The 44,874-nt window shown below is 71.4% G+C and carries 40 protein-coding genes (1 of these 40 only partly in view); 23 read left to right on the top strand and 17 right to left on the bottom strand.

Features of this window, described 5'->3' with window-relative positions:
* Together IE267_RS03640 and hemL are read right to left on the bottom strand one after the other, a co-directional pair.
* On the bottom strand, window positions 1–319 hold the start of the coding sequence (locus tag IE267_RS03640) for a histidine phosphatase family protein (RefSeq protein ID WP_373304453.1). 389 nt of this gene lie to the left of the window's left edge; 319 of the gene's 708 nt are visible here — the first part of the coding sequence; it begins with the start codon at window positions 317–319; the stop codon falls past the left edge of the window.
* Window positions 316–1,638, bottom strand: a complete 1,323-nt coding sequence (gene hemL / locus IE267_RS03645; protein ID WP_189762100.1) for a glutamate-1-semialdehyde 2,1-aminomutase — start codon at window positions 1,636–1,638, stop codon at window positions 316–318. The genes IE267_RS03640 and hemL overlap by 4 nt, the downstream gene beginning before the upstream one ends.
* A gap of 174 nt (window positions 1,639–1,812) precedes the next feature.
* Between hemL and IE267_RS03650 the strand changes: the two genes are divergently transcribed.
* From IE267_RS03650 to IE267_RS03680, 7 genes are all read left to right on the top strand, one after another.
* Complete coding sequence (locus tag IE267_RS03650) at window positions 1,813–2,397, top strand: hypothetical protein (protein ID WP_161248083.1); 585 nt, start codon at window positions 1,813–1,815, stop codon at window positions 2,395–2,397.
* Window positions 2,398–2,584: 187 nt separating this feature from the next.
* The gene (locus IE267_RS03655) at window positions 2,585–2,980 is read left to right on the top strand and encodes a TOBE domain-containing protein (RefSeq protein ID WP_100578725.1); all 396 of its coding nucleotides are present in this window, start codon (window positions 2,585–2,587) and stop codon (window positions 2,978–2,980) included.
* Between the two features lie 154 nt (window positions 2,981–3,134).
* Complete coding sequence (gene modA / locus IE267_RS03660) at window positions 3,135–3,956, top strand: molybdate ABC transporter substrate-binding protein (RefSeq protein WP_189762171.1); 822 nt, start codon at window positions 3,135–3,137, stop codon at window positions 3,954–3,956.
* Window positions 3,957–4,073: 117 nt separating this feature from the next.
* On the top strand, window positions 4,074–6,041 hold the full coding sequence (locus IE267_RS03665) for an ABC transporter permease (RefSeq protein WP_189762101.1): 1,968 nt from the start codon (window positions 4,074–4,076) through the stop codon (window positions 6,039–6,041).
* Between the two features lie 69 nt (window positions 6,042–6,110).
* Window positions 6,111–6,464, top strand: coding sequence for an ArsR/SmtB family transcription factor (locus tag IE267_RS03670; RefSeq protein WP_053728831.1), 354 nt, complete (start codon window positions 6,111–6,113; stop codon window positions 6,462–6,464).
* The gene (gene mgtA / locus IE267_RS03675; RefSeq protein ID WP_189762102.1) at window positions 6,448–9,039 is read left to right on the top strand and encodes a magnesium-translocating P-type ATPase; all 2,592 of its coding nucleotides are present in this window, start codon (window positions 6,448–6,450) and stop codon (window positions 9,037–9,039) included. The genes IE267_RS03670 and mgtA overlap by 17 nt, the downstream gene beginning before the upstream one ends.
* Window positions 9,040–9,115: 76 nt before the next feature.
* Complete coding sequence (locus IE267_RS03680) at window positions 9,116–9,649, top strand: GNAT family N-acetyltransferase (protein ID WP_189762103.1); 534 nt, start codon at window positions 9,116–9,118, stop codon at window positions 9,647–9,649.
* 125 nt (window positions 9,650–9,774) lie between these two features.
* Here IE267_RS03680 and IE267_RS03685 read toward each other — a convergent pair whose 3' ends face one another.
* The gene (locus IE267_RS03685; protein ID WP_189762104.1) at window positions 9,775–10,206 is read right to left on the bottom strand and encodes a GNAT family N-acetyltransferase; all 432 of its coding nucleotides are present in this window, start codon (window positions 10,204–10,206) and stop codon (window positions 9,775–9,777) included.
* A 528-nt stretch (window positions 10,207–10,734) separates the two neighbouring features.
* Here IE267_RS03685 and IE267_RS03690 point away from each other — a divergent pair.
* Together IE267_RS03690 and IE267_RS03695 are read left to right on the top strand one after the other, a co-directional pair.
* Window positions 10,735–11,574, top strand: coding sequence for an NAD(P)H-binding protein (locus IE267_RS03690; RefSeq protein WP_189762105.1), 840 nt, complete (start codon window positions 10,735–10,737; stop codon window positions 11,572–11,574).
* Window positions 11,575–11,797: 223 nt separating this feature from the next.
* The gene (locus IE267_RS03695; RefSeq protein WP_189762106.1) at window positions 11,798–12,556 is read left to right on the top strand and encodes a Mut7-C RNAse domain-containing protein; all 759 of its coding nucleotides are present in this window, start codon (window positions 11,798–11,800) and stop codon (window positions 12,554–12,556) included.
* 122 nt (window positions 12,557–12,678) lie between these two features.
* Here the strand turns inward: IE267_RS03695 and IE267_RS03700 are convergent, their stop codons facing one another.
* Both IE267_RS03700 and IE267_RS03705 read right to left on the bottom strand, forming a co-directional pair.
* Window positions 12,679–13,092, bottom strand: a complete 414-nt coding sequence (locus IE267_RS03700; RefSeq protein WP_189762107.1) for a MarR family winged helix-turn-helix transcriptional regulator — start codon at window positions 13,090–13,092, stop codon at window positions 12,679–12,681.
* Window positions 13,093–14,116: 1,024 nt separating this feature from the next.
* Window positions 14,117–14,698 (bottom strand): TetR/AcrR family transcriptional regulator, encoded by a 582-nt coding sequence (locus IE267_RS03705; protein WP_189762108.1) that lies wholly within the window; start codon window positions 14,696–14,698, stop codon window positions 14,117–14,119.
* A gap of 134 nt (window positions 14,699–14,832) precedes the next feature.
* Here IE267_RS03705 and IE267_RS03710 point away from each other — a divergent pair, with 134 nt between their 5' ends.
* A complete protein-coding gene (locus IE267_RS03710) occupies window positions 14,833–16,449 on the top strand; it encodes an FAD-dependent monooxygenase (RefSeq protein WP_189762109.1) in 1,617 nt (538 codons plus the stop codon).
* 49 nt (window positions 16,450–16,498) lie between these two features.
* On the opposite strand, the gene IE267_RS03715 is transcribed toward IE267_RS03710, so the two are convergent.
* Complete coding sequence (locus tag IE267_RS03715; protein ID WP_189762110.1) at window positions 16,499–17,080, bottom strand: hypothetical protein; 582 nt, start codon at window positions 17,078–17,080, stop codon at window positions 16,499–16,501.
* 192 nt (window positions 17,081–17,272) lie between these two features.
* Here IE267_RS03715 and IE267_RS03720 point away from each other — a divergent pair, with 192 nt between their 5' ends.
* Entirely contained in the window at window positions 17,273–17,608 is a 336-nt protein-coding gene (locus tag IE267_RS03720; protein ID WP_167157824.1) for a YnfA family protein, read from the top strand.
* A gap of 106 nt (window positions 17,609–17,714) precedes the next feature.
* Window positions 17,715–18,479 (top strand): SDR family NAD(P)-dependent oxidoreductase, encoded by a 765-nt coding sequence (locus IE267_RS03725; protein ID WP_161255189.1) that lies wholly within the window; start codon window positions 17,715–17,717, stop codon window positions 18,477–18,479.
* A 155-nt stretch (window positions 18,480–18,634) separates the two neighbouring features.
* Here the strand turns inward: IE267_RS03725 and IE267_RS03730 are convergent, their stop codons facing one another.
* Window positions 18,635–19,462 (bottom strand): MmyB family transcriptional regulator, encoded by an 828-nt coding sequence (locus tag IE267_RS03730; RefSeq protein ID WP_161255186.1) that lies wholly within the window; start codon window positions 19,460–19,462, stop codon window positions 18,635–18,637.
* A gap of 595 nt (window positions 19,463–20,057) precedes the next feature.
* Between IE267_RS03730 and IE267_RS03735 the strand changes: the two genes are divergently transcribed.
* On the top strand, window positions 20,058–21,320 hold the full coding sequence (locus tag IE267_RS03735) for a phospholipase D-like domain-containing protein (RefSeq protein ID WP_189762111.1): 1,263 nt from the start codon (window positions 20,058–20,060) through the stop codon (window positions 21,318–21,320).
* Window positions 21,321–21,859: 539 nt separating this feature from the next.
* On the opposite strand, the gene IE267_RS03740 is transcribed toward IE267_RS03735, so the two are convergent.
* On the bottom strand, window positions 21,860–23,053 hold the full coding sequence (locus IE267_RS03740; protein WP_189762112.1) for an RtcB family protein: 1,194 nt from the start codon (window positions 23,051–23,053) through the stop codon (window positions 21,860–21,862).
* Window positions 23,054–23,253: 200 nt separating this feature from the next.
* Here IE267_RS03740 and IE267_RS03745 point away from each other — a divergent pair, with 200 nt between their 5' ends.
* The 3 genes from IE267_RS03745 to IE267_RS03755 all read left to right on the top strand — a co-directional run bounded on the left by IE267_RS03745 (window position 23,254) and on the right by IE267_RS03755 (window position 26,406).
* Window positions 23,254–24,123 (top strand): DUF3558 domain-containing protein, encoded by an 870-nt coding sequence (locus IE267_RS03745; RefSeq protein WP_189762113.1) that lies wholly within the window; start codon window positions 23,254–23,256, stop codon window positions 24,121–24,123.
* A gap of 34 nt (window positions 24,124–24,157) precedes the next feature.
* Window positions 24,158–24,925, top strand: a complete 768-nt coding sequence (locus IE267_RS03750) for a DUF3558 domain-containing protein (protein WP_167157832.1) — start codon at window positions 24,158–24,160, stop codon at window positions 24,923–24,925.
* A gap of 104 nt (window positions 24,926–25,029) precedes the next feature.
* Window positions 25,030–26,406 (top strand): DUF2637 domain-containing protein, encoded by a 1,377-nt coding sequence (locus IE267_RS03755; RefSeq protein WP_189762114.1) that lies wholly within the window; start codon window positions 25,030–25,032, stop codon window positions 26,404–26,406.
* 102 nt (window positions 26,407–26,508) lie between these two features.
* On the opposite strand, the gene lysS is transcribed toward IE267_RS03755, so the two are convergent.
* Window positions 26,509–28,260 (bottom strand): lysine--tRNA ligase, encoded by a 1,752-nt coding sequence (lysS, locus tag IE267_RS03760; RefSeq protein WP_189762115.1) that lies wholly within the window; start codon window positions 28,258–28,260, stop codon window positions 26,509–26,511.
* Between the two features lie 168 nt (window positions 28,261–28,428).
* Here lysS and argS point away from each other — a divergent pair, with 168 nt between their 5' ends.
* On the top strand, window positions 28,429–30,192 hold the full coding sequence (argS, locus tag IE267_RS03765) for an arginine--tRNA ligase (RefSeq protein ID WP_189762116.1): 1,764 nt from the start codon (window positions 28,429–28,431) through the stop codon (window positions 30,190–30,192).
* An 87-nt stretch (window positions 30,193–30,279) separates the two neighbouring features.
* Here the strand turns inward: argS and IE267_RS03770 are convergent, their stop codons facing one another.
* A complete protein-coding gene (locus IE267_RS03770; protein ID WP_189762117.1) occupies window positions 30,280–31,725 on the bottom strand; it encodes a helix-turn-helix domain-containing protein in 1,446 nt (481 codons plus the stop codon).
* Window positions 31,726–32,108: 383 nt separating this feature from the next.
* On the opposite strand from IE267_RS03770, the gene IE267_RS03775 reads away from it, so the two are divergent.
* Window positions 32,109–32,885: a DUF4232 domain-containing protein gene (locus tag IE267_RS03775; protein ID WP_189762118.1), complete on the top strand. Its 777-nt coding sequence runs from the start codon at window positions 32,109–32,111 to the stop codon at window positions 32,883–32,885.
* Window positions 32,886–32,907: 22 nt separating this feature from the next.
* Here IE267_RS03775 and IE267_RS03780 read toward each other — a convergent pair whose 3' ends face one another.
* Complete coding sequence (locus tag IE267_RS03780) at window positions 32,908–34,395, bottom strand: MFS transporter (protein WP_189762119.1); 1,488 nt, start codon at window positions 34,393–34,395, stop codon at window positions 32,908–32,910.
* Between the two features lie 204 nt (window positions 34,396–34,599).
* Here IE267_RS03780 and IE267_RS03785 point away from each other — a divergent pair, with 204 nt between their 5' ends.
* Window positions 34,600–35,160, top strand: coding sequence for a helix-turn-helix domain-containing protein (locus IE267_RS03785; protein WP_229860614.1), 561 nt, complete (start codon window positions 34,600–34,602; stop codon window positions 35,158–35,160).
* A 57-nt stretch (window positions 35,161–35,217) separates the two neighbouring features.
* Here IE267_RS03785 and IE267_RS03790 read toward each other — a convergent pair whose 3' ends face one another.
* Both IE267_RS03790 and IE267_RS03795 read right to left on the bottom strand, forming a co-directional pair.
* Window positions 35,218–36,492: an aminotransferase-like domain-containing protein gene (locus IE267_RS03790; protein WP_189762120.1), complete on the bottom strand. Its 1,275-nt coding sequence runs from the start codon at window positions 36,490–36,492 to the stop codon at window positions 35,218–35,220.
* A 46-nt stretch (window positions 36,493–36,538) separates the two neighbouring features.
* The gene (locus IE267_RS03795; RefSeq protein ID WP_189762121.1) at window positions 36,539–37,003 is read right to left on the bottom strand and encodes an ATP-binding protein; all 465 of its coding nucleotides are present in this window, start codon (window positions 37,001–37,003) and stop codon (window positions 36,539–36,541) included.
* A gap of 113 nt (window positions 37,004–37,116) precedes the next feature.
* On the opposite strand from IE267_RS03795, the gene IE267_RS03800 reads away from it, so the two are divergent.
* Both IE267_RS03800 and IE267_RS03805 read left to right on the top strand, forming a co-directional pair.
* Window positions 37,117–37,941 (top strand): helix-turn-helix domain-containing protein, encoded by an 825-nt coding sequence (locus IE267_RS03800; RefSeq protein ID WP_229860617.1) that lies wholly within the window; start codon window positions 37,117–37,119, stop codon window positions 37,939–37,941.
* Window positions 37,938–38,174, top strand: a complete 237-nt coding sequence (locus IE267_RS03805; protein WP_189762122.1) for a DUF397 domain-containing protein — start codon at window positions 37,938–37,940, stop codon at window positions 38,172–38,174. The genes IE267_RS03800 and IE267_RS03805 overlap by 4 nt, the downstream gene beginning before the upstream one ends.
* Before the next feature lie 25 nt (window positions 38,175–38,199).
* Here IE267_RS03805 and IE267_RS03810 read toward each other — a convergent pair whose 3' ends face one another.
* Window positions 38,200–38,913 carry a DUF4232 domain-containing protein gene (locus IE267_RS03810; RefSeq protein WP_189762123.1) on the bottom strand — a complete coding sequence of 238 codons (714 nt, stop codon included), beginning with the start codon at window positions 38,911–38,913 and terminating at the stop codon, window positions 38,200–38,202.
* 322 nt (window positions 38,914–39,235) lie between these two features.
* On the opposite strand from IE267_RS03810, the gene IE267_RS03815 reads away from it, so the two are divergent.
* Both IE267_RS03815 and IE267_RS03820 read left to right on the top strand, forming a co-directional pair.
* Entirely contained in the window at window positions 39,236–39,994 is a 759-nt protein-coding gene (locus IE267_RS03815) for a DUF4253 domain-containing protein (protein ID WP_189762124.1), read from the top strand.
* 76 nt (window positions 39,995–40,070) lie between these two features.
* The gene (locus IE267_RS03820) at window positions 40,071–41,189 is read left to right on the top strand and encodes a hypothetical protein (RefSeq protein WP_189762125.1); all 1,119 of its coding nucleotides are present in this window, start codon (window positions 40,071–40,073) and stop codon (window positions 41,187–41,189) included.
* 24 nt (window positions 41,190–41,213) lie between these two features.
* Here IE267_RS03820 and IE267_RS03825 read toward each other — a convergent pair whose 3' ends face one another.
* The 3 genes from IE267_RS03825 to IE267_RS03835 all read right to left on the bottom strand — a co-directional run bounded on the left by IE267_RS03825 (window position 41,214) and on the right by IE267_RS03835 (window position 44,762).
* Window positions 41,214–42,629: a DUF6177 family protein gene (locus tag IE267_RS03825; RefSeq protein ID WP_189762126.1), complete on the bottom strand. Its 1,416-nt coding sequence runs from the start codon at window positions 42,627–42,629 to the stop codon at window positions 41,214–41,216.
* Window positions 42,630–42,974: 345 nt separating this feature from the next.
* The gene (locus IE267_RS40245; RefSeq protein WP_308428638.1) at window positions 42,975–44,369 is read right to left on the bottom strand and encodes a hypothetical protein; all 1,395 of its coding nucleotides are present in this window, start codon (window positions 44,367–44,369) and stop codon (window positions 42,975–42,977) included.
* Window positions 44,370–44,372: 3 nt separating this feature from the next.
* Window positions 44,373–44,762 (bottom strand): DUF6507 family protein, encoded by a 390-nt coding sequence (locus IE267_RS03835; RefSeq protein ID WP_189762127.1) that lies wholly within the window; start codon window positions 44,760–44,762, stop codon window positions 44,373–44,375.
* Between the last annotated feature and the right edge of the window lie 112 nt (window positions 44,763–44,874).

Below are 44,874 nucleotides of genomic sequence, written 5' to 3' on the forward strand. Positions count from 1 at the left end.
CGAAGGTCTTGCCCTCGAAGACGTTGCCCGCCTCGATGAGACGCGGGTCGGTCGCCAGGTCGAGGCCGTGCACCTTGGCGATCGGGTCCGCCGTCTCCTGGGCGCGCTCCAGCGGGGAGGCCACGACATGGGTGATGTCACGGCCCGCCAGGTGCTCGGCGACCCGGTCGGCCATCTGCCGGCCGAGCTCGGAGAGGTGGTAGCCGGAACGGCGCCCGTAGAGCACTCCGTCCGGGTTGTGCACCTCGCCGTGGCGCATCAGGTGCACGACGGTCAGTTCGTTTCCGGCGTTGTTCTCGCTCATGTTGTTCTCGCTCATGCGGTGGCCTCCGCGGCGGCACGGGCGGCGGCGGGCAGCGCGGCCGCGATGCGCTCGATCGCACGCTCGTCGTGGGCGGTCGACAGGAACCAGGACTCGAACGCCGAGGGCGGCAGGTAGACGCCCTGCGACAGCATCGAGTGGAAGAACCCGTTGAAGCGGAAGGACTCCTGCTTCTTCGCGTCGTCGTAGTTGCAGACCTCGTCGGCGGTGAAGAAGACGGAGAACATGTTGCTCGCCGTCTGCACCCGGTGGGCCACGCCCTCCTTGCTGAGCGCGCCGGTGACCAGCGCCTGGACCTCCCGCGAGACGGCGTCGACCTTGGCGTACGCCGCGTCGTCGAGCAGCCGCAGCTGGGCGAGGCCGGCGGCGGTCGCGACCGGGTTACCGGACAGGGTGCCCGCCTGGTAGACCGGGCCCGCCGGGGCGAGGTGGCCCATGACGTCGGCGCGGCCGCCGAACGCCGCGGCCGGGAAGCCGCCACCCATGACCTTGCCGAACGTCATGAGGTCCGGCACGACGCCGTCGACGCCGAACCAACCCGCCTTCGACGTACGGAAACCAGTCATCACCTCGTCCGAGATGTACAGCGCGCCGTTCTTCGCACAGGCCGCCTTCAGACCCGCGTTGAAGCCGTCCGCCGGCGGCACGACGCCCATGTTGCCGGGCGAGGCCTCGGTGATCACACAGGCGATCTCACCCGGGTTGGCGTGGAACGCCGCGTGCACCGCGTCCAGATCGTTGTACGGCAGCACGATCGTGTCGCCGGCCTGGGCGCCGGTGACGCCGGGGGTGTCGGGGAGGCCGAACGTGGCGACCCCGGAACCGGCGGCGGCGAGCAGCGCGTCCACATGTCCGTGGTAGCAGCCTGCGAACTTGATCACCTTGGCGCGGCCGGTGAAGCCGCGCGCCAGGCGGATCGCGGACATGGTCGCCTCGGTGCCCGAGGACACCAGGCGGACCTGCTCGACCGGCTCGATCCGGGCCACGATCTCCTCGGCGAGCGCGACCTCACCCTCGCCGGGCGTACCGAAGGAGGTGCCGCGGGCGACGGCCTCCTGCACGGCGGCGACGACCTCGGGGTGCGCATGCCCGAGGATCATCGGACCCCACGAACACACCAGGTCGACGTACTCGCGGCCGTCGGCGTCGGTCAGATAGGGCCCCGTACCGGACACCATGAACCGGGGCGTACCGCCCACGGCCCGGAAGGCGCGGACAGGGGAGTTCACACCGCCGGGCGTCACGGCGGACGCACGGTCGAAGAGGTTCTGCGAAACTGGGGCGTCGTATTCGTACGGATAGCTCACACCCGCCATGGTGGCAGAGGCCCGGACGTTCTTGCGGACCGGTGTTTCACCGCACCCGCGCTGGGGAGGTCAATGACACGATGATCCGCAGATGATGGAGTGGCATCGGCGGATGATCGGGTTGCGCGGTGGGGGCCGCGGCATCTACAAAGCAGTCGGGCTACAAGCAGTCGGGTGAAGGATATGCATCGCGGTGGCGGACTGGGCGAGGGGACCGATGACCGGGGCCCCGAGCGCGCCCACCGGCGGGGACGGCACCGGCGGCGCGACGCCCAGGACCGGATCGACCGGGTCGGGGACGGCGCTCTGGCAGGGAACGGAAGTGGCCGGGTGGGGGTGACCTACAAGTACTTCGGTGCCCCGGACGGCGCGACCGCGGCCCGGGTGCCCGTCACCATGCGCCCGGAGGAGCTGGGCGGCGACGAGCTGGGCATGGGCGGCATGTTCACCAAGATCAAGCCGGAGACGATGGCCGCGATGGTCCTCACCGGCATTCAGGGCATACCGCTGCACAAGGTCCCACCGCTGGAACTCGTCGTCCTGCACCCCGACTACGCGGTGGTCAAGCTGCCCATGACGGTCGTCGACCCGCTGCGCGGCGTCGGCGAGGAGTCGGTCGGCGCCGCGGCCTTCATATGGTCCACGGTCCCGGACCGCGGCGGCCCGCGTGACGCGTTCAACGTCTATCAACTCCTGCACGAATGGCAGGACTTCTCGCACCGGCTGCACGAGGCGGGCCACCAGCCGTACTGCCTGGTCTGGCCCTGACCGCTCCGAACGCCCCACGGCAGGTGAGCACGGAAGGACGTCGACGGGCCTCCCGCGGCGCCGTGCGGCGGGCGCCCGAGGGCGGCGCCGGGCGGCTTGGACCTTCGTCCATTCGGCTCCGCAGCTGCGGTGTATGTTCCGACGGACCCTTTGTATATGCGGCGTGAAGCCGCCTATCTTGTCGCACATGCAGTCCTACACCATCGGCCAGGCAGCGCGTCTGCTCGGCGTCAGCCCCGACACCGTGCGCCGCTGGGCCGACGGCGGCCGCGTCACGACCCATCGTGACGAAGGCGGCCGCCGACTCATCGACGGGCGGGATCTGGCCGCCTTCTCCATCGAGGTGGGCCAGTCCTCCAACAGTGAGGAAGAGGTGCCCTACACCTCCGTCCGCAACGCCTTCCCCGGCATCGTCACCGCCGTCAAGCTCGGTGACGTCGCCGCCCAGGTCGAGATCCAGGCCGGTCCGCACCGCCTCGTCTCCCTCCTGACCCGGGAGGCCGTCGAAGAGCTGGGCCTTGAGGTGGGCATGCAGGCCACCGCGCGGGTGAAGTCCACCAGCGTGCACATCGACCGCACCTAGGTCGACAGGCCACACCTACGTCCCCGCGGCGTCGCCCTTCCCCGGTGACCGACGGACATCCGACCCGGATGCTCCCGAGGCCACCCAGCGGGGGAAGCCCTCACCTCCCGGCGCGGCTCATCAAGCATCCGAAGGAGCTCCATCCATGTCTGTCATGGCTCTCAGTACCCAGCGCCGCCGCGCCGCCGCGGCCGTCGTCTCCGCCGCCCTGCTGATTCCGCTGGCCTCGGCCTGCAGCAGCAGCAGCAAGGACAGTGGCAGCAGCGACAAGAGCGCTTCCCCGTCCGGGAGTGCCGGCTCCGCGCCGAAGGCCGCGCAGCTGACCGTGCTCGCCGCGTCCTCGCTGACCGATGTCTTCAAGGCGGCGGGTGCCGCCTACGAGAAGGAGAACCCGGGTACGCACATCAAGTTCTCCTTCGCCGGCTCGCAGGAGCTGGCGGCCCAGGTCAAGCAGGGCGCCCCGGCGGACGCGCTGGTGACGGCGGACACCAAGACGATGGACGGCCTCAAGGCCGACGTGAACGACCCGTCGATCATCGCCAAGAACCGTCTGGTGATCACGACGGGCAAGGGCAACCCGAAGAAGGTCGAGGACCTCAAGGGCCTGACCAACACCAGCCTCAAGGTCGTCCTCGCGGCGCCCGAGGTCCCGGTCGGCCGCTACAGCAAGCAGGTCCTGGACAAGCAGCACCTCACGGTGAAGCCGGTCTCCCAGGAGCCCAACGTCCGCGCCGTGCTGTCCAAGGTCGAGCTGGGCGAGGCCGACGCGGGCATCGTCTACAAGACCGACGCCGCCTCCGCCAAGGGCAAGGTCGACACCGTCGACATCCCGGACGCGCAGAACGCCGTCGCCTCCTACCCGGCCGCCACCCTCAAGGCGTCCAAGAACGCGGACGCCGCCACCGCGTTCGTGAAGTGGCTCTCCACCCCCGAGGCCCAGAAGATCCTCGCGGACGCCGGCTTCCAGCAGCCGTAGCCGGCCCGGCCCCCTGGCCGCCGTTGCTCCAACTCCCTTGCGTGGTATGCCCGTTCACACTGTCTGCTCGTACCGGGCGGGCAGGCCCCGCGCCCTCAGGACACCGGGGGAACCCGTATGACCCGCAGCCGCTCCCGCACCCGTCGGCGCCCGCCCGTGGCCCTGGCGCTGCCCGCACTGCTCGCCATCGCGTTCCTGTTGATGCCGCTCCTCGGCATCCTGGCCCGCACCTCCTGGGGCGAACTCGGCACCCATCTGACCGGCCCCGACGTCACCGAGGCCCTGCGGCTCTCGCTCGTCGTCTCGTTCTGGGCACTGGGCCTCTCCCTGCTCCTCGGGGTGCCCCTGGCCTGGCTGCTGTCCCGGGTCGACTTCCCCGGCAAGTCCCTGGTGCGCTCGCTCGTCCTGCTGCCGATGGTGCTGCCGCCCACGGTCGGCGGCGTGGCCCTGCTGCTCGGCTTCGGGCGGCGCGGACTGCTCGGCCCGTGGCTGGAGAACACCTTCGGCATCACGCTGCCCTTCCACACCTCAGGCGCCGTGGTCGCCGCCACGTTCGTCGCGATGCCCTTCCTGGTGATCAGCCTGGAGGGCGCGCTCGGAGGCCTGCGTCCGTCGTACGAGGAGACGGCGGCCTCCCTGGGCGCCTCCCCGTTCCGCGTCTTCCTCACCGTGACGCTGCCCATGGTGGCCCCTGGCCTGGCCGCCGGCGCCGCACTCACCTGGGCCCGGGCACTCGGCGAGTTCGGCGCGACCATCACCTTCGCGGGCAACCTCCCCGGCACCACCCAGACCCTCCCGCTCCAGGTCTACCTCCTCCTCCAGGACTCCCCCGAGGCCGCGACCTCCGTATCCCTGCTGCTGCTCGCCATCGCGATGGCCGTACTCATCGCCCTGCGCGGCCGCTGGACCGGCGGCGCCTCGGTACGCGGCGGCGCGCCCTCCCCCGCCGCGGCGGACAGCCCCGCCCTGGAGACCGACCCCGCGCCGGCCCTGCCGGACCACTCCGCCCCGCCCAAGGACGACGACCTCAAGTCTCCCGCCGGCAAGCAGAGTTGGTCCCTCGACGCCGAGGTGACCGGGTTCAACGAGCTGACCCTGCACGCCGAGCCCGGCACCACCATCGCCGTCGTCGGCGAGAACGGTGCCGGCAAAACCACCCTGCTACGCGCCCTGCTCGGCCTCACCGACCGCGCCCACGCCACCCTCCGCCTCGGCACCACCGACGTCACCGACCTGCCCCCGCACAAACGCGGCGTCGCCTGGGTCCCGCAGGCCGGCGCCCTCTTCCCCCACCTCACCGCCCTCACCAACACCGCCTACGGACTCCGCGCCCAGGGCACCCCCCGCGCACAGGCGCGCGCAACCGCCCAGACCTGGCTCGACCGACTCGGCGTCGGCCACCTCGCCCACCGCAAACCCGCCCAGCTCTCCGGCGGCCAGGCCCAACGCGTCGCCCTCGCACGAGCACTGGCCGCACAACCCCGGCTCCTCCTCCTCGACGAGCCCCTCGCCGCCCTCGACCAGACCACCCGCGCCCACGTCCGCCACACGCTGCGCACCCACCTCGCCGGCTTCCCCGGCGTCTGCCTCATCGTCACCCACGACCCCGTCGAAGCCGTCTCCCTCGCCGACCGCGTCCTCGTCCTCCACGACGGACGCACCCTCCAGGACGCCCCACCCACCGAGGTCACCCGCCACCCCCGCTCCCCCTGGGTCGCCCGCATGCTCGGCCGCAACGCCTGGCCCGGCACCGCAGACGCCACCGGACTCACCCTCGCCAACGGCACTCACATCACCACCGCGGAACAACTACCCGCCCGCACCAAAGCGCTGGCCATCATCACCCCCGAATCGGTCGCCCTCCACCACACTCGCCCCACCGGCAGCCCCCGCAACATCTGGCCCGGCACCATCCGCGAAATCACCGCCAGCGGCAGCCGCCTCCGCATCCTCATCACCTCCGACCACACCCCGGACCTCATCGCCGAAATCACCCCACACGCGGCAGCCGACCTCCGCCTCACCGAAGGCGCCACCGTATGGACCAGCATCAAGGCAACCGAGATCACCCTCGTATCCCTATGAGCCGACGCCCCTAGACTGGCCTCCGAAGGCGACGGACAGGGCCACCCCACCGAGGAGACGGAGGCAACGGTGACGACGACGAGCAGCACCGACCCGTCGGCCGAGGTGCTCGGCGAGGCAGCGGGGGTCTTCGGACTCCTTGCCTCGCCCGCGCGGCTGCACATCATGTGGACGCTGAGCCACGGCGAGTCCGATGTGTCGGGGCTGGCCGAGAGGGTCGGCGGTGCGCTGCCGGCCGTCAGTCAGCATCTGGCGAAGCTGAAACTCGCGGGGCTCGTCCGGTCCCGGCGGGAGGGACGGCGGGTCGTCTACCTCGTCGACGATCCCGATGTGGCTCAGATGGTGCGCTGGCTGGTCGCCCGTCTTGGCGGGGGCGTGAAGCTGCCGGGACCGTCGGGACTCGTCCGTGACCTGGGCGCCTGAGCGGATCTCTCCTCTGCAGTTGTCAAGGAGCACTCCGCTGCAGTTGCTCCGCTCGCTCGGCTCCGGTCCGCGGGGACTCGTGGAGTCCGAAGCCGAGGCACGTCTCGTGCGATATGGGGAAAACGTCCTTCCCGCCCGCCGAGTTCCGTCCCTGCCGATTGTTTTCCTGCGCAGTCTGCGCGACCCGTTCACCGCCGTGCTCGCCTGTCTCGCGCTGGTCTCCGCGCTGGTCGCGGCCTGGGCGACGGCCTCCGTCATCGCGGTGCTCGTAGTGGTGAGCTGTGCGCTGCGGGCGGCCGGCGAGCACCGTGCCGACCGGTCGGCGGCCGGGCTGCGGGAGTTGGTGGCGAGCACCGCGACCGTGCTGCGCAGGACGGACGACGAGGCGGCGCCGGTGCCGCGCGAGGTCCCGGTGGACCAGGTGGTGCCCGGCGATGTGGTGCGGCTCGCACCCGGCGATCTCGTACCGGCGGATCTGCGGCTGCTGCGGGCGACCGGTCTGACGATGCATCAGGCGGCGCTGACCGGCGAGTCCGCACCGGTCCCCAAGTACCCGGTGGACGAGCCCGCGGCACCGGCGCCGCCCGGAGCTGCGCCGACGCACGCCCTGGACGAGCAGGACTTCGACCGGCCGGAGGTCTGCTTCCAGGGCAGCAGCGTGGCCTCGGGCAGCGGCACCGGCGTGGTGGTCTCGACCGGCGCCGACACGCGGTTCGCGCGGGCCGACAAGCCGCACCGCGACGACCGGCGCACGACGGCCTTCGACCGGTCGGTGTACGGAATCTCCTGGATTCTGATCCGGTTCATGCTGCTCACCCCGCCGCTGGTCCTGATGGCCAACGCGGCGCTGCGCGGCCGGGGCCTGGAGACGCTGCCCTTCGCGGTGGCCGTCGCGGTCGGGCTCACGCCCGAGATGCTGCCGGTCATCGTGACGACCACGCTCGCGCGCGGGGCGTCGGCGCTCGCCCGCACCCACCGGGTGATCGTCAAGCGGCTGCCGGCGCTGCACGACCTGGGTGCCGTCGACGTCGTCTGCCTGGACAAGACCGGCACGCTGACCCAGGACCGGCCGGTCCTGGACTGCGCCCTCGACACGGCCGGCCGCCCCGACGACTCGGTCCTGCACTGGGCCGCCGTCAACAGCCTGTGGACCCTGCAGCTCGCCGAACTGCCCGCCGCCGACGCCCTCGACGAGGCCCTGCTCGACGCGGCCGAGGAGCGACTGCCCGCGGACGCCCTGGAGTACGACGCGGTCGCCGCCCTCCCCTTCGACCCGGTGCGCCGGCTCTCCACGGCCGTGGTCGACACCCCGCGCCGGCTCGGCCACCACACGCTGGTGGTCAAGGGCGCCGTCGAGGACGTTCTGGAACGGTGTCCGCTCTCCGCCGACGAACGGGAAAGGGCGGTCGCGCTCGCCGACCGCCTCGCCGCGGACGGGCTGCGCGTCCTCGCGGTGGCCCTCGCCGAACGGCCCGCCGCCGGGCGCCCGTACACCGTCGCGGACGAGCGCGGGCTCACCCTGAAGGGCCTGGTCGGGCTGCGCGACGCGACCGCCGATTCGGCGGCGGACGCCCTTGCCGCGCTGGCCCACCGGGGCGTCGCCGTGAAGGTGCTGACCGGCGACCACCCCGGCACGGCCGCCCGCGCCTGCCGCGAGCTCGGCCTCGACCCGGGCGAGGTCGTCACCGCCGCCTCGCTCGACGGCCTCGACGACGCCGGGGTGGGCGAACTCGCCGACCGCAGTACCGTCTTCGCCCGCTGCTCCCCCGAGCAGAAGGCCCGGATCGTGCGGGCCCTGCGCGAGCGCGGACACGTCACCGGATTCCTCGGCGACGGCGTCAACGACCTGCCCGCGATGCGCGCATCCGACGTCGGCATCTGTCCGCCCGAGGCCGTGGACGTGGCCCGGGAGACGGCGGACGTCGTGCTCGCGGCGAAGGACCTCACCTCGCTCGACCACGCCATCGTGGCCGGTCGTGGGGGCGGTGCCACCATCGCGGGCTATCTGCGGATCACCCTGTCCTCGAACCTCGGCAACGTCATCGCGATGCTGACCGCCGGTCTGCTGCTGCCGTTCCTGCCGATGCTGCCCGCGCAGGTCCTGGTCCAGAACCTGTGCTTCGACGCGGCCCAGCTGGCCTTCGCCTACGACCGGCCGCGGGCCGCGATGCTGCGCCGCCCGCTCAAGCTCCGCCCCCGCGAAGTCCTGGCCTCGGTCACCGGGTACGGGGTGCTCAACGCCGCCGCCGACCTCGCGACCTTCGCCGTCCTGGTCTGGGCGGTCAGCGACACCCGGGGCGAAACCGCCTTCCACGCGGGCTGGTTCACCGAGAACCTGCTGACCCAGGCCCTGGTGATGGTGCTGCTGCGCACCGGCCGCGGCGGCGGCATCCCGGTCACCGCGGGCGTGCTCGCGCTGACCGGCCTGCTGCTTCCGCTCTCGCCGCTCGGCCCGCTGATCGGCATGGCCGCGCTGCCCCTGGCCTACTATCCGCTGCTCGCCCTCGTCCTCACCCTGTACGCGGCCGCCCTGCACTGGCTCACCCGGCGCACCCGACGGCCGAGCACTCCGTAGCGGCGGGCTCCCTGACCCGAGCCCCCGGTCCACTGACCGGGGGCCGTTGTCAGACCCGGCGCCTACAGTTCTGGACATGAGCGACACAGCCCGTGAACTTGCCCCGCGCGTCCGGCTGCTGGCCTGGTCGGACGGAGACCTCGGCCTGCTCCGCAGGAAGAACGAGCCGGAGATGACCGAGCACCTCGGCGGCCCGGAGTCCGAGGAGAAGGTGCTGGCCCGGCAGGACAAATACGCGGCCATGAGCGCCCGCCCCGCCACCGAGGGCCGGATGTTCAAGGTCGTCCTGGACGAGACGGGTGAGACCGTCGGGTCGGTCGGGTACTGGCCCCGAATATGGCAGGACGAGCCGGTGTACGAGACGGGGTACGGCATCCTCCCCGAGTTCCGGGGCCGCGGCCTGGCCGTCGCGGCGCTCCGGGCGGTCGTGGACCGCGCCCGCGCCGCGGGCGGCCCGCGCACGATCCACGCCTATCCCTCCGTCGACCACATCGCCTCCAACGCCACTTGTCGCAAGGCCGGGTTCGCATGCGCCGGCGAGGTCGAGTTCGAGTACCCGCCGGGCACGACGATCCGGTCCAACGACTGGTGGACCACCTTGGAGGACTAAACACTGGTGGACCACCTTGGAGGACCAGGGGCCCAGCCTCTGCACGGCGCGACCGCACGATGCCGGCCGAGCGAGGGCGTGGGCGTAGGCGGGGGTGTGGGCGTGAGCGCGGGCGTGGCGTGGGGTCAGTCCAGGGGCTTGTCGAAGTTGAAGGCCGTCACGGCCATCCGCTCGCGGAAGTAGAAGCGGTGCGCGTCCGTGCGCTGGGTGCCGGAGTCGAGGTTGAGGGAGGTGCATCCCGCCCTGCGCGCGTGAGCCTCCAGGTGGGCGAGCAGGGCATGGCCCACGCCGGTGGAGCGGGCACCGGCGGCCGTGACCAGGTCGTCGACGTACAGCTTGCGGACCACGTGGGTGTTGACGATGATCCGCCACCCGGCGGCGCCGACACAGGCCCCGTCGTCGCCGTACACCGCGGTGAAGCGCAGCCCCTGGGCATGCCCTTCCCCGTAGATCTCGGCGAAGAGTTCCTCGGTGAGGTGCGGGCGGAGTTCACTGAGCACCGGCAGCAGGTCATCCGTCAGCCGCGGGTCGCCCGGTTCGAGGTCGATGATCTTCATACCGAAAGCGTAGAGCGCCCGCGCCCGCACGGCCCCGCGGGACCTGTACGCCTCGTACGACCTGTACGCCTGTCACCGATCGGTGCGGCTCGCGCGGCTCCGAGACCCGCCCCGCACGGGCCGTGTTGCCCGCGAACCCGCATGCCCGGGATGGAACGCGCTTGACGGTCGTGAATCCGTCGAGGATATTTGTCTGCGTGACGCAGACTATGTCTGATGCAGATTGGTTGATGACGACGGGTGGGTGGGCGGGCGGCTCCGCACCCTGTCGACGCGCCCGGTCTCGGTCGACGCGCCCGGTCAACGCTCCGGTCAACGCTCCGGTCGACGCCTCCGGTCGATCGGCCGTGATTGACCGTGCTCGGTCGCGCGTGGCCGCGCTTGGTCGCGCGTGGCCGCGCTTGGTCGTGCTTGGCCGCGCTTGGTCGCGCTTGGTCGTGCTTGGTCGTGCTTGGCACAGGTGCGTCAGCCGTTGCCCGGCAGCGCCTCAGTAGTCCCAACTTCCTTTATCCAAGGGGTATTTCCATCATGACGATTCTGATCACCGGCAGCCGCGGCAAGGTCGCCACCACCCTCATCCCGTTGCTGCGCGAGCGCGGGCTCGATGTCCGTGCGGCCTCCGCGAGCCCCGACAAGCTGTCGCTCCCGGACGGCGTGGAGCGCGTCGTCTGCGACCTCGACGACCCGGCGACGTTCCCGGCCGCGCTGGCCGGGGTCGAGTCGGTCTTCCTGTACGCCAACCCGCAGCACATCGAGGCGTTCCTCGCCGAGGCGAAGACCGCCGGGGTGCGGCACATCGTGCTGCTCTCCTCCAGTTCCGTCATCGAGCCCGGCGCCGACACCAACGCCATCGCCGCGATGCACAGCGCCGTCGAGCGCGGCCTGGAACGCTCCGGCATCCCGTCGACGTTCCTCCAGCCCGGCGGGTTCGCGGGCAACGCCCTCGGCTGGGCCTGGACGGCCAAGTCGACCGGCACCGTGGACCATCCCTTCCCCGGGGCCCGGTCCAGCCTCATCCACGAGGCGGACATCGCGGATGCCGCGCTCGCCGTTCTCACCCGGCCCGAACTGCGGGGCCACGCCTACCACCTCACCGGGCCGGCCTCCCTCAGCGTCACCGAGCAGGTGGCGATCCTCGCCGAGGCCGCCGGGCGTCCGCTCACCGTCAACGCCGTGAGCGCCGAGGCCTGGAAGGAGTCGACGGCCGAATTCATGCCGCCCGCCATCGCGGACGCGCCGCTCGGCTACTTCGCCTCGCACGACGGCCTGCCCGACGCGGTGACCAGCACCGTGGAGGAACTGACCGGCCATCCGTCCCGCACCTTCGCCTCCTGGGCCCGTGAAAACGCGGACGCCTTCCGCCCGTAGCCGCCGCCAGCGGCTGCTAGTTGCTCCTAGCGGCTGCCAGTCGCTCCTAGCGGCTGCTGGCCGCTGCTGGCCGCTGCTGGCCGCTGCTCCCGCCCGGTCACTTCCTTCGGTCGGCCGCCCCGGCCCGGTCGCCACCAGCCCGTCGCCTCGTCCGCCCCCGAGCAGCCCGGCACGCCCCCGAAATCCCTGGCCCGCAGCGCCGCCCCGGTGCCATCCTGGCGGCGTGAACGGACCGGAGATCCACATCGACTTCGCCCCCGAGCTGCGGCTCTTCGTTCCTGTGAAGCGCCGCGAGGGGCCCAGCAGTTTCGTGACCGACGGCGTGTCCACGCTCGGCCATGTCGTCGAGTCGCTGGGCGTCCCGCTCACCGAGGCCGGCCGGCTGCTCGCGGACGGCCGCGAGGTGCCGGTCTCCCACATCGCGTCGGCGGGCGAAACCGTCGAGGTGCATGCCGTCGAGCGCCCACAGACGGTGCCGGGCGCCCCGCTGCGCTTCCTGCTCGACGTCCATCTCGGCACTCTGGCAAGGCGGTTGAGGCTGCTCGGTGTCGACGCGGCGTACGAGAGCGAGGACATCGGGGACCCGGCGCTCGCGGCGCTCTCCGCGCGGGAACAGCGCGTCATGCTCTCCCGGGACCGAGGTCTGCTGCACCGCAGGGAGCTGTGGGCCGGCGCGTACGTCTACAGCCACCGCACCGAGGAACAACTACGGGACGTACTCGGCCGGTTCGCGCCCGCGCTCGCGCCCTGGACGCGGTGCACCGCCTGCAACGCGCTGCTGCGGGAGGCCGACAAGGAGTCGGTGGGCGACCGTCTGGAGCACGGCACCCGCAGTACGTACGAGGTCTTCGCCGAGTGCGGGGGCTGTGAACGGGTCTATTGGCGTGGTGCGCACCATGCCGCGTTGGAGGCGATCGTCGACGAGGCGGTACGGGAGTTCGGCCCGGGCGGTGGTGGTCGGCGGGCGGACCGTGCCGGATGACGGCTGCCGGTGCGGTTGCCCGGTGCGGCTGCCTGGGTGCGGTCGCCTGGTGCGGCTGCCTGGTGCGGCTGGCCGGTGCGACTGCCTGGTGCGGCTGGCCGGTGCGGCTGCCTGGGTGCGGTTCAGATCTGGCCGCTCCGGAGGCGCTCGATCTGGGCGGTGCTGAGGTCCACCGTGCGGCGCATGTGCGTGGCGATGAAGGCGATCTCGTCGTCCGCGTACTCGTCGAACAGCTCCCACCAGGCCCCGTTGAGCCGGCCCCACACCTCGCCGAACTCCGCCATCTGCCCGGGCACCACCTCGACGAGGACCTTTCTGCGGTCCTCGGTGTCGCGCCGGCGGGTCACATAGCCGGCCTTCTCCAGACGGTCGACGAGCCGGGTCGCGGAACCGGTGGTGAGCCCGGTCAGTTCGGCGATCCGGCCCGTGGTGACGGGGCCGGGCTCCAGACCGAGCAGGTTGAGGCACTGGACGTCGGTGGGGTGCAGTCCCAGGCGGTCGGCGAGTGCCTGGTTGAACAGGGCGTACGAGGCCATGTAGCGGCGGGATACTGCGCCCAGGTCGTGCAGCAGGGTGGCGCGGGGGGGTGGGGGGGTGCGGGGGGGGTGGGGGGGTGCGGGGGGTTGGGGGGGTGCGGGGGGTGTGGCCCGGCCGGGGTCCGGGGGCGTTCTTCTGTGCCATGCAGAAAGTGTACGGAGCAGTGTTTGCCCGGGGGGAGGTTGCCCACCCTCCCGCCCGTTGCTCGGGGTTGGTTGGTCCCGGCCCCTGGGGCTCCGCCCCAAACCCCGGGGGCTCGCCCACCCTCCCCCAAGCTCTCAATGAGCAGGGGGGACCCCCATCCCGTGCGGCGGGTTGGATGAGCTGAGCCCTGGGGCTCCGCCCCAGACCCCGGGGGTTTCCCCACCCTCCCCCAAGCTCTTAATGAGCAGGGGGGACCCCCATCCCGTGCAGCGGGTTGGATGAGCTGAGCCCTGGGGCTACGCCCCAGACCCCGGGCGGGGACTCCGCCCCCTGCACCCCCGATCGCGCCTGAACGGCGCTCGTCCTCAAACTCCCCCAAGGCCTCAAGGGCCAGGGGGGACCCCCATGACGGGCTGAAATGCCCGATGCCGGCCAGCACCGAAGCATTTAGGGGCGCGAGGAACTGCGCGAGGAGCGACCACGCACGGTGCGAGGCCTCCGACGGCCTTTGGGGGCGCGGGGAACTGCGCGACCAGCCACCCACGGCCCGAGGACGTAAACGGGGTTAGGGGCGCGGGGAACTGCGCGAGCAACCACCCACGGTGCAAGGGCGAAAGAGGGGGTTGGGGGCGCAAGCCGCACGGCATTCGGCCGGGGCCGGGCTACGGCCCAGGCCGAGGCCGGGTACACCAGGACTGAACTACCGCCGGGGCCGGGGCCGGGCTACACCAGGCCCGGACTACCACCGGAGCCGGGCCGGGCTATGGCCAGGACCGGACTACAGCCAGGGCCGGGGCCGGGCTACACCAGGACTGAACTACCGCCGGAGCCGGGCCGGGCTATGGCCAGGACCGGACTACAGCCAAGGCCGGGGCCGGGCTACGGGCAGGGGGCTGTCAGGTAGCGCTGGACCGTGGGGGCCAGCCAGGCGATGACGTCCTCGCGGGACATCGCGACCGCGGGCTGGAAGCGCAGCACATAGCGCGCTATCGCCATGCCCAGGATCTGCGAGGAGACCAGCGCCGCCCGGCACGGGGCGTCGTCCGGGTCCGGGCAGACGCCCGCGACGACCGGCACCATCTGCCCCGTGAACACCGCCTGCACCCGCTCCGCGCCGGCCGCGTTCGTGACGCCCACCCGCAGCAGGGCGGTCAGTACGTCGTCGTCCTCCCAGCGGTCGAGGAAGTGCGCGACCAGCGCCGCGCCCAAGCCATCGGCGGGCAGCGTGTCCGGCCGCGGCAGGCGCAGGTCGATCTCGGTGGCCGCGGCGAACAGCCCCTCCTTGTTGCCGTAGTAGCGCATCACCATCGACGGGTCGATCCCCGCGTCCCGGGCGATGGCCCGGATGGTCGCGCGCTCGTAACCGTCCGCCGCGAAACGCTCGCGCGCGGCATCGAGGATGGCGGCCTTGGTGGCTCCGGAGGTGCGGCGTGGGCCTCCGGCCGGGGCTTCGGTCGTCATGCCAACGACTGTAGGCCAACAGCTGTTGACACGCCAGTTCCGGCAGTTCTACATTTGCCAACAAGCGTTGACCAACAACCGTTGGCCAACATTCGTTGACCCGTACGCACGCACTGGCATCGATAGGGGCAGCCATGAACGACACCCCGCACGCTTCCGGCTCCACCCGCTCCACCCGCTCCACCGACTCCCGCCGCGCCACAAGTCCCACCAGCGCCCTCCGGCCCGATGAGCCCTTAAGCGTGGCCGCCCACGCGAAGACCGAGGCCGGCGCCGACACCGTGGCCGACGTCCTCGTCGTCGGCGCCGGCCCGACCGGACTGCTCCTCGCCGGTGACCTGGCCGCCGCGGGCCTGCGCGTCACGCTCGCCGAGCGTCGGCCGCACGGCATCAGCAACATGACGCGCGCCTTCGGCGTCCACGCCCGCACCTTGGAGATGCTCGACGCGCGCGGCCTGGCCGACGAGTTGATCAAGCGGGGCACGACCGTCGACCACATGGACATGTTCGGCCACATCAACCTCGACATGACCCGGCTGCGGTCGCGCTTCCCGTTCCTGCTCGTCAGCCCGCAGTACGAGATGGAACAGCTCCTGGAGCGGCGGGCCGTCGCCGAGGGGGTTCAATTCCGTTACGGCGCAAGGCTGTTGAACCTCCGCCAGGATGGCGAAGGAGTAACCGCCGAGCTGCGCGAGAGCGGCGGGGGCGGGGGCGATGGCGACGGCAGCAATGACGGCGAGCAGCACGTCACGCTCCGGGCCCGCTATCTCGTCGGCGCCGACGGCGTACACAGCGGCGTCCGCGAGGCGCTCGGGCTGCCGTTCCCCGGCGCGGCCGTGATCCGCTCGATCATCCTCGCGGACGTACGGCTCGCAACGGAACCGGACGCCATGCTCAAACTCAGCGGCTCGGGCAACTCGTTCGCCGTCGTCGCCCCGTTCGGCGACGGCTACCACCGGGTCATGGGGTGGAACCGGAAACACCAGGTGTCCGACACCGAGCCCGTGGACCTCGACGAGCTGCGCGCCATCGCCACCGAAGCCTTCGGCACCGACTACGGGATGCACGACGCCCGTTGGATCTCCCGCTTCCACAGCGACGAACGCCAGACCTCGTCCTACCGGGTCGGCCGGGCCTTCCTCGCCGGGGACGCCGCGCACGTCCACTCCCCCGCCGGCGGCCAGGGCATGAACACCGGCCTCCAGGACGCCGCGAACCTCTCCTGGAAACTGATCGCCGCACTGCGCGGCCGCGGCGCCGACCCCGACGCGCTGCTCGACAGCTACCAGGCCGAACGCCACCCGGTCGGCACGATGGTGCTGCGGAGCAGCGGCGCGCTCATCCGGCTCGCCATGGCCCACAACCCCCTTCAGCGGGCGGGCCGTTCACTCGCCGTACGCGTCCTCGACCTCGTGCGCCCGGTCTCCGACAAGGCGATGCGGATGATCAGCGGGCTCGACATCTCCTACCGGGCGGAGCGCGGTTCCCATCCGCTCGCCGGGAAGCGCGCGATCGACCTCGACCTCGCGGAGGGACGCCTCTACGAGCTGCTGCGCCGGGGCGAGTTCGTCCTGGTGACATCCCGGGACGGCCGGACCGTGGCGCCGCAGGGCGTAGTGGCCGCGCACTGGCGGAGCGGCCGCGGCAGCACTCTGCTCGTGCGGCCCGACGGGTACGTGGCGTGGGCGAGCGAAGGCCCGGACCCGGCCGGGCTGCATGCCGCACTCGCCCGCTGGACCGGGCACGAGTAACAGGGCTCCGGGGCTCCTTCGCTCCAACTACCCGTCTTGGTGCGGCAGTTCAGAAGCTGTACGGGTCGCCCGTAGCCGGGGCGAGGACCCGGTGGGTGTTGTTCGCCGGGTTGCGGTCGTACGTGCCGCCGCTCCAGGCGGTGTCGATGTCGACGCCCACCTCCGCCGGCTCGCCGACGACCGCCACGTCCAGGGCGACCCGTACGCCGCTGCCCGCAGCCCGCATCGTGCCTGTGCCGCACTGCACGGTGGCCGGGCCGGTGCGCAGACAACCGGGCGGCAGGGTCGCTCCGGGGTCCAGGGGCACCGAGAAGCGCAGCCGCACCGTGACCCCCGAGACCGGCGCCGGGCCGTGGTTCTCGGTGGTGAGCCAGACGCCGACCCGGCCGCCCCACAGGGAGACGTGCCCGTGGTACGCCACATCCGCCTCGACCCCGGCCCCGACGCCGGCACCGGCGCCGGCGCCGCTGCCCCTGCCCGTTCCCGGAACGAGGGCCGGGGCGGGAGCGGAGGCCGGAGCGGGGGCGGAAGCGGGACGGGAAGCCGCCGGGCGCGGGGCCTCGCCGCCGAGCCCGCTCGCCCCGCTCGGCGTACCCGTGGCGATCAGCGTCACCGCGGCCAGCACCGCCACAGCGACGCTCGCCAGAATCCCGCCACCACGCCTGCCCGCGCCGCCCGGTCTGCCAGACCCGTTCGGCCTGCCTGATCTGTTCATCACACGAACCAACATGAGCGAAAGGTACCTTTCACCCCTTATTTACCCAGCGCGCCACCCCGAGCGTCCGTCTCGAACCCGGCATCCGCCCCGTGCCACCCTGACCTCATGCTCGTCGCACGCTCCGTACTCCTCTTCGTCCTGGCCGCCCTCTTCGAGATCGGCGGGGCCTGGCTCGTCTGGCAGGGCGTCAGGGAGCATCGGGGCTGGGTGTGGATCGGCGCCGGAGTGCTGGCGCTCGGCATCTACGGGTTCGTGGCGACGCTCCAGCCCGACGGCGAGTTCGGCCGCATCCTCGCCGCATACGGCGGGGTCTTCGTCGCGGGCTCGATCGCCTGGGGCATGGTCGCGGACGGCTACCGCCCGGACCGCTGGGACGTCACCGGCGCGCTGATCTGCCTGGCCGGCATGGCCGTGATCATGTACGCCCCGCGCGGCCGCTGAGGGCGTCCGCCCCGCCCGGACCCGGGCCACCGAGCCCGCCCCGGCCGGACGCTTCCGGGCCCGCCTATCCTGGCCGCGTACTCACCACACGCGCGAGGAGCACGACATGACTGCCGCCGGGACCCCGATCGCCGTCGTCACCGGAGCGAGCAGCGGGATCGGTGCCGCCACCGCCCGCGGGCTCGCCGCCGCCGGCTACCGCGTGGTGCTGACCGCCCGCCGCAAGGACCGCATCGAGGCGCTGGCCGCCGAGATCAACGAGGCGGGCCACCAGGCGACGGCGTACCCGCTGGACGTGACCGACCGGGCAGCCGTCGACGAGTTCGCCACCGCCTTCCGCACCATCGGGGTGCTGGTGAACAACGCGGGCGGCGCGCTCGGCGCCGACCCCGTCGCGACCGGCGACCCGGACGACTGGCGGCAGATGTACGAGACGAACGTGATCGGCACGCTCAACGTCACTCAGGCCCTGCTGCCCGCGCTTGAGGCGTCGGGCGACGGCACCGTCGTGATCCTCTCCTCCACGGCGGGCCATGCCACGTACGAGGGCGGCGGCGGCTATGTCGCCGCGAAGAACGGCGCGCGGGTGCTCGCCGAGACGCTCCGCCTGGAGATCGTGGGGCGTCCGGTCCGGGTCGTCGAGATCGCGCCCGGCATGGTCAAGACGGACGAGTTCGCCACGACCCGGTTCCGCGGCGACACGGAGAAGGCCGCCAAGGTGTACGCCGGTGTGGCCGAGCCGCTCACCGCCGACGACGTGGCCGACACCATCACCTGGGCGGTGACCCGGCCCAGCCACGTCAACATCGACCTGCTCGTGGTCCGGCCCCGCGCCCAGGCGTCCAACACCAAGGTCCACCGGGAGTCCTGACCCGACCCGGGCGGGCGCGGACCCGACGGGCGCGGCCCTCGCCCTACGCACCCGGTGCGCCCGCCGCGCCCGACGTCCCCACTCCGCCGTCTACGCGCTCTACGCCCTCGACGCGCTCTAAGGGCTGGCTCTACGGGCTCTCAGGGCTCGACGCGCTACTGCACCTTCGCCCGCAGCATCGGCGCCCGCGTGTGGCGGCGCTTCTCGCCCGCGTGGAACACCAGGATGATCAGCCGGGCGCCCGGCGCGGCCACCGGCTGGGCGGCGCACATCGTCACCCAGCCGGGCCCGAGGGACGCGTGGTTGAGCGGACGTTCGTCGCCGTCGAGGTGGAAGTAGGCGCTGGACCGGTTGTAGATCCCGGCGGCGAGCGGGTCCGCCAGGACCTCCTTCTCGATCTGCGCCAGCGTCTGGTCGGTGGGGTCGGCGGCCAGGGCCGCCCGCAGCTGGGGCAACACCAACGGCGCCCACGCGTGCTCCCAGTCGGTCAGGGTCTCGCGGGCGGCGGGGTCGAGCGTCATCCACCGCATGGTGTTCTGCGGCACCCGGCCGCCGGGGAACATCGTGGTCCAGGGCTGGTTGTGGGCCAGCAGGTTCCAGGAGCGGTCGGTGGCGTACGCCATGTGCGCGATGCCGTCGACGGCCTCCTGCCACACTCCGGGGATCTCCTCGCCGGACTGCGAGTGCAGCGGGAACGGCGGGTCCTGGCCCAGGCAGTAGCGCCACAGCGCCACCCACTCCTGCTCGTTCATGCCGAGCAGCCTGGCCACGTCCTGGAGCAGGTCGGCGGGCGGGTTGGGGTAACGGCCGGACTCCAGGCGCCCGTAGGTGTCCGGGGCGCGGTGCAGGATCTGGTCGATCTGGGCCTGCGAGAGGCCGGGCGCCCGCCGCCCCTGCCGGGTCGGTCGGCTCAGCCCGTGGCTCTCGGGCTTGATCAGCGCGCGGCGCTCGCGCAGCAGGGAGCGCAGAGCGGGCTTGTCCATCTGTGGTTCTCCCCCGGTTACGGGCGGTCGGCGGCTGATGCCGTCGGCCGCGCGGTTGGAACAGCCGCTCCCGGCTCTCGGATCCGACTCTGCGATCGACTCCGTGCCGGGTGCTCGGCGTGCACCGGGTGACCGGTGCGCATCCCATGGTCGGCGTACGTTCCATTGTGGGCGCACGTGCCCTGGTCGGGGCCGACGGAATCCTCGCTCCCCCTCAAGGCCACCGGGCGACCGCCGGGTGCGGATCGGCCTGCGGGCCAGTGGGGACACGGCCGCCACCGGTACCGCGGCCCCCGGCACGGGCGTCGGGGCCTGAGACAACAGTCACTGCGGGCGGAGGCGGAAAGGCACCGCCCCTCACGGCCGGAGGGCGGGCCGGAGCTGATTGGCGAGGTGTGCCCTTTCGTGGCCGGTTCGGGTACGGTCGGCCCCCTCGCGGGCACAGCTGTGGCGGCCACCCCCAGGGCCGGCCGCCGAGGCACCCGCCAGGAGAGACCCCACCGATACGGTGACCGATGGGGTATGCACGGATCAAGCGGTAGTGGGTGCGCACGTACGCAGGGCGCATACACGCAACGGCACAACGGGGGCAGACATGGGCGAACCGGGCGACCGGCCGACCGACGCCGCGAACGCCTTCGAGACCCTGTCCGAGACCGGGACGGAGACCGCACCCGAGAATCGGACCGCGGACGCCTACGAGCACCCGTCCGGGACCGAGACCACCGAGACCGCAGGCGCCTTGGAGCACGCGCCCGCGTCCGGGACCGCGTCCGGGACCGAGACCGAGACCGCAGGCGCCTTCGAGCACGCGTCCGGGACCGCGGACGCCTTCGATGCCGAGAGCGCCAAGGAGTTGTCGCCCGAGGCCGTCGACGTCTACGGCCGGGTCACCCGCCACGAGCCCATCGACCCCGGGCGCGACGCCCGCGCGCTCGGCGAGCTGCGCCGCTGGGGCCTGGTCATCACCGACCCGCACCTGCCGCACCTGCCCATCGCGCTCGACCCCCAGGAGGCCGGCCGGCGCCGCCTGGACGAGGAGCTGCGACGGATGGCGGCCAGGGCCGCGCTCGCGGCCCGCATCCCCCAGCTCACCGACGAGCTTGGCCTGCACTTCGAGCGGGCCAAGTGGCGCTCGGGCCGCGGCTCGGAGTTCCTCGGCGAGGCCGAACTCGTCAACGCCCGTATCGAGCAGGCCGTCGGCCGGGCCCGCGCGGAACTGCTCACCGCACAGCCCGGCGGTCCGCGCACCGGGGCGCAGCGGGCGGCCGCCGAGGAGCGGGACGGCGCGGCGCTCGCCCGCGGGGTCCACGTCCGCAGCCTGTACCTCGACACCGGCCGCGACGACGCGACGACCCGCGCCTTCGTGCGCGCGATGACGGGCCGGGGCGCCCAGTTCCGTACCCAGGTCACCCAGTTCCAGCGCTGTGTGGTCATCGACCGGCGTCAGGCCTTCATCTCCGACCACGTCGTGAACTCCGCGCCGGGCCACGCCTCCTGGCACGTACGGGACCGGGCCGTGGTGGCCTTCATCGCCGAGGTCTTCGAGGAGTGCTGGCGCCGCGCCGACCCGTGGCACGGCGACCCGCACAGTGAGTCGCCCCGCTCGGCCGGGCCCGACGGCACCCGCACCACCCTGCTCCAGCGCGAGATCCTGCGGGACATGGCGCGCGGCATCGAGCAGCGGCTCACCGCGCAGCGCCTGGGCATAGGGCTGCGCAGCCTGTCCAAGGAGGTGCGCGCCCTGCGGCAGCTGTTCGGTGCGTCCACGCTCCAGGAACTCACCTATCAGTGGGCCCTGTCGGACGAGCGCCTCATTGACGACCGCCCGCCGCACCCCGGCCGGGCCAGCGCCTGACGCCCCGCCGACGACCTCTTCCCCAGGGGCCCATCCGGCCACCTGACCTCGTCTTTACCATCCAGTGGGCCGGATCTTTTCCCATCCCGCTTTTCGGCGGATAAATCTTCAGCGGAAAACTACCGGCGTTTGTTGCATGCTGAATGAGGACGATCAACTGCCCTGTGAAGGGCGGAAGCTGATCGCCTGACGTCCGCTGTCACGAGGACGTTGTCCGCGTACGCCAGAACCGGCAGTGCAGGGCATGGGCAGACGATGCCCTGCCGGGCGTCCCGCGGACACCGGGCGGCTTCTGCCACTGCCGCCCGGACAAAGCCGGACCCCTCCCCGGTACGTCCTCGTGGTGCGGGCGCAGTGTCCGGCAGCCCTCGGCTCGCCGAAGGCACAGCCGCGCGCCCCTTCCGGCGCTTTCCCGGCATGCGGGCCGGGAAGAGGCGGCGGCCGGGGGCTCACGCCCCCGGCCCGGCCGCGCTCCCCCAGGACCACCTCGAAGCGCGGGTCCGACCCACCCCTCGGCCCCCGCCCCGCGCCCACCGGGCTCAGCCCTTGACGCACACCACCTGCTTCAGCTTCGCCACGACCTCCACCAGGTCGCGCTGCTGATCCATGACCTTCTCGATCGGCTTGTAGGCGCCCGGGATCTCGTCCACGACCCCCGAGTCCTTGCGGCACTCCACACCCCGCGTCTGCTCGACGAGGTCCCGCGTCGAGAAGGCCCGCTTCGCCGCGCTGCGGCTCATCCTGCGACCGGCGCCGTGCGAGGCCGAGTTGAACGACGCCGCGTTGCCGAGCCCCTTCACGATGTACGAGCCCGTGCCCATCGAGCCGGGGATGATCCCGAACTCCCCCGACCCCGCCCGGATCGCCCCCTTGCGGGTGACGAGCAGGTCCATCCCCTCGTACCGCTCCTCCGCCACGTAGTTGTGGTGGCAGGAGATGACCGGCTCGAACGTGACCCTGGCCTTCTTGAACTCCTTGCGGACCACGTCCTGGAAGAGCGCCATCATGATCGCGCGGTTGTACTTGGCGTACTCCTGCGCCCAGAACAGGTCGTTGCGGTACGCCGCCATCTGCGGGGTGTCCGCGACGAAGACGGCGAGGTCGCGGTCGACCAGGCCCTGGTTGTGCGGCAGCTTCTGCGCCTGCCCGATGTGGAAGTCCGCCAGCTCCTTGCCGATGTTGCGCGAACCGGAGTGCAGCATCAGCCACACCGAGCCCGACTCGTCCAGGCAGAACTCCACGAAGTGGTTGCCGCTGCCCAGCGTCCCCATCTGCTTGGCGGCCCGCTCCTCACGGAAGCGCACCGACTCCGCGATGCCCCCGAACCGCTCCCAGAACCCCGCCCACCCCGAGGTGGGGAAGCCGTGCAGCCCGGACGGGTCCACCGGGTCGCGGTGCATGCCGCGGCCCACCGGAATGGCCTGCTCGATCTTCGAGCGGAGGCGGGAGAGATCGCCCGGCAGGTCGTTGGCGGTCAGTGAGGTCTTCACCGCGGACATGCCGCAGCCGATGTCGACGCCCACCGCGGCCGGGCACACCGCGCCGTGCATGGCGATGACGGAGCCGACCGTGGCGCCCTTGCCGTAGTGCACGTCCGGCATCACGGCGAGGCCCTTGATCCACGGCAGCGTGGCGACGTTGCGCAGCTGCTGCATCGCGCCGTCGTCCACCGACCCCGGGTCGGTCCACATCCTGATGGGCACCCGCGCCCCGGGCAGCTCCGTGTACGACATGATTCCTCGATCCCCCGAAAGCAGAAAACGGCACGTAAGCCAGAAAGCGCACGTATGGCAAAAACAGCAGCCAAAACCCACAACCAGGACAGTGGACCGGCGTTCACAGGTGCACGTGCGATACACATTGTGTCCGGCCACCGCCCTCGGGCGGCAACTACTTTTTCCTCAGTCGTCCCGCTGAAAGGAGCCCGGAAACCGTGCAGCGAAAGGCGTACGTGCCTGGTCTCGCGCTCCTGGTGGTGCTCGCCTCCGGCTGCTCCGCGGCCTCCGGGGGCGACGGCGCGACCACCGATTCCAAGGCGGGCGAAACCAAGACGGCCGCCGCGCCCCCCGGCAAGTACCGCACCCTCCCCGAGCCCTGCCGGGCCGTGAGCAAGAGCGCGCTCAAGGACATGCTGCCGGGCGCGGCCTCCCTCCCCGAGGCGGACGCCACCAAGGAGTACGCGGGCAGCGCCGACCTCACCTACGACACCGACCGCAGGGTCGGCTGCCGCTGGAAGGACGAGACGCCCGACGGTGTGCGCAGGCTCACGGTCGACTTCGAGCGGGTCGTCTCCTACGACCCCGCGATCAGCGACGACGACCAGACCAAGCAGCTCTACGCCAAGAAGGAGACGGCGGCGAACCTGCCCGCCCCGCGGAGCTCCTCGCCCACGCCCTCCGCCTCCAACTCCCCGAGCCCCAGCGGCTCCACGTCCTCCGGAGCCCCCTCCACGATGGCGGGCCCGCCCACCGGCGCCGCCGCATCGGCGGGCACGGCAAGCGGCACCGCCACCGCCTCGCCGAGCCCCTCGGGCGGCACCGACAAGGACGGCCTCCAGCCGCGCAGGCTCAGCGGCCTCGGCGACGCCGCGTTCCTGAACGACGTATCGTCCCCGTCCGGCACCGGCGGCGCTTCGGCGGCCGGACAACGTACCGTCACTGTGGTGTTCCGTACGTCCAACGTCATCGTGACCATCGATTACACCGACCAGGCCACGGCGTCCGCCGCGGCCCCCGACAGCAAGGAGCTGCAGGAGCAGGCCCAGGCCCTGGCCGGCAAGCTCGTCGAGCAGTTCAGCGAATAGCGCGCCAGCGCGAGAGACGAAGAGCGAAGGAATCATGCACCGATCAGCCCCGGCCACCCCCGAACAGGCGCACGCCCCGGCCCCGCGCATCCGGCTCGCCCGTGTCCTCGCCTGTGCCGCCGTTCCTGTGATGCTCGTCGCAGTGGGCTGCTCCTCCGACTCGGGCGGCGACAAGAAGACGGACTCGCCCTCCTCGGCGTCCTCCTCCAGCGGTGGCAAGCAGGCCTCCTCCTCGCCCTCGCTCGCCCCGGCGAAGTTCAAGAAGCTTCCCGAGGCGTGCCAGTCGATCAGCGAGAAGTCGATCGACAAGTACGTGCCCAAGGCGAAGACGAAGGCGGGCGAGGTCGGCAAGACCTCGGACCCGCAGTCCCAGGCGAGCTGCACCTGGAACGGCCTGGAGGACAAGGGCGTCGACGGCTCGAACTACCGCTGGCTCGACGTCGACTTCAAGCGCTACGACTCCACGCAGGGCCTCGGCAGCGGTGACTCGCTGGCGCAGAAGCAGTTCGACCGGGCGGTCTCGGCGGCCAAGTCGACGGGCGACGCGAAGAACGTGAAGACCTCCCCGGTCTCCGGCCTCGGCGACCAGGCGACCGCCGTCACCTTCGACCTGAAGAAGTCCGACGCGAACTTCCGCTACGGCGTCGTCGTGGTGCGCACCGCCAACGCCGTGGTCGCCGTCGACTACAACGGCACCGGCTACGAGGGTGCCGACGCCCCGGCGGCGGGCGACGTCCAGGACGGTGCGACCGCCACCGCCAAGGAGGCCGTCGCGGCCGTGACCACCGCGAACAACAAGTAACCCCCGCGCGACCCTACGGAGTCCGGACCTCCCCTGTGGGCCGGACTCCGTACGCATGTGCCAGGCTGTGCCCGCCAGTTGCTTGACAAGGGGAGGGGACGCGGGTGGCCGCGACTCAGCTGACACGGACGCACCGCATTCTGATCGGGGTGGTGGTCGCCGGTGCCGTGGTGATCGCCGGGATCGGTTTCGCGGGTTCGTACGCCGCGGTCCGCGAGCTCGCGCTGCAGAAGGGCTTCGGGAACTTCTCCTACGTCTTCCCGATCGGCGTCGACGCGGGCATCTGTGTGCTGCTCGCCCTCGACCTGCTGCTGACCTGGATGCGCATCCCGTTCCCGCTGCTCCGCCAGACGGCCTGGCTGCTCACGGCCGCGACGATCGCCTTCAACGGCGCCGCCGCCTGGCCGGACCCGCTGGGCGTGGGCATGCACGCGGTGATCCCGGTCCTGTTCGTCGTCTCCGTCGAGGCGGCCCGGCACGCGGTCGGGCGGATCGCGGACATCACCGCGGACAAGCACATGGAGGGCGTCCGCCTCACCCGCTGGCTGCTCTCCCCGATCCCCACCTTCCGGCTGTGGCGCCGCATGAAGCTGTGGGAGCTGCGCAGCTACGAGCAGGTCATCAAGCTCGAACAGGACCGCCTCGTCTACCGCGCCCGCCTCCAGGCCGTCTACGGCCGCGCCTGGCGCCGCAAGGCCCCCATCGAGTCGCTGATGCCGCTGCGCCTGGCCAAGTTCGGCGTCCCGCTCGCCGAGACCGCACCCGCGGGTCTGGCCGCCGCCGGCATGGAACCGGTACTGCTGCCGCCCGCGCCGCCGGCCCCCCGCTCCGAGCCGCAGCCGGAACTCCCGCCCGCGCACGCGCACACCCCGCCCGAGGAGCCCCCGCTCCAGGCGCAGGTCCCGGCGCAGGCCCAACCGCCGTCGCAGGCCCAGGGCCAGTCCCCGTCCACGGACCAGGCAGCCCAGCAGGAGCAGCCGTACGCCGGACCGGAGCAGCCGACCACGCACGAGAGCCCGTGGTTCGCCGCCCAGCACCTCTCGCCCGAGGAGTACGCGGGCACGTACGACCCGGCCTTCGCCGAGGCCGGGCCCCAGGAGCCCCAGCCGCCGCAGCCGCAGCCGCAGCCGGACCACGCTCTGGAGCACGAGCCGGTGATGGTCCCGTCCGGCCCCGGCCGCGAACGGCCCCTCGGCGTGCCCGGCCCCCGCGCTGCCGAGCAGGAGCCCGTCGCCGAACCGGCGCCGACCCAGGACGAGTTCGACCGGTTCGCGGAGCTCGCCTACGAGGTCTTCCGCCAGCACGAGCGCAGCGAGGGCGACTACCCCACGGTCGAGACGCTCGACATAAAGCTCACGGACGAGCACGGCGTGCGCTACCCCGACAGCACCGCGGTGCTGCGCACGCTGCACCCGCAGTTCAAGAAGCACTTCGAGGCCCAGGCCGTCCAGGCCCGGGCCGCCGAGGACCACATTGCCTGACGGTACGTCAGAGTCCTTACCGAACGACCCACTTGAGCCAAAGCCGAAGGGCCGTCACCCGCAGCGGGTGACGGCCCTCGGCGCTGTACGGACCGGACGGGATCAGGCGGCGAGCAGCTTGCGCACCCGGTCCGCGCCCACGGCGAGCAGCAGCGTGGGCAGGCGCGGGCCCGTCTCGCGGCTCACCAGGAGCTTGTAGAGCAGCGCGAAGAACGAGCGCTGGGCCACCTTGAGCTCGGGCGTCGGCTTGGCGTCCGGCTCCAGGCCCGCCATCACCTTCGGCACGCCGTAGACCAGCGTGGTCAGACCGTCGAGCGACCAGTGCGAGTCCAGGCCCTCGACGAGCAGCCGCAGCGACTCCCGGCCGTCGGCGTCGAGCGAGCCGAGCAGCTCGGTGTCCGGGTCCTCGCGGACCAGGGTGCGCTGGTCGGCCGGGACCTGGGTGGTGATCCAGTTCTCGGCACGGTCCAGGCGCGGGCGCACCTGGTCGAGCGACGTGACCGGGTTCGCCGGGTCCAGCTCGGTCAGGATGCGCAGGGTCTGGTCCTCGTGGCCCGCGGTGACGTCCACCACCGAGGCCAGCGTGCGGTAGGGCAGCGGGCGCGGGGTGCGCGGCAACTCACCGGCCGCGGTGCGGGCGGCCCTGCTGTGCGCGGCCGCGTCGGCGGGCAGCACCGAGCCGTCGGCGACCTTGGCCTCCAGCTTGTCCCACTCGTCGTAGAGCCGCTGGATCTCCTGGTCGAAGGCGATCTTGAAGGACTGGTTGGGCTTGCGGCGGGCGTACAGCCAGCGCAGCAGCTGGGGCTCCATGATCTGGAGCGCGTCGGCCGGGGTCGGCACGCCGCCCTTGGACGACGACATCTTGGCCATGCCGCTGATGCCGACGAAGGCGTACATCGGGCCGATCGGCTGGACGCCGTCGAAGATCGACACGATCTGGCCGCCGACCTGGAAGGAGGAGCCCGGCGAGGAGTGGTCGACGCCGGACGGCTCGAAGATCACGCCCTCGTAGGCCCAGCGCATCGGCCAGTCGACCTTCCAGACCAGCTTGCCGCGGTTGAACTCGCTGAGCCGGACCGTCTCCGAGAACGCGCACGCGGAGCAGGTGTAGGTCAGCTCCGTGGTGTCGTCGTCGTAGGCGGAGACGACCGTGAGGTCCTTGCCGCAGCCGCCGCAGTACGGCTTGTACGGGAAGTAGCCCGTGGAGCCGGTGCCGTCGTCCTCGGCCGCGGCGCCCGAGCCCTCGGCGGCCTCCAGCTCGGCCTCGTCGACCGGCTTCTGCGACTTCTTGCCCGGGGCCTTCTTGGTCCGGTACTGCTCCAGGATCGCGTCGATGTCGCCGCGGTGCTTCATCGCGTGCAGCACCTGGTCGCGGTAGGCGCCGCTGGTGTACTGCGCGGTCTGGCTGATGCCGTCGTACTCGACGCCCAGCTCGGCCAGCGCCTCGGTCATCGCGGCCTTGAAGTGCTCGGCCCAGTTCGGGTACGCCGAACCCACCGGCGCCGGGACCGAGGTCAGCGGGCGGCCGATGTGCTCGTTCCACGACTCGTCGACGCCGGGCACGCCCGCCGGCACCTTGCGGTACCGGTCGTAGTCGTCCCAGGAGATCAGGTGCCGGACCTCGTAACCGCGGCGGCGGATCTCGTCCGCGACCAGGTGCGGGGTCATGACCTCGCGCAGGTTGCCCAGGTGGATCGGGCCGGAGGGGGAGAGGCCGGACGCGACGACGACCACCGGAGCGGTAGCGAGTGATTTCGCAGTGCCAGGCGCACGTCGCTCCGACTCGGCGATGACATCGTCCGCGAAACGGGAGACCCAGTCGGTCTCGGTGCTGCTCTGAGCCACGGTCGGCACGTCCTTCTTTCTCGTAATGCCCTCGTCTGCCCTGGAGAGGCCGGCACGCCCATTCTCCCAGACGGAAGGAGCTGTTCCGGGGTTGCCCGTATCTCGGGAGAAAGGCAAGGGGGCCGCGTGGGAGAATCGGAGGGCAATCGTCCTCACTCCCGACAGGAACGGCACCTCATGGCCTCGGTCCATTCCCTCGCTTCCACTGTCCAGCAGCGCCTGGCGGACGCCCTCTCGGCTGCCCTGCCGGAGGCCGGCTCCACCGACCCGCTGCTGCGACGAAGCGACCGGGCCGACTTCCAGGCCAACGGCATCCTGGCGCTCGCGAAGAAGCTCAAGGGCAACCCCCGCGAGCTCGCGACCAAGGTCACCGACGCGCTGGACGCGCCGGACCTCCTGAAGGACGTCGAGGTCTCGGGCCCCGGCTTCCTCAACATCACGCTCACCGACAGGGCGATCATCGAGACCCTCGCCGCGCGCGCCGCGGACGACCGGCTCGGCGTCCCCCTGAAGGAGAACCCGGGCGTCACGGTCATCGACTACGCCCAGCCGAACGTGGCGAAGGAGATGCACGTCGGCCACCTGCGCTCGGCGGTCATCGGCGACGCGCTGCGCGGCATGCTCGACTTCACCGGCGAGAAGACCATCGGCCGCCACCACATCGGCGACTGGGGCACCCAGTTCGGCATGCTCATCCAGTACCTGATCGAGAACCCCGGCGAGCTGGCCCCGGCCGACGACGTCGACGGCGAGCAGGCCATGAGCAATCTGAACCGGGTGTACAAGGCCTCGCGCGCGGTCTTCGACTCGGACGAGGAGTTCAAGGAGCGCGCCCGCAAGCGGGTCGTCGCCCTGCAGTCCGGCGACAAGGAGACCCTGGAGCTGTGGCAGCAGTTCGTGGACGAGTCGAAGGTCTACTTCTACTCGGTCTTCGAGAAGCTGGACATGGAGATCCGGGACGACGAGATCGTCGGCGAGTCCGCCTACAACGACCTGATGCCGGAGACGGCCCGCCTCCTTGAGGAGTCCGGCGTCGCCGTGCGCTCCGAGGGCGCGCTCGTGGTCTTCTTCGACGAGATCCGGGGCAAGGACGACCAGCCGGTCCCGCTCATCGTGCAGAAGGCCGACGGCGGCTTCGGCTACGCGGCCTCCGACCTCTCGGCGATCCGCAACCGCGTCACCGACCTGAACGCGACCTCGCTGATCTACGTCGTGGACGTACGCCAGTCGCTGCACTTCAAGATGGTCTTCGAGACGGCCCGCCGAGCGGGCTGGCTCGGCGACGACGTCACCGCGCACAACATGGGCTACGGCACGGTGCTCGGCGCGGACGGCAAGCCGTTCAAGACCCGTGAGGGCGAGACGGTCAAGCTGGAGGACCTCCTGGACGAGGCCGCCGAGCGGGCCACCGCGGTCGTGCGCGAGAAGGCCGAGAAGGCGGGCCTGAGCGAGGAGGAGATCGTCGAGAACGGCCGGTACGTCGGCATCGGCGCCGTGAAGTACGCGGACCTCTCCACCTCGGCGAACCGGGACTACAAGTTCGACCTGGACCAGATGGTGTCCCTGAACGGCGACACCTCGGTCTACGTCCAGTACGCCTACGCCCGGATCAAGTCGATCCTGCGCAAGGCCGAGGGCGTGGCCCCCGCCGCCCACCCGGAGCTCGAACTCGCCCCGGCGGAGCGGGCGTTGGCCCTGCACCTGGACGCGTTCGGGGAGCTGCTCACCGAGGCGACGGCCGAGTACGCCCCGCACAAGCTGGCCGCGTACCTGTACCAGGCGGCTTCGCTCTTCACCACGTTCTACGACCAGTGCCCGGTCATCAAGCCCGAGCCGCCGAAGGACATCGCGGAGAACCGCCTGTTCCTCTGCGACCTGACCGCCCGGACGCTCACCCAGGGCATGGCCCTGCTCGGCATCCGGACGCCCGAGCGCCTCTGACCGCGTCAACTCCCGCGCGGGACCGGCCGGTTCACTACCGGCCGGTCCACCGCGAGGTTCACCGCGCCCGTTTCACCGCTCCCGGGTTCACTCGCCTTGGAGGCTCTTCCACGCGTTGTCGATCGTGTCGTACTCGTACAACGGTCGGCCCTTGACCGCGCTGGTACGGAACGGCTTGCCGCCGTCGTCCACCTTGACCGTGCCGGAGCGTTCGCCGCTGCTCCAGCCGACCTCCAGGTACCAGCTGACGTCGTGCGCCTCGACGTGCACGTCGAGGTCGAAGACCTCCGGGTCGTGCGTGGACACCTTGAACGGGAAGCCCTTGGCCGGCACCACCGAGTCGCCCTGCTTTCCGGCGATCGGCTTGGTGACCGGCTGCGGCGCGTCCAGGTCGACGTCGAAGGTCTGCGGGACGACGCCGCCGCCGCAGCCGCTGCCCATGGAGTACGCCGTCCAGTTCAGCGGCGCCTCGCGCCCCACCACCCGCACGTCGACCCCGGTGATCACCACCGCATCCTCGCTCTTGCCGGTCGTGGTCAGCTCCAGCTTCAGGTTCCCGCCGTCGACCCCACCGAGCGCCCGCGCCCAGGAACGCCGGTCCTGCGCGCTGGGCGGGGGCGGCGGGACGGCGCTGGGCTGCTGGTCGAGCAGGTAGAACTTGCCGCACGGCGTGTCCCAGTCGTACGAGCTGATGCCCGCGCTGATCGGGGTGCCGCTGGCGGCGCCCGGCTTGGCCGACGGCTTCACGTGCGAGGCGGAGGCCGACGGGCTCGCCGAGGCCGATGCCGACGCGCTCGGCGTGGGGCTGGGTGAAGCGCTCGGCGTGGGGCGCCCGGCCGCACTCTTGGTGGCCGCCCGGCTCTCCTTGGCGTCCGCGACCGTACCGCTCGGCTTGTCGTCGGAACCCGACAGCGCGGCGACCGCCACGGCGGGCACCGCGAGCGCCACGACGGCGGCCCCGATGAGCGCGAGCCGCACCCGCCTGTTGCGGAACCGGCCCGACCCGGAGCGCCCAACGGGCCCGTCGGCCGACGCGGAAGCGACGACGTACGGCAACTGCCCGGCCTCGACGGCCGGTACGGAAGCGGAGGCGACCCCGGCGTCGACATCCGCATCGGCATCGGCATCGGCATCGGCAGGCCCGCACTCACCCGCCGGGGCGGGGGCAACGGGGCCGGGCTCGGCGGCCGGGACAGTGGCGGCGGGGCCGGTCCCGGCGACAGCGGGCGGGGAAGCGGCACCAGAAGCAGCGCCCGCCTGCGGCGGGTTCGTCCCGCGTGCGCGGCGCCGCGCCTCGTCCGCCAGAATCCAACGCCGGTGCAGCTCGACGGACTCCTCGGAGCTCGCCCCGCACAGCCGGGCGAGCCGGTCGACGGGCGCGTACTCGTTCGGGACCGCGTCCCCGTTGCAGTACCGGTGGAGCGTGGACGTACTCATGTGGAGCTTGCCCGCGAGTACTCCGTAGCTGCGCCCCGAGCGGTCCTTCAACTCCCGCAGCAGCGCCGCGAACTGCTCGGACTCCGTTGTCGCCATGCCCCGGTTCCCTCCCCATCCGTCCCAGGAACGCATTCCAGGGACAGGTCGTTTCCCCAGGTCAAAGGGTGTTTCAGCGTTCCAGCTTCCCCCATTGTCCCTTGCTCGTTGCCGGGCCGCCGGACCGGCCCGCAAGGTAGGTGCACCAAGCAGCCGAACAGCTCGTTCCGGGAGCACTCCATGCGAATCCGCATCCGGTTCAACCTCGCGGACTCGGTGGCCGTCGTCGTCCTGGCGGCGTCCATCGCCACCCTCATCACTCTTCTCCACCACTACCGCCGCTGACGCGTTCGCGCTGTCGGACGAGCCAACTCACCCCCCGCGAATCACCATTCGCCTCTCGCCATCCACCAGTCATGACTCACACGGGGAGCACCCTTCGCATGCGTACCAACTTCCGCATCGCCGCCGCCGCGACCACCACCCTCGTCGCCGCCCTCGCCCTGACCGCCTGCGGTGGCGGCGACGGTTCCGGCGACACGAAGGCGGGCGACAGGCCGGCCGCCTCCTCGGTCGCCACCCCGGCGGCCGACGACGCCCAGGCCCCGTCGGCGAACGACTCCGCGGGCAGCACGGCCGGGGACAGCAAGGCCTCGGGCTCCGGCACGGGTACGGGTACGGGCACCGGCACAGGTTCGGGGTCGTCCGGTTCGGGCTCCGGCAAGCACGCCGCCGCCCCCGCCAAGACGGACGGCAAGCCCGCGAAGAAGCCCTCGTCCGGGGGCGGGGTCGTCGACACGCCCTGCACCGGCGCCAACGTGAAGCTGACGGCGACCCCGGTGACCCGCCCGATCAACCACATCCTCCTGACGGTCACCAACACCGGCAAGACGCTGTGCAACGCCTACAACGCCCCCTCCATCTCCTTCTCCAAGGACGCGCAGTCCCCGATCCAGATCGACCGGGACACCATCCCGCAGGCCGTCGTCACGCTGTCCCCGGGCGCCTCTGCGTACGCGATGGTCCGCACCCTGGGCGAGGACGACGGGAGCAAGGCGTACGACGCCGACCACGTCACCGTGTACTTCCACGGCCGCTCGGGCAACGAGTCCACGGGCCCGTCCGCCTACGCGGCGCTCTCCAAGCACGTGGCCGTCGTGGACAGCCAGGCCAGGGCGACGTACTGGCAGTCGGACCTGTCGACGATCGACAGCTGGTAGCCGGACCGGGGCCCAGCGGGCCTCAACCCGCCCGCGCCGGGCGCCGGGTGAAAGCGCGGCCCGAGGCCGCGAGGGCGAGCGCGGCGAGCACCAGGACCGCCGCCACGGCGAAGGTCACGCGCATACCGGTGGCCACCGCGCCCGAGCCCGCCGTGGTGACGTCGTCCGTCGACGAGGCGAACGCGAACACCGCGCCCATGACGGAAGTCCCGGTGATGAGGCCGAGGTTGCGCGACAGGTTGAGCATCCCGGAGGTGACGCCTCTCCGGTCCGCCGGGACGTCGGCCATGACGGCGGTGTTGTTGGCCGTCTGGAAAACGGCGTACCCGGCCGTGACGATCACGAGCGGGCCGGCATAGCCCAGCACCCCGAGCGCGGTGGGCGTCACGGCCAGCAGGACGCACCCCGCGGCCGAAGCGCCGAGCCCGGCTACGGTCATGCGGTACGCCCCGAACCGGTCCGCGACCCGTCCGGCCGGCACCCCCGTCAGCGCGGCGACGAGCGGACCGGCGGAAAGGACCAGCCCGACCAGGGCGTCGTCGAGCCGGAGTGCCCGCGAGAGGTAGAAGGGCCCGACCACCAGCGTCGCCATCATCACCGTCGACACCAGGGTGCTCATGGCGAGGCTCGTACTCAGCGCCGGATCACGGAACATGGCGGGCCGGACCAACGGGGAAGCGGCCCGCACCTCGACCCGCACGAACAGGGTGGCGCCCAGCGCGGCGGCCGCGAGCAACACCACGGTGAGGGCGCCGAAGTGGCCGTGGCCCAGTGTCATGGCCAGCGCGTACGCGGCGAGCGTGAGGGCGAGCAGCACCGTGCCGGGGAGGTCGAAGCGGGACCGTGTGGCGCGGGGCGACTGCCGGTCGCCGGGCGGCTGCCGGTCGGCCGGCACGGGACCATCGGCGGGCAGGTGGCGCCGGACCAGGATCAGCGTCACGAGGCCGAGCGGCACGGTGGCGAGGAAGACCGATCGCCAGCCGAACCCCGAGATGAGGACACCGCCGAGCGAGGGGCCGAGCGCGGTACCGATCGCGGACATCGTGCCGAGCAGTCCCATCGCCCGGCCGGTCCCCGCCTTGGGGACCGTCCCGCCGACGAACGCCATGGTGAGCGCCATCATCACGGCCGCCCCGAGTCCTTGCGCCGCACGCGCCGCGATCAGGAGCCAGAGCGTGGGCGCGGCCCCGCACAGGGCCGAGGCCACCGTGAACAGCAGGACGCCGGCGAGCAGCAGCCGTCGGCGCCCGATGAGGTCGCCGAGCCGCCCGACGCCGACGATCAGCGTGGTGACGGCGAGCAGATAGGCGAGGACCACCCACTGGACCTGCTGGAACGAGGCGCCGAAGGCGTGCGCCAGGGCCGGCAGGCCGACGTTGGCGATGCTGGTGCCGAGCGACGAGAGCAGCATCGAGAGCGAGAGCCCCGCCAACACCCATCGCACGGAGACACCCGGCCCCGCTCGCCCCGCGAGCGCCTCGGACGTCTCCGCGTCTGTGGACTTCACCATGAACCCCGCTCTCCGGCCGGAGCCCGCCGAAGGGGCTCATGCCGCAGAAGGTCCTCCGGTACGCCGAGAACGGCAATCCGTGTTGCCAATTCCGGGACGGCCGAGTGGAATGCGGGTATGCCCCGAACAGACAGCGCCCCTCCCCCGGCAGAGCCGCAGCCAGGTCCCGCGCATCCAGGTCCAGCGGTCTCTCCCCACCAGGCGGTGCTGGACGAGGTCGGCCCGCGCCTCAAGCGGCTGCGCGCCCAGCGCGGCCTGACGCTGGCCGCGCTCGCCGAGACGACGGGCATCTCCAAGAGCACCCTGTCCCGGCTGGAATCCGGCCAGCGCCGCCCCAGCCTGGAACTGCTGCTCCCCCTGGCCGGCGCGTATGGCGTGCCCCTGGACGACCTGGTCGGAGCCCCCGAGGTCGGCGACCCCCGGGTCAGGCTGAGCCCGCGCCCCCATGCGAACGGGGGCACGTTCGTCCCGCTGACCCGCTCCCCCGGCCCCCTTCAGGCGTACAAGCTGGTCATCCCGAACCGTGGCACCGAGCCGGACCTCCGCTCGCACGAGGGCTACGAGTGGCTGTACGTCCTGGACGGCCGGCTCCGGCTCGTCCTCGGCGCCCACGACCTGGTGCTCGGCCCCGGCGAGGTGGCCGAGTGGGACACCAAGGTGCCGCACTGGTTCAGCAGCGCGGACCAGCGCCCGGTCGAGGTGCTGAGCCTGTTCGGCAGGCAGGGCGAGCGGATGCACGTGCGGGCGAAGCCCAAGGCGGCTTGAGGACGAGCGCCCTTGAGGCGCGAACGGGGGTCCCGGGGCGGCACCCTCGGGGCCACCTCAACGGGCAGCCAAACCAACGGAGTTGAACGCACGCCCGAGCCGGTCGAGCCCCTCCCGGATCTCCCCCGGCGCCGAGGTGACGAAGCACAACCGGAGCGCGCCAGGATCGGGCGCACCGGCAAAGAAGGGCGCCCCGGGAACGTACGCCACGTCGTACTCAATCACCCTCCTCAGCACGGCAGTTGCGTCCCACCCGGAGGGCAGCCGGACCCAGAGGAACATGCCGCCCTGGGGCCGGTTCCAAGTGGAGCCGTCGGGCAGCGCATCGCCGAGCCCCGCGAGCATGACATCCCGGCGTTCCCCGTAGGCAGCCCGCACGGTGGCAAGGTGCGCATCCAGGTCACGGTCCGTCAAATACCGTGCGGCGGCCCGCTGGTTGACGGTCGGGGTGTGCAGATCGGAGGCCTGCTTGGCGATGACACAGGCCCGCAGCAACGCGCGCGGCGCGCGCAGCCAGCCGATCCGCAGACCCGGGGCCATGATCTTCGAGTAGCTGCTGAGCAGCACGGTCCGGTCGGCGGCGTCCTCGTACGAGGAGATCCAGGGCACGTGCTCACCCTCGTAGCGCAGCTCACCGTACGGGTCGTCCTCGACGATCCAGAGCCCGCGCCGGACCGCCACGTCGGCCACGGCCCGGCGCCGCTCGGGAGTCATGGTGCGGCCGGTGGGGTTCTGGAAGGTGGGCACGCAGTAGAACAGCTTGGGCCGCTCGCGCGCGACGATCTCGTCGAGGGCGACGGGGTCGGGCCCGTCCTCGTCGCAGGGCACGGCCACGACCCGGGCCCCGGCGAAGCCGAACACCTGCAACGCGGCGAGGTAGCAGGGGTCTTCGACCACCACCACGTCGCCGGGTTCGAGCAGCGCGGCGGCGAGGAGGGTGAGCCCCTGCTGCGACCCGGTGGTTATGAGGAGGTCGTCCGCACCGGTGGCGAGCCCGCGCTTGGCAAGCCGTTCGGCGGTGGCGGCACGCAGCGCCGGGCTGCCCTCGGTCGTGGAGTACTGGAGCGCCGTCGCCGCCTGCTCGTCCAGCACCGCACGGAACGCGGCGGCCATCCCCGCGCCGTCGAACAGCTCGGGCGCGGGCAGCCCGCCCGCGAACGAGATGACCTCGGGCCGGGCGGTCAGCGCGAGGATCTCCCGCACGGGCGAGGCCCCGACGGACGCGGCACGCGCGGCAAGCGCGGGAACGGGTGCGCCTGCGGCGGGCTTCGCGGCTCCGGCCGGCTCGGCGGGTGCCGATGGGGATGCGGGTGCCGATGGGGATGCGGGCATGGGGGCGGCTCCTGTCAGTTGCTCGGACGTCCAAGTAACCGGCACCCTAAGCAGCACCCGGTGGCCCGAATCCGACCATTCCAAGATCCGAGCCACCCTCGGTTTCGCCGCCCGGGCAAATGAACTCACACCAGACGAATTTGCCCGGATTCCGTTCCCCCACACCCCACTTGTCGGCCAGCGCGGCCACGAGCACAAGGCCTCGCCCGCCCTCGTCCGTACCGGCCGCCCCCTCGGTGACCCTGGGCACTCCACCCCCACTGTCGTGCACCTCGACCCGCAACACGGCCCCCTCCCACAACCGCATCCGCAGCAGGAACCCCCGCCCCGGCGGCACCCCGTGCAACAACGCGTTCGTCGCGAGTTCGCTGACGCACAGCGCGATGCCGTCGAGCCGATGGAAGAACCCCCAGTCGGCGACGGCGCCGGCCGCGAACTCCCGGGCGCCAGGGACGGATTGGCGCTCGCGCGGGTAGAACTTCTCGCGCATTTCGTTCTCGCTCGTGCTCATGGGGTGGAGCGTTGCGGAACGGACGTCCGGAGCCGCAGTGGCCCGACCCGTACAAGAATTCTGTACGGGTCGGACATGCGTAACGTGCGGTGGGGTGTGGGGAGTTGGCAGGCATGTGCCCCAGCAAGCGAACCCGCAAGAACGCCTCGGCGATGAAGCTGGTCGGTGCCCTCGTGGCGGAGTTCCGTGCGGCCGCCGGCCTGACCCAGAGCGAGCTGGGCCAACGCGTGCTGCTGCACACGGAGATGATCGGCTCGATCGAGCAGGGCCGACGCCCCCTCAAGCCCGACCTGGCCCGCGCCCTCGACGACCTCCTGGAAACCAAGCGCGCCCTGCAGACGGCCGTCGCCAACATGCCGGACGTCGACCTGATCCCGGCGTGGGCGGAGGAGTACATGGACCTGGAGCGCGAGGCCATCGCCCTGTCCTGGTTCGAGAACCAGGTACTGCCCGGCCTGCTCCAGACCGAGAACTACGCGCGGGCGGTGTTCCTCAGCAAGGTGCCCGCGATGAGCGAGGACGAGATCAACGCGCAGGTCGCTGCGCGGCTTGAGCGGCAGGAGATACTGCACCGGAAAGAGCCGCCGACGATCAGCTTCGTCATCGCGGAGGCGGTCCTGATGGACCGCATCGGCGGTGACGAGGTGTTCCGGGAGGCTCTGCAACACCTGCGCCGGTGTGCCGACCTGCCGGGTCTCACCCTTCAGATCATGCCGGTGGGACTGAAGCAACACGCCGCCCTGGACGGCCCGTTCACTCTTGTCGAGACGCCGGACCACCAGCACCTCGGATATACCGAGACCCAGCGTGGAAGCCACATCATTTCCGACCCCGACGAGGTGAGCATCCTGGCTCAGAGGTATGCGATGCTGCGGACTCAGGCTCTCAACACCGAGGACACCAAGGGCCTGTTGGACCGTTGGCTAGGAGAGCAATGAGCATCGCCTCACTGAAGTGGTTCAAGTCCAGCTACAGCGGCAGCGACGGCGGTCAGTGCCTCGAAATGGCCTGCGCCTGGCGGAAGTCGAGCTACAGCAGCGACGAGGGCGGGGCCTGCGTCGAGGTGGCGGCCCACCCGGCGGCCGTCCACGTCCGGGACTCGAAGAACCCGGAGGGCCCGACCCTCACCCTGGACCCCGCCGCCTGGCAGGGCTTCCTGACCGCACTGTGAGCCGAGGCGGGACGAGTCACGCTGCTCAGTCGGTGTTGTGCGTGGGGTAGACCTCGACGTCGGCGTAGGAGCCCTTGACGGCACCCGCGCCGGAGGGCCAGTTCAGGGTGATGGTGTGCGTCTCGTTCGGGGGCGTCACCAGGATGTTGGTCGGGTGCGAGAGGCTGTTGCCGCTGCTGTCGATGGTGTACGCGAGGTCGAAGACCGCGGCGTCACCGGGCTTCAGGGTGGTGATGCGGGGCTGGGCCTGACCACGGGGTATGGGGTTCGAGGTGTGGTCGGCGTCCTTGATGTCGACGCCCGCGAAACCGGTGGCCGAGCAGGTGGTGGAACCCCGGTTGATCATCGTGATGTTGACCCGGCCGGAGGTCTTGTCGGCCGCGGCGTTCTGGGCGTCGATGGCCAGGTCCTGCGTCTTGCAGAACTTGGTCTTGCCGTCACTCTTGGACGTGCCGTTGACGGCGCCGTTCGCGCTGCCCTTGGCCGAGCCCGACTTGCCGGCGCCGGCGGTCGAGCCGCCGCCCGAGGACTTCGAGCCGCCGTTGGACGACGCGGAGGACCCGGAGGACCCGGAGGAGTCGGAGGAACCGGAGTCCGCGGTGGCCGGGGCGGACGGGGCCGAGGAGGACGAGGAACCGGCGGCCTGGCCGTTGGAGGAGTCGTCGCCGTTGCAGGCGGTGAGCGAGAACGTGGCGGCCACGCCGAGGGCGGCGAGAGCGGCGATGCGGGTGAGCTTCACGGTGTTCCCCCAGGAGAGGCGTTTGTTCGGTCAGAACTATTTGTAACTCGCAGCGAGTTACGAGAGATCTCCCGCGAGGTCTTCGTTCTGTCACAGGCGCCACATATGAAGGTGCCGCAGGGCGGCCTTGCTCGGCGACACGAGCGGGCACTCAACTCCCTTTCAGTGCAAGCCAGTTGTTGTCGGCGAGCACGCCCGGGCCGGCCAAGAGGTGGCGGCGCCACCGCCGTCCGAGGCGAATGAGGGCGTTCCGGCCGGGGTTGGCGTTCCACGTCGGTCCTGGGCCGAGGGCGTTGTCAGTGGGGGGATCTACATTCGGGGCATGGCGATGCTTGCGAATCCACTCCCCCAGCTGACGGACGACCCGACGGGCAGGACGCTGGGGCTCGACCTGCCGCCGGGCAGGGTGATCGGCCCGACGGCCGACCCGCTGCTCTGGTACGCGGATGCCCCGGCGGCCCCGGCGGACTGGAAGCGCCTGGCCCCGGCCCGCAGGGCGGCGGGGCTGCACCCCGTACTGCTGGGCGGAATACAAGAGTTGGCGGACTGGGAGCTGGCCCCGGAGGAGATGTCGTACCCGGGCGACCATGACGCCGAGGACGTGCTGGAAGAGCTCTGGGCGGGGCACGCCGCGGGGCTGGGCCACGGGGCGGAGGACTGGCCCGGCCTGGCGGAGGGGCCCGAGCCGCGGGAGGACCCGGAGTGCAGCGCGGCGGAGGTCGCGGCGGCGGCAACGTGCGAGGGGCACCTGAAGGGTGCCCGCGCGGCACTGGTCCCGGCCCGCCGCAGCGCGGACGTACCCGCGGCGCTCGGCTGGCACGGCCCGGAGAACCATGAGTACGACGTGGCACGGCTGTGCGCGGTGCTGCGGTCGTGGGAGGACCGGTTCGGGGCGCGAGTGGTGGGCCTGAGCCCGACGTGCCTGACGGTGTCGGTGGCGGCCCCGCCGACGGACGAGGACGAGGCGCTGGTGCTCGCGGCGGAACACTTCGCGTTCTGCCCGGACGGGGTGGAGACGGACTTGGCGCAGTACGCGGAGTCCCTGCGGCGCGGGGCGAGTTGGACGTTCTGGTGGGACTGACGCGCCCCTGCCGAACCGGCCGCTCTTAACGAATCCCTGGCGCGATGATCGATCATTTCGGGAGCATCATGAGCCTATGAATGGAACGGTGGCGGGGCCCACCCAGGCGGTACCGGAGCTGCCCGAGAGGCGCGTACTGGTCGGCATCACGACAGTGATCGGCACGGCGCTGCTGCTGGCTGCGGCATGGCTTTCGCTGGTGTCGATACCTAGGGCGCTGAACACGGAGCAGGAGTTCCGCGCGGCCCGGCCCTGCCCGGCCGCCCCGGCGACGGCTGCGCCGGACTGCCTGCGCTCGGTGTCCGCGGTGATCGAGCGCACGACGCTGCGGGGCCCCAAGAGCCGCGTGCTCTGGCTGCACGTCAAGGATGCCGAGGGCGGAACACCGGCCCTCGAATTCAAGGACAAGGGCGACAGGCCGTACGGCAATCTGGTGGGCAAGCGAATCGGCCTCGCCTACTGGGAGGGATCGGTCCGGTACGTCGACTGGGCGAACGCCCGCTGGTATACGGCGGACGACCCGCGAGGCGGCTACCGGGCCTACCTGGCCTGGGCGTTGGGGCTCACAACGGTGGGGGCCGGACTGATCCTGATCGGCCTCTGGTGGATCCGGGGTTACAGCAATACCCGCCTCCGGTACCCGGAGTCGCCCGCGCTGCTCGGTGTCGCCACGGCCTCGTTGACCGGCCTGAGTGTCGCGATCGCCTGGCTCGCCCCCGGCTGGGGGACAGCGCTGAAGGGATTCGGCGTGGCGGCAGTGGTCGTGGCAGGGGCGTGCGCCCTGGCGATCCTGCTGGTGCGCCGGGCGAACACACGCAAGGAAACGGACACGATCGAGGTGGCCCCGGTCGTCCCGACCGAGGAGTCGGTCTTCGGCGGCGCGGTCCGGGGCGACGTCCCGTACGCGGGCCCCCTGGGCGACGGCTACCTGATAGCCGAACCGGGCCGCCTCTCGATCATCCCGGACCCCGACTACCGACTCCATCCCCGGGTGGTGCCGTCCACCCTGAAACCCGTACGCGTCCGCCCCGTGTACCGAACGGACCCGTTCGACGCCGGCGAAGTCGCATGGGTAGTGGAATGCCGAGACGGCGAAACCCCGGTGTTCATCGCCACCGCCAAGGCCAACATCCCGGTGCTGCTCGGCGCGCTGACCTCGGCTAACGGGCCGGGCGCGGGGGCGAAGGGCACCTAGCTGGGGCCCTGCGGGCACATACCCCTATATCAATTTCCGGGTGACTTGCTGGAGTTCGGCCCAGGCTTCCGATCGGGTTCCGTCGCCGAAGGTGTAGTGGAACGCGGGGGAAGCGGCGGGGCCGAGTCGGGTCGGCGCCAAGTGCGGGGCAGGTGATTCGGCATGGGCGAGGCCGGTCTGTCGTACGACGTCGGGGCCGAGCGTGAAGGACACCGGCACGGGCAGGGCTTCGAAATGTGAGGGAACGGTCAGGTCCCGTCGGCCGGTGCGCAGTGTCGCGAGCATGGTGGCCAGATGGTGCCGAGTGGCGAGCAGGCGGCCCAGCTCGGAGAGTGCGGCCAGGGGCGGGGCGCTGCCAGGGGCGTACCCGAGCGCAAAGGCGATGTGTTCCTCGATGCCGGCCGGGGTGTGCAGCACCCGCGCAGTGGCGATCCCGGGGTGCACCGGGCCCCCGACGGCGAGGAGCCAGGTGGACGCCGACTTTTGGGCTCGGGCGCGGGCGAGGTCGGTCAACTGGCGCCTGTCCCATGGCAGATTGACCGGCTCGGACGTGCCCCAGCCGACGGGACGGGCTCCGGTCAGGTGGTGCCAGGCGGCCTCAAGAGCGCCGCCCAGGAGCAGATCTTCGGCAGCGGGCTGGACGGTACGTATGGAGAGCAGCAGTTGCTGTTCGCCGGAGGCGCCCGCAGCGGCAGCTCGGGACTTGAAGGGCTCGGCGATGCGGGCCTTGCGGCCTTCGCCGAGCGCAGGCCTGAAGCCTCCCTCGTGCCAGCGGAGTTGGACACCGGAGATGCCGTCGTAGTAGCCGCACTCCGGGTGCTGGATGATCCAGCGATTGGGATGAACGGCGAGTGCGGCGCGGGTGGGCTGGGTGAGGCGGCAGGACGGAGGGGTGACGAGTTGCAGGGCCCGTCCGTCGGCTGCCGCGGCCCTCAGGGCGTCCGAGAGCCAGGTGGTCAGGGCGATGACCGGGCGGTCCTGGAGGATGACGGAGGCGTGATCGGTCTGGATGTCCACGGCCGGCGGGTGGTCGCCTAGTGTCGTGGACGAGGTGAGGCCGGTGGTGGGGACGACGTCGGTGTGGGCAACATGGGGTGGCCAGACGGCGCCGCCCAGCACGGTGGTCAAGCGTCCGGCGAAGGAGGCGGCGAGGCGTTCACCCGCGGGAACGGCGGTGTTGGCCCGGGCCTCCGTCCACCAGAACGGGCCCTCCGGCAAAGGCACTTGGTCCCCGAGGAGGCGCCGCGCCTCGTGCGGATGATGAACCAGGTGCGGAGCCTCGACGGAGACGAGGGCGGCTCCATCAGCGGTACAGAGCTGGAGGACCGCCCCGTCGGCGAGGGTGTTGACGCGCAGACCGGGACCGCCCGCGTACAGGCCGGCGAGCACCGTGGACGGGTCGGGCATGGTCGGGGTGAGGGCGATGACGTCCTTGGTCACGGCTGTTTCTTCCGTCGGGGGCCGAATGAGTGGAGTGCATGGGGATACGCGGGGAGGGCGGTGTCGGACGGTGTTCCCGCTGCTGCCCGCGGTCCACTTCCTTGCCTGCTGGAGCAGTCACCCGCTGTGGAAGCCGCGGACTCCGGCTGAGGGGCGTGCCAGCCGTACTCGGTGGGCGGCGCGGAGGGATTGCCTGCACCTGCCCACGTCGTGCGCCGATCCACTGCGCCGCGGCCATGAGGCTCGCGGATCAGCGAGGAAGCAGTGGATTCTCGTTCCTACGGCTGCTGGGTGTCACGATCTCCCCAACCACGGAACACAAGAAATGCACTCCAGGACGAGCGCCTAGCCGAAGACGGCATCGGTGAGGTCCGGTCCTCGCCCGTCGACGATGTCAGGAGCCTGAAGCCCGTGGCCCTCTGCTCTCCCGTAATACGTCGGCTCGCCGGGCTCCGCATCGACCCCGAGTACATGAACGAGCTCATCCAGGGCTGACGCGAGCCGGGGGGCATTGGCGGCATGGACGGCTGGATGGGGCTCGCCCCGGAAATCGCACAGCCCCCATACGTCGTGGTACACGGACAGTTCGGCCCAAGGCCCGATCTCGTCGGGCGACACCGTCAACTCGACGAGACGGTATTCGTTGTGACGCACTCCGCTCGCGTCCACCCACACGCCGGATCCCCGCACGAGGATTCCGCCCATCTCCGCCTCCGGATGACCAGCCGGCCGACAGGCCCGCAAGTCGTCAGGCAATGCCGGATCGTCGAGCGAACGTCTGACAAGGTCAAAACGGCTGTGGATGCCCAGGCCTCCCTTTCCCACCTGGAACCAGTGCCACTCCAGCGTGTCCGGTTCGAGCAAGGCGTGCTTATGGAGCACCGTGCTCATGCGCCCCGCCGTCCTGAGCGCGGACTCCAGCCCAGCCTCCACCACGTCATCCAAGTCCCAGAACCAGGAGCCGCACTCCCTCGGCGCGCGCATCAGCATGGCTGCCTGACCTCCTCGGCCGCCCCAGGCCTCGCTGGCGGAGCCACCGATGCCGACCAGGTGTCCGAAGCCCTCAAGCGCGCCTCCGACTCCGCCGACGAGGAAGCCGTCCCAGACGTAGTTCTTGGCGAAGTAGTCGATCTCCCAGAGGTGGTGGGATTCGGACTCGGGCGTGCCCCAGGGAAGTTTGCTGGCGTGATTGAGGTCGTCGGGGGCGTAGCCGTACATCACCGTCTGTGCGTTGGAGGTGTGGCTGCCGTCGTCGTAGACGAACTTCGGGCCGCCGACAATCGCCGAGATCTTGGTCGCGGCCCGGTTCTCGGCGTCCCTGAAGGCACTCTCAGCGGCGCTCACGTCGTCCATGAGGCCTTGGTGCCGGCTGACTTTGTCCTCGTCGTACGTCCAGTCGTCATCGCCCGAGACTCTGTCGACGAACGCGAGGGCATCACTCTTGAGTTGGGCCAGCTTCTTGGCGAGCGGCCGGGCCTCGACGGAGAACGTCTCCAGTGCGTCGGCCACCGTCTCCAGGTTCTGGGCGAAGGTCTCGGCCTTGTCCATCACCGGACGGGTGGTGCCCAGGAGCTGTTCGGCCTCTGGTGCTTTGTAGACCCCGGCCAGGGCCTGGAAACGGGAGTGCACGTCCTTGCCGCCGTTACGGATGCCGGTGGCGTCCGTGCGGAGCGCGGAGACGTCCTTCTCCAACTGGTCCAGATTGCCGAGGAATTGAGGTATGCCGGACGGCTCGATCATGCGCTACTTCTTCCCGTCCTGCGGACCGCCCGGCTTGGGCAGCTTGACCTCCGGCGCGGCCAGCGCCGTGTGCTCGGCGTTCGCAGCCATCTCGAGGTTCCCGACCACGTAGTACGCGGTGGCCTGGCGTGCGCCGTTCACCGACTTCGCCGCTCGCGCCCCGAGGAACAGCACATCCCCCGCGGTCTTCTCCACGAACAGTTCCAGCGCCGCACCGATCGGCCCGATGGGCGTCGGGCCACAGTAAGCACCGCTGATCGTGCCGGCGGAATTGGCGGCGCTGGTCACGTTCGTCCCGTACGACGTGACGTTCTTGCTCACGTCGTCCATCGCCATCCCGACCAGCGAAGTCACCGATTCCACTCCGGATTGCGAGACATCCCACCCCGTCATACCCAACCCCGTTCCTGCGTCCCCGTGAATTGATCACTGCACCCGGTGCTGTCTCAGCCGATGGCGTCGACTGCTGATTTGGCTTTGGAGAGGGTGGAGTGGGCGGTGCCGT

The sequence above is a fragment of the Streptomyces xanthochromogenes genome (genome assembly GCF_014650455.1).
In the GTDB taxonomy this organism is placed as follows: Bacteria; Actinomycetota; Actinomycetes; order Streptomycetales; family Streptomycetaceae; genus Streptomyces; species Streptomyces xanthochromogenes.

Bases quoted from the DNA above. Each gene is read 5' to 3' on its own strand.
- hemL (WP_189762100.1), bottom strand. From the start codon at position 1,638: ATGGCGGGTGTGAGCTATCCGTACGAATACGACGCCCCAGTTTCGCAG.
- IE267_RS03650 (WP_161248083.1), top strand. From the start codon at position 1,813: ATGCATCGCGGTGGCGGACTGGGCGAGGGGACCGATGACCGGGGCCCC.
- IE267_RS03655 (WP_100578725.1), top strand. From the start codon at position 2,585: ATGCAGTCCTACACCATCGGCCAGGCAGCGCGTCTGCTCGGCGTCAGC.
- modA (WP_189762171.1), top strand. From the start codon at position 3,135: ATGGCTCTCAGTACCCAGCGCCGCCGCGCCGCCGCGGCCGTCGTCTCC.
- IE267_RS03665 (WP_189762101.1), top strand. From the start codon at position 4,074: ATGACCCGCAGCCGCTCCCGCACCCGTCGGCGCCCGCCCGTGGCCCTG.
- IE267_RS03680 (WP_189762103.1), top strand. From the start codon at position 9,116: ATGAGCGACACAGCCCGTGAACTTGCCCCGCGCGTCCGGCTGCTGGCC.
- IE267_RS03685 (WP_189762104.1), bottom strand. From the start codon at position 10,206: ATGAAGATCATCGACCTCGAACCGGGCGACCCGCGGCTGACGGATGAC.
- IE267_RS03690 (WP_189762105.1), top strand. From the start codon at position 10,735: ATGACGATTCTGATCACCGGCAGCCGCGGCAAGGTCGCCACCACCCTC.
- IE267_RS03700 (WP_189762107.1), bottom strand. From the start codon at position 13,092: ATGGCCTCGTACGCCCTGTTCAACCAGGCACTCGCCGACCGCCTGGGA.
- IE267_RS03705 (WP_189762108.1), bottom strand. From the start codon at position 14,698: ATGACGACCGAAGCCCCGGCCGGAGGCCCACGCCGCACCTCCGGAGCC.
- IE267_RS03710 (WP_189762109.1), top strand. From the start codon at position 14,833: ATGAACGACACCCCGCACGCTTCCGGCTCCACCCGCTCCACCCGCTCC.
- IE267_RS03720 (WP_167157824.1), top strand. From the start codon at position 17,273: ATGCTCGTCGCACGCTCCGTACTCCTCTTCGTCCTGGCCGCCCTCTTC.
- IE267_RS03725 (WP_161255189.1), top strand. From the start codon at position 17,715: ATGACTGCCGCCGGGACCCCGATCGCCGTCGTCACCGGAGCGAGCAGC.
- IE267_RS03730 (WP_161255186.1), bottom strand. From the start codon at position 19,462: ATGGACAAGCCCGCTCTGCGCTCCCTGCTGCGCGAGCGCCGCGCGCTG.
- IE267_RS03735 (WP_189762111.1), top strand. From the start codon at position 20,058: ATGGGCGAACCGGGCGACCGGCCGACCGACGCCGCGAACGCCTTCGAG.
- IE267_RS03740 (WP_189762112.1), bottom strand. From the start codon at position 23,053: ATGTCGTACACGGAGCTGCCCGGGGCGCGGGTGCCCATCAGGATGTGG.
- IE267_RS03750 (WP_167157832.1), top strand. From the start codon at position 24,158: ATGCACCGATCAGCCCCGGCCACCCCCGAACAGGCGCACGCCCCGGCC.
- argS (WP_189762116.1), top strand. From the start codon at position 28,429: ATGGCCTCGGTCCATTCCCTCGCTTCCACTGTCCAGCAGCGCCTGGCG.
- IE267_RS03770 (WP_189762117.1), bottom strand. From the start codon at position 31,725: ATGGCGACAACGGAGTCCGAGCAGTTCGCGGCGCTGCTGCGGGAGTTG.
- IE267_RS03775 (WP_189762118.1), top strand. From the start codon at position 32,109: ATGCGTACCAACTTCCGCATCGCCGCCGCCGCGACCACCACCCTCGTC.
- IE267_RS03780 (WP_189762119.1), bottom strand. From the start codon at position 34,395: ATGGTGAAGTCCACAGACGCGGAGACGTCCGAGGCGCTCGCGGGGCGA.
- IE267_RS03790 (WP_189762120.1), bottom strand. From the start codon at position 36,492: ATGCCCGCATCCCCATCGGCACCCGCATCCCCATCGGCACCCGCCGAG.
- IE267_RS03795 (WP_189762121.1), bottom strand. From the start codon at position 37,003: ATGAGCACGAGCGAGAACGAAATGCGCGAGAAGTTCTACCCGCGCGAG.
- IE267_RS03800 (WP_229860617.1), top strand. From the start codon at position 37,117: ATGTGCCCCAGCAAGCGAACCCGCAAGAACGCCTCGGCGATGAAGCTG.
- IE267_RS03805 (WP_189762122.1), top strand. From the start codon at position 37,938: ATGAGCATCGCCTCACTGAAGTGGTTCAAGTCCAGCTACAGCGGCAGC.
- IE267_RS03815 (WP_189762124.1), top strand. From the start codon at position 39,236: ATGGCGATGCTTGCGAATCCACTCCCCCAGCTGACGGACGACCCGACG.
- IE267_RS03820 (WP_189762125.1), top strand. From the start codon at position 40,071: ATGAATGGAACGGTGGCGGGGCCCACCCAGGCGGTACCGGAGCTGCCC.
- IE267_RS40245 (WP_308428638.1), bottom strand. From the start codon at position 44,369: ATGATCGAGCCGTCCGGCATACCTCAATTCCTCGGCAATCTGGACCAG.
- IE267_RS03835 (WP_189762127.1), bottom strand. From the start codon at position 44,762: ATGACGGGGTGGGATGTCTCGCAATCCGGAGTGGAATCGGTGACTTCG.